General features: G+C 57.4%; 37 protein-coding genes, 1 other RNA gene and 1 riboswitch. Of the genes, 20 read left to right on the top strand and 18 right to left on the bottom strand.

Features of this window, described 5'->3' with window-relative positions; all coding sequences use genetic code 11:
- The 6 genes from AAAC48_RS18970 to AAAC48_RS18995 all read right to left on the bottom strand — a co-directional run.
- Positions 1–1,664 (bottom strand): glycosyltransferase family 39 protein (locus tag AAAC48_RS18970; RefSeq protein WP_340655679.1); only part of this gene is annotated, 1,664 nt, incomplete at its 3' end.
- A 10-nt stretch (positions 1,665–1,674) separates the two neighbouring features.
- Positions 1,675–1,995 carry a lipid-A-disaccharide synthase N-terminal domain-containing protein gene (locus tag AAAC48_RS18975; RefSeq protein ID WP_340655680.1) on the bottom strand — a complete coding sequence of 107 codons (321 nt, stop codon included), beginning with the start codon at positions 1,993–1,995 and terminating at the stop codon, positions 1,675–1,677.
- Entirely contained in the window at positions 1,988–2,719 is a 732-nt protein-coding gene (locus AAAC48_RS18980) for a glycosyltransferase family 2 protein (protein WP_340655681.1), read from the bottom strand. The genes AAAC48_RS18975 and AAAC48_RS18980 overlap by 8 nt, the downstream gene beginning before the upstream one ends.
- Positions 2,720–2,823: 104 nt before the next feature.
- On the bottom strand, positions 2,824–4,473 hold the full coding sequence (locus AAAC48_RS18985) for a thiamine pyrophosphate-binding protein (RefSeq protein WP_340655682.1): 1,650 nt from the start codon (positions 4,471–4,473) through the stop codon (positions 2,824–2,826).
- Positions 4,457–5,644, bottom strand: a complete 1,188-nt coding sequence (locus AAAC48_RS18990; protein WP_340655683.1) for a CaiB/BaiF CoA-transferase family protein — start codon at positions 5,642–5,644, stop codon at positions 4,457–4,459. Before AAAC48_RS18990 ends, AAAC48_RS18985 begins: the two co-directional genes overlap by 17 nt.
- A 4-nt stretch (positions 5,645–5,648) precedes the next feature.
- On the bottom strand, positions 5,649–6,605 hold the full coding sequence (locus tag AAAC48_RS18995) for an alpha/beta hydrolase (RefSeq protein WP_340655684.1): 957 nt from the start codon (positions 6,603–6,605) through the stop codon (positions 5,649–5,651).
- A gap of 505 nt (positions 6,606–7,110) precedes the next feature.
- On the opposite strand from AAAC48_RS18995, the gene AAAC48_RS19000 reads away from it, so the two are divergent.
- Complete coding sequence (locus AAAC48_RS19000) at positions 7,111–9,282, top strand: adenylate/guanylate cyclase domain-containing protein (RefSeq protein ID WP_340655685.1); 2,172 nt, start codon at positions 7,111–7,113, stop codon at positions 9,280–9,282.
- Positions 9,283–9,339: 57 nt separating this feature from the next.
- Here AAAC48_RS19000 and AAAC48_RS19005 read toward each other — a convergent pair whose 3' ends face one another.
- Positions 9,340–10,344, bottom strand: a complete 1,005-nt coding sequence (locus tag AAAC48_RS19005; protein ID WP_340655686.1) for a FecR domain-containing protein — start codon at positions 10,342–10,344, stop codon at positions 9,340–9,342.
- A 406-nt stretch (positions 10,345–10,750) separates the two neighbouring features.
- On the opposite strand from AAAC48_RS19005, the gene ettA reads away from it, so the two are divergent.
- The 3 genes from ettA (at position 10,751) to bluB (ending at position 14,117) form a co-directional block, all read left to right on the top strand.
- On the top strand, positions 10,751–12,400 hold the full coding sequence (ettA, locus tag AAAC48_RS19010; RefSeq protein ID WP_340655687.1) for an energy-dependent translational throttle protein EttA: 1,650 nt from the start codon (positions 10,751–10,753) through the stop codon (positions 12,398–12,400).
- 117 nt (positions 12,401–12,517) lie between these two features.
- Positions 12,518–13,126: an MOSC domain-containing protein gene (locus AAAC48_RS19015; RefSeq protein WP_340655688.1), complete on the top strand. Its 609-nt coding sequence runs from the start codon at positions 12,518–12,520 to the stop codon at positions 13,124–13,126.
- Positions 13,127–13,152: 26 nt separating this feature from the next.
- Positions 13,153–13,331: riboswitch (cobalamin riboswitch) on the top strand.
- A 45-nt stretch (positions 13,332–13,376) separates the two neighbouring features.
- Positions 13,377–14,117, top strand: coding sequence for a 5,6-dimethylbenzimidazole synthase (bluB, locus tag AAAC48_RS19020; RefSeq protein WP_340655689.1), 741 nt, complete (start codon positions 13,377–13,379; stop codon positions 14,115–14,117).
- Here bluB and AAAC48_RS19025 read toward each other — a convergent pair.
- Positions 14,062–14,379, bottom strand: coding sequence for a DUF2293 domain-containing protein (locus tag AAAC48_RS19025; protein WP_340655690.1), 318 nt, complete (start codon positions 14,377–14,379; stop codon positions 14,062–14,064). The two genes, bluB and AAAC48_RS19025, sit on opposite strands and share 56 nt — an antisense overlap.
- Before the next feature lie 132 nt (positions 14,380–14,511).
- Here AAAC48_RS19025 and AAAC48_RS19030 point away from each other — a divergent pair, with 132 nt between their 5' ends.
- Positions 14,512–15,519, top strand: a complete 1,008-nt coding sequence (locus AAAC48_RS19030; protein WP_340655711.1) for a metalloregulator ArsR/SmtB family transcription factor — start codon at positions 14,512–14,514, stop codon at positions 15,517–15,519.
- Positions 15,519–16,445, top strand: coding sequence for a methylenetetrahydrofolate reductase [NAD(P)H] (metF, locus tag AAAC48_RS19035; protein ID WP_340655691.1), 927 nt, complete (start codon positions 15,519–15,521; stop codon positions 16,443–16,445). The genes AAAC48_RS19030 and metF overlap by 1 nt, the downstream gene beginning before the upstream one ends.
- A gap of 507 nt (positions 16,446–16,952) precedes the next feature.
- Here the strand turns inward: metF and AAAC48_RS19040 are convergent.
- Complete coding sequence (locus AAAC48_RS19040) at positions 16,953–17,852, bottom strand: DMT family transporter (RefSeq protein WP_340655712.1); 900 nt, start codon at positions 17,850–17,852, stop codon at positions 16,953–16,955.
- A 185-nt stretch (positions 17,853–18,037) separates the two neighbouring features.
- Between AAAC48_RS19040 and AAAC48_RS19045 the strand changes: the two genes are divergently transcribed.
- Positions 18,038–19,264: an alanine racemase gene (locus tag AAAC48_RS19045; protein WP_340655713.1), complete on the top strand. Its 1,227-nt coding sequence runs from the start codon at positions 18,038–18,040 to the stop codon at positions 19,262–19,264.
- Between the two features lies 1 nt (position 19,265).
- Here the strand turns inward: AAAC48_RS19045 and AAAC48_RS19050 are convergent, their stop codons facing one another.
- Positions 19,266–20,480 carry a lytic murein transglycosylase gene (locus AAAC48_RS19050; protein ID WP_340655692.1) on the bottom strand — a complete coding sequence of 405 codons (1,215 nt, stop codon included), beginning with the start codon at positions 20,478–20,480 and terminating at the stop codon, positions 19,266–19,268.
- 127 nt (positions 20,481–20,607) lie between these two features.
- Entirely contained in the window at positions 20,608–21,426 is an 819-nt protein-coding gene (locus AAAC48_RS19055) for a GH25 family lysozyme (protein WP_340655693.1), read from the bottom strand.
- Positions 21,427–21,664: 238 nt separating this feature from the next.
- Between AAAC48_RS19055 and AAAC48_RS19060 the strand changes: the two genes are divergently transcribed.
- Positions 21,665–22,171 (top strand): hypothetical protein, encoded by a 507-nt coding sequence (locus AAAC48_RS19060; protein WP_340655694.1) that lies wholly within the window; start codon positions 21,665–21,667, stop codon positions 22,169–22,171.
- A gap of 141 nt (positions 22,172–22,312) precedes the next feature.
- A complete protein-coding gene (locus tag AAAC48_RS19065) occupies positions 22,313–23,335 on the top strand; it encodes a hypothetical protein (protein WP_340655695.1) in 1,023 nt (340 codons plus the stop codon).
- 5 nt (positions 23,336–23,340) lie between these two features.
- Here the strand turns inward: AAAC48_RS19065 and AAAC48_RS19070 are convergent, their stop codons facing one another.
- The 7 genes from AAAC48_RS19070 to AAAC48_RS19100 all read right to left on the bottom strand — a co-directional run bounded on the left by AAAC48_RS19070 (position 23,341) and on the right by AAAC48_RS19100 (position 32,919).
- Positions 23,341–23,997, bottom strand: coding sequence for a class I SAM-dependent methyltransferase (locus AAAC48_RS19070; protein ID WP_340655696.1), 657 nt, complete (start codon positions 23,995–23,997; stop codon positions 23,341–23,343).
- 12 nt (positions 23,998–24,009) lie between these two features.
- Complete coding sequence (locus AAAC48_RS19075; RefSeq protein ID WP_340655697.1) at positions 24,010–25,263, bottom strand: DUF3419 family protein; 1,254 nt, start codon at positions 25,261–25,263, stop codon at positions 24,010–24,012.
- Positions 25,264–25,505: 242 nt separating this feature from the next.
- Positions 25,506–26,546: an HlyD family secretion protein gene (locus tag AAAC48_RS19080; RefSeq protein ID WP_340655698.1), complete on the bottom strand. Its 1,041-nt coding sequence runs from the start codon at positions 26,544–26,546 to the stop codon at positions 25,506–25,508.
- 8 nt (positions 26,547–26,554) lie between these two features.
- Entirely contained in the window at positions 26,555–28,123 is a 1,569-nt protein-coding gene (locus tag AAAC48_RS19085; protein ID WP_340655714.1) for an MFS transporter, read from the bottom strand.
- Positions 28,124–28,222: 99 nt separating this feature from the next.
- Positions 28,223–28,669, bottom strand: a complete 447-nt coding sequence (locus tag AAAC48_RS19090; protein WP_340655699.1) for a MarR family transcriptional regulator — start codon at positions 28,667–28,669, stop codon at positions 28,223–28,225.
- Positions 28,670–28,775: 106 nt separating this feature from the next.
- Positions 28,776–29,282 carry a GNAT family N-acetyltransferase gene (locus tag AAAC48_RS19095; RefSeq protein WP_340655700.1) on the bottom strand — a complete coding sequence of 169 codons (507 nt, stop codon included), beginning with the start codon at positions 29,280–29,282 and terminating at the stop codon, positions 28,776–28,778.
- A gap of 4 nt (positions 29,283–29,286) precedes the next feature.
- On the bottom strand, positions 29,287–32,919 hold the full coding sequence (locus tag AAAC48_RS19100) for a hydantoinase B/oxoprolinase family protein (protein WP_340655701.1): 3,633 nt from the start codon (positions 32,917–32,919) through the stop codon (positions 29,287–29,289).
- A gap of 242 nt (positions 32,920–33,161) precedes the next feature.
- Here AAAC48_RS19100 and AAAC48_RS19105 point away from each other — a divergent pair, with 242 nt between their 5' ends.
- From AAAC48_RS19105 to AAAC48_RS19155, 11 genes are all read left to right on the top strand, one after another.
- Entirely contained in the window at positions 33,162–33,542 is a 381-nt protein-coding gene (locus AAAC48_RS19105; RefSeq protein ID WP_340655702.1) for a hypothetical protein, read from the top strand.
- Positions 33,543–33,687: 145 nt separating this feature from the next.
- Positions 33,688–34,407 carry a DnaJ family molecular chaperone gene (locus tag AAAC48_RS19110; RefSeq protein ID WP_340655703.1) on the top strand — a complete coding sequence of 240 codons (720 nt, stop codon included), beginning with the start codon at positions 33,688–33,690 and terminating at the stop codon, positions 34,405–34,407.
- The gene (locus tag AAAC48_RS19115; RefSeq protein WP_340655704.1) at positions 34,394–35,158 is read left to right on the top strand and encodes an N-acetylmuramoyl-L-alanine amidase; all 765 of its coding nucleotides are present in this window, start codon (positions 34,394–34,396) and stop codon (positions 35,156–35,158) included. The genes AAAC48_RS19110 and AAAC48_RS19115 overlap by 14 nt, the downstream gene beginning before the upstream one ends.
- Positions 35,159–35,371: 213 nt before the next feature.
- Positions 35,372–36,124 (top strand): transglycosylase SLT domain-containing protein, encoded by a 753-nt coding sequence (locus tag AAAC48_RS19120; RefSeq protein WP_340655705.1) that lies wholly within the window; start codon positions 35,372–35,374, stop codon positions 36,122–36,124.
- 95 nt (positions 36,125–36,219) lie between these two features.
- An RNA gene (rnpB, locus tag AAAC48_RS19125) (RNase P RNA component class A) lies at positions 36,220–36,653 on the top strand.
- Between the two features lie 643 nt (positions 36,654–37,296).
- Positions 37,297–37,761, top strand: coding sequence for a division/cell wall cluster transcriptional repressor MraZ (gene mraZ, locus AAAC48_RS19130; RefSeq protein ID WP_340655706.1), 465 nt, complete (start codon positions 37,297–37,299; stop codon positions 37,759–37,761).
- Positions 37,761–38,786: a 16S rRNA (cytosine(1402)-N(4))-methyltransferase RsmH gene (rsmH, locus tag AAAC48_RS19135; RefSeq protein ID WP_340655707.1), complete on the top strand. Its 1,026-nt coding sequence runs from the start codon at positions 37,761–37,763 to the stop codon at positions 38,784–38,786. Before mraZ ends, rsmH begins: the two co-directional genes overlap by 1 nt.
- Positions 38,787–38,789: 3 nt before the next feature.
- Positions 38,790–39,248 carry a hypothetical protein gene (locus AAAC48_RS19140; protein WP_340655708.1) on the top strand — a complete coding sequence of 153 codons (459 nt, stop codon included), beginning with the start codon at positions 38,790–38,792 and terminating at the stop codon, positions 39,246–39,248.
- A 35-nt stretch (positions 39,249–39,283) separates the two neighbouring features.
- A complete protein-coding gene (locus AAAC48_RS19145; protein WP_340655715.1) occupies positions 39,284–40,978 on the top strand; it encodes a penicillin-binding protein 2 in 1,695 nt (564 codons plus the stop codon).
- Positions 40,979–40,990: 12 nt separating this feature from the next.
- Complete coding sequence (locus AAAC48_RS19150) at positions 40,991–42,472, top strand: UDP-N-acetylmuramoyl-L-alanyl-D-glutamate--2,6-diaminopimelate ligase (protein WP_340655709.1); 1,482 nt, start codon at positions 40,991–40,993, stop codon at positions 42,470–42,472.
- On the top strand, positions 42,469–43,133 hold a 665-nt coding region (locus AAAC48_RS19155; protein ID WP_340655710.1), incomplete at its 3' end, for a Mur ligase family protein. The genes AAAC48_RS19150 and AAAC48_RS19155, both read left to right, overlap by 4 nt.

Here is a 43,133-nt window from a genome sequence, read left to right on the forward strand (position 1 = left end):
GTGATGGTCGTCCTGCGGCCCTTGCTGTAGTTGACGCCAGATACGGTTGCAACCGCCGCGACCGATCTCTCGCCCCGGGGCAGGCTCCTGATAAACGCGTCGTGTTCGCGCTCGTCGACAGCCGAAATGGCACAAGCCGGGTCCCCGAGAAGGTGCTTTGCCGCGCCCTGGCCGTCGGTAAGGATCGTCTTTGTGCCTGTGAGAAAGACGAGGCTTGGCTCGGCATAGCTCGCCGATGCGAGCACACTTTTGTCGCATGGCTTGGCCTCATTGAATGCGTTGGCAATGGCCGGGCTTACCCACATCGGGGTGAGCGCCGGGATAACACCCCAGGTGAGCAGCCCGAAGGTGATAATCGCAAAAGTTGCAGCAGCTTGCAGCGCACCCTTGAGATTGTGATTCAGGATGAGACCGCTGGCGAAGACGCCTGCCGCAAGAGCGGTGAAGAAGACAATGATCCCGGGTAACGAGAATGAACCGGTCATGATATAGGGGAGAACAAGACCCGCGCCCATGATCCCGAGCGTTGCCGCCGCGAGACCCAAAAGCGTCAACCGCTCCAGCCAGATTTGCCAGCGCCCGCGATAGGGCTGCGCAGCAATACCGGTGTCGACCGCCCATGCCATCATTAGCAGCAAGGCCGGATAGGCCGGCAGGATGTAATGCGGCAGCTTGGTCGGAACAAGCTCCGTCACGAGCCAGAATGGCACGTACCAGGCCGCCAGAAACGCAAGTCGAGGATCGTCGCGCAAACGGCCCAGAGCATGCAATCCGCCGCGAACGGCAAGCACACCAAACGGCCAGATGAAGAGAACGAAGATCAATGCGAAATAGCCAGGCGGGGCGCCATGGCTTTCCTGCGCGTCGCCCACCTTGGACAGGAAGTCCTTGTTGACGGATTCGTTGAAGAAGGCGCCACCGCTCTTCTGCGTAATCAGGACGATCCATGGCAAGACGATCGCAAGCAAGATGAGAATACCGCTCAATGGCTTCAGCCGTTTGAGCCAGCGCCATTCGCGATAGAAAATGCTGAGCGTCGCCATGGTGAGCAGGCTGACGAAAGGTGTGATCGGTCCCTTGATTAGGACACCGATGGCTGTCGCCAGCCAGAAAATCAATGCCGGTGCCCACCTCTCCGCTGCCTGCATGCGGCTTGCCATCCAGATCCAGGCGAGTGCGCCCTGCGCGAATACGACGGTTGCCAGCACCGCCGCATCGGTCTTTGCAACCCGCGCCTCAAAGCCAAGCATGACGATACTGGCCAGGGCGATGCCAGCGAGAAGGCCTGCACTTTGGCCGAAGAAGACCGCACCGAGCGCCGCAGTTCCCAACACTGCCAATGTTGCCCCAGCGACAGACACCAACCGGTACGCCCAGACCGGGGCACTATCATCGTAGCCTACCAGCTTTAGCGCGGCGCTCTGCAGCCAATAGATGCCGATGGGCTTTTTGTAGCGCGATGCATCCTGAAAGCGGATATCGACATAATCACCGGTCTCGGCCATTTGATGCGTGGCCTGGATATAGCGGGATTCATCGCGGTCCAGCGGCGGGATTGAGGCGATGCCGGGAACGAAGGAGACGAGGCAGACGAAGATCAGCAGCAGATAGTGACTGATGCGCAGCCGCCTGGCCCTGCCGAGAGCCGGATCTGAGTGGGTCATCAACACCCTCTCACGTATCCTGTGTCATTGCCTTCTTCTCATTGGCGATGAGCCAGAGATTGCGAATGTAGACAACGAGGCCGAGGCCCTGACCGGCAATGAACACGGGATCCTTGCGCTGGATCGCATAGACGAACAGCAGCACGCCGCCAAAGAGCGAGAAGAACCAGAAGGTGACGGGCACGACGCTGCGCTTGGCGCGTTCAGAGGCGATCCACTGAACGACGAAACGCATGGTGAAACAACCCTGCGCGAAAAATCCGAGCAGGATCCATGCATCGAACTGAGCGATGAAAACCGAGTGCAGCCAATTTGTTATAGCGTCAGCCATGGCTGATCTCCGTAATCGTTGGGACGGTCTTGCGACGTTTTCTCAGCCACCAGACACCATATAAATCGAGAATACCGCGCAGTCCGCGGTCAAGAATGCCGTAGTTGGATTTGCCGTGGCGCCGTTCGCGATCGACAACGTCGACGTGCACCACGCCATAGCCCTCGCGGAGCGCCAGTGCCGGCAGATAGCGGTGCCAGCCATCGAAGAATGGCAGTTCGCGGAACAATTGCGTGTGCACGGCTTTGAGGCCGCAGCCAGAATCACGAGTGTTGTCCTTGAGGATCGCGCCGCGCAGTTTGTTGGCGTACTTCGAAGAGAACTGCTTGAGCTTGGTGTCGGTTCGCTTCAAGCGCTGGCCGGCGGCTATACCAACCGCGGGCCCGGCCTTCAGCAGGGCATCGGCCAATTGTGGCAGATAAGCGGGATTATTCTGGCCGTCCCCATCCATGGTGACCACCACCTTGCCCCTGGCAGCAAAGACGCCGGAGCGCACCGCCGCGCTCTGCCCAGCGGATTTATCATGGCGAACGTGGCGTAGCGGCTTTCCAGCCTTGATACGTTCGCCGAGAACCTCCCCGGTCGCATCCGTCGAGCCATCATCAACGACGATAACTTCGTAGCTGCGGCCATCCATGGCTGCATCCACTTCATCAAGGAGAAAGGCAAGATTGGCGGCCTCGTTTCGGCACGGAATGACGATTGTGATTGCCGGATTGCTCAAGTCAGACGCTTTCGTAATGTCTCATCAGGCGCGCTCCATAACATTGAAAGCGCCGCCTTGCTATCCTCATTTATGTTACGAAGCTGTAATGGTCACCTTGTTGATTAACGCTTGTTGCGAATGTCTGTGAGGGTCTTCGCCGGAGTGATCGCCTCGGGATCGAGGCGGATTTCGATGATTGCAGGCTTGCCGCTCCCGACTGCACGCTGCCATGCGCCCTCGAACGCTTCCGTCGTCTCGACCGTCTCGCCATGGCCGCCATAGGCGCGGGCGAGCATGGCAAAATCCGGGTTGGTGAGGTCAGTCGCCGAAACCCGGCCGGGATATTCGCGCTCCTGATGCATGCGGATCGTGCCGTATATGTTGTTGTTGATCACAAGAACGATGATCGGCAGGGAATATTTGACCGCTGTCGCAAAATCCTGACCGTTCATCAGGAAACAGCCATCGCCCGCAAAGCAGACGACGGTGCGATCGGGATAGAGCTGTTTCGCCGCGACGGCCGCGGGAAGGCCGTAGCCCATCGAGCCGGAGGTTGGGGCGGCCTGTGTGGCGAAGCGGCGAAAGCGATGGAAGCGATGCAGCCACGTGGCGTAGTTGCCCGCGCCATTGGTCATGATCGCGTCTTCGGGCAACACGCTTTCGAGATAGGCCATGATCGGTCCCATCGCCACCTTGCCTGGACCTGTTTGTGGGGGTGTCGACCAGGCGAGGTAGGCCTTGTGCGCGGCTTCCGCTTCGCCCGGCCAATTGATGTGCGATGGCGGCGCGAGATGTTCGACCGCTTCGGCAAAAGCGTCGGGTGCCGCGTTTATGGCTAGGCTCGGACGATAGACGCGGCCCAGCTCGTCGGCGTCAGGATGAATATGGATCAGCGTTTGCTTGGGGTAGGGGCTGTCCATGAGCGTGTAGCCGGAGGAAGGCATTTCGCCGAAACGTCCGCCGACAAGCAGCAGCACGTCCGCCTCTTTCACACGGGCTGCAAGAGCCGGATTGATGCCGATACCGACATCGCCGGCATAGTTCGGGTGCAGATGGTCGAACAGCATCTGGCGGCGGAATGAGCAACCGACGGGCAGATGCCATTTCTCGGCAAAGCGCGTGATCGACTGAACTGCACGCTCATTCCAGCGTGAACCGCCGAGAATCATGAAGGGTTTCTTCGCACCCTGCAGGAGGTCGGCAAGCTTTTCGATGCTGGCGGGCGCGGGGCCGGTCTCGACCGGCAGCCAGGCTTGCGCTGTGACCGCGTTGACGGCATCGGTGAGCATGTCTTCCGGCAGGGCGAGCACGACTGGTCCCGGGCGGCCCGAGGTCGCGACTGAAAATGCCCGTGTGACGAACTCGGGTATGCGCCGCGCATCGTCGATTTCAGCCACCCATTTGGCGGTATCGGCAAAGAAGCGGCGGTACTCCACTTCCTGGAAAGCTTCGCGTTCACGCGCGTCACGCTGTACCTGACCGATGAACAGGATCAGCGGCGTCGAATCCTGCTTGGCGATGTGGATTCCGGGCGAAGCGTTGGTTGCGCCGGGACCGCGCGTAACGAAACAGATGCCGGGTTTACCGGTGAGCTTGCCCCAGGCTTCCGCCATCATCGCGGCGCCGCCTTCGGCCCGGCAGACAGTCACGCCGATATTGGCATCAAAGAGCGCATCCAACACGGCAAGGTAGCTTTCCCCCGGGACACAGAACAGGCGTTCAGCGCCATTGGCAGCCAAGGCTTCGACGATCAGTTCACCGCCTGTTTTCATCGGATGCATCCTTCAATTCGTTCAATATTTCGGCGCTATGTTCGCCAAGGCGAGGCGAGGGCCGGTTATAGCCTAGCGGAGTCTTCGACATGACGATCGGCGTGCGAACCGAGGGTATGGTGCTGCCATGCGCATCGTCGAGATCAAGCCGCATTTGCCGCGACATGATCTGTGGATCATCGAACATCTCGCCGATCTGGTTGATCGGACCGGCTGGAACAGCATTTTTAGCGCATGCATCAAGCAGGTCGGCGCGGGTGTGCTTCCTGGTCTCGGCCCGGATCAAGGCCGTCAACTCGGCGCGGTTTTCCAGCCGCGCTCGATTGGTCAGAAAACGCGGATCGCTGGCGAGGCTGCCCAGCCCGGCAAGGGCGCAGAACCGGGCGAATTGCCCATCATTGCCGACAGCGAGGATCATATGGCCGTCGGATGTCGGTACGACCTCGTAGGGAGATATGTTCGGGTGCGCATTGCCCATGCGATGCGGGCTCCTGCCGGTCGCCAGATAATTCATGGCCTGATTGGCCATCACCGCCGATTGCACGTCGAACAGCGCCATGTCGATCATCTGGCCTTCGCCAGTCTTGGCCGCATGCGCCAGTGCGGCCTGGATAGCGATAACGGAGTAAAGTCCGGTAAAAACATCGGCCACAGCGAGGCCAACCTTCTGCGGCTCGCGATCCGGTTCGCCGGTCACAGACATTAGTCCGGACATGCCCTGAATGATGAAGTCATAGCCTGCCTGCGCGGAATATGGACCGGTCTGGCCGAAGCCCGTGATGGAGCAATAGACGAGACGCGGATTGTCAGTGCTTAGAGATTCGTAGTCGAGACCGTACTTCTTCAGGCCGCCGACCTTGAAATTTTCCAGAACCACATCCGCCGTCCTGCACAGCGCCTTGACCGTTTCCTGTCCTTCGGGGGACGTAAAGTCGACCGTGATGGAACGCTTGCCGCGATTGCAGGAATGGAAATAGGCAGCCGAAAGGTTTTCGCCTTCGCTGCTGGTGATGAAGGGCGGCCCCCAGCCGCGCGTTTCATCGCCGCCTGCGGGGTTTTCAACCTTTATGACATCGGCACCGAGATCGGCGAGGATTTGTCCGGCCCAAGGACCGGCGAGGACGCGGGCCAGCTCGATGACACGGATACCTTTGAGGGGAGCATCAGGCATGATATCAGGCACTCTTCAAATTTATTGTCCGCTGCTCGATCGTGCGAGCAGCCCATTTGGCGAAATCCTGCGTGATCACTTCCCGGTTGATCTCGTTGAGGCCTTCATGCCGTGTATCCGGATAAATCGTGGTCGTGACATGGGTGAAGCCAAGCTTGCGCATACGATTTTCGAGATCCTTGACAGCCTTGCCCTTTGCCGTAGCAGGATCTTCGGCACCGCCAACGAGATTGAACGGCAGGTCGCGCCGTACCTTGGCCAGCAGCGTGTCGTCTGACCCGGTGAAGATAAAATCGAAAATATCGCGCCACATGCTCACCGTCGGGTTCCATCCCGACAGGGGATCCGCAAGATAGGCGTCAACTTCGTCGGGATCGCGTGACAGCCAGTCGGACGCTGTGCGTGCATTATTGATACTGCGACCCCAATCCTGAAAGGTGAGTTTCGGCAGCACCATGCTTGGAACGTCAGAGCCGAGGAACATGCGTTCCGCGCGCAGGATTGCCTGCGCCAAACGGCCGAGGAAACCTGCCGAGAAATTTGCATTCCAGATCGCAGCCGCATCCACCTTGTCCGGGTGTTTCAAAACGTAGTTCAGTGCAACGAGCCCGCCCATCGAATGGCCGAACATGATGAGCGGCAGACCGGGATGACGGTTGCGGGCAAGATCGTTGATGGCATCCATGTCGTCCAGCACATGACGCGGCCCGCCCGCTTGGGCAAAGCGCCCGGCAGGGGCGCCCGGAGCCTTGGTCAATCCATGACCGCGATGATCATGGGCATAGACGTGGAACCCCTGTCCGTTCAGGAATTGCGCGAAACGGTTGTAGCGCAGCGAATGCTCGCTGACACCATGATTGATCTGGACGATGGCGCGGGCTGTCCAGACAGCTGGTGAAAAGCGCAGGGCGAGCGTTGCGCCTGCGGCGGTTCCTACCAATTCTACATCGTCGAATGCCATTCGGTGCCTCCCGTTGCAATTGAAAGGGTGGCGCACGATTAGTCAATGCGGAAAAAAGCCGGCGAAATTCGCCTAAATTGTTTCGATGCTGCACAATAAATAATCATATGAAAATCAATGCAATTTTATTTTGCAAAACCTCTTGCAAACGACAAAAACATGCCGCAGAACTTCATTCCGAAAGAGATTGGATGCTGATCTTTTCCTGATTGTTACAACTGTACGCACGCTGTACGAGCGTTTGATTGCAGGCAAAGTAACGAGGGAGCTGACCGCGAATATCCAGACCTTGCAAGTTACATGGCCGTTCAAGGGAGAAGAGGACGCTCCCCGAATGCGGCACCAGAGGGGAAACCGGGTGACGGAAATATCCGCGCCCGGTTTCGCTCATTTTGGGGCGCACAATTCGTCTGCTCTTCTTGGGCTGACGCGATCACGTTCCTCATTGCTTAGCTCTGAAGAAAAATGCAGCATACCGTTCCCTTGGCACGACGGCAGTTTAGTCATGACGCGCGCGCAGCAAGTTGGTGTAATTATCGGCCTGGCGATCGTGGCGGCGCTCACGATCCTGCGAGCAAGTGATCCGCAGCTCTTGAAGCAGGCCCGCGACCTTACATTCGACGAGTATCAGCGCATGGCGCCGCGCGCTTTTGAAAAACTGCCGGTCCGGGTCATTGACATAGACGAAGCTTCACTCCAGGAGTTCGGTCAATGGCCATGGCCCCGAGATCGGCTCGCGACCTTGGTCGACAGGCTTTCGGAGATGGGAGCGTCCGCAATCGCGTTCGATATCCTCTTCGCTGAGCCTGATCGTCTGTCGCCGCGTTCTGTGGTTCGCGACGTTCCTGGAATCGATCCCTCATTGCTTGGGAAACTACCTGACAATGACGAGATTTTTGCCCGGTCGATCGCTGGCAAGCCGGTCGTCCTGGGTTTTGGTCTATCCAACGAAGGAAATTATCACCCTCCGGTGAAAGCCGGCTTTGCTTTCACAGGCGAAAGCCCGATTGGCGCGCCCCCCCGAATAAGGGCCGCGACGCCGTTACGGCCGCAGCTTGAAGCCAATGCTGCTGGCATTGGCCATATCAGCCTCAATCCCGGTGCCGCTTCGAATGTCGTTCGGGCTGTCCCGCTTTTCCTGAGCGATGGCGAGCAGCTTTACCCCAACCTCGCGCTTGAAGCGCTGCGTGTCGCGCAGGGCGCCTCCACCTATGTGCTGGCGGGCGCCGCGAATGTGCCCGACACACTAACACTGATCAAAATTGGGGAATTCGTGGTTCCGGTCACTGCGGCGGGCGAATTATGGCTTTATGTCAGCCGCGATACTGCTGAAAGGTATGTCTCGGCCAGGCAGGTGCTGGCGACGGGGGGCGCTTCTCCGGATGTAAGGGCTGCGATTGATGGCAGCATCGTGTTTGTCGGAACATCAGCTGCCGGGCTGCAAGATATTCGCACGACAGCTCTTGGACAGAACGTCCCTGGTGTCTCGCTGCACGCGCAGACCGTCGAGCAGATTTTATCGGGCCATTTTCTCGCGCGGCCGGACTGGGCTGATGGTCTTGAGATAATGTCCATTGCAGCGGCCGGCAGCGTTCTCGTGATGGTGACCACATTCGTCAGTCCTGCCGTCGCGCTTGCCTGCGGCTTGTTGATCACCGTGCTGGCTCTTGTCGCCTCCTGGCTCGCCTTCTTCTATGCGGGGTTGCTCTTCGATCCGCTGGCCCCGATTGTCAGCGGATCTATAACCCATTTCGGCGCCACGGCGTTTCGCTTCCTGGTTATCGACCGGGAGCGCCGCGAGGTCAGGCGCGCCTTTGGCCACTATCTTTCGCCGTCGCTTTTATATCGCATCGAGCATACGCCAGATGCCTTGCGTCTTGGCGGCGATGATCGTGAACTGACGGTGATGTTCGTCGATGTGCGAAATTTCACCCAGATCAGCGAGCAGCTGGCACCTGCCGAAGTTGTTGGGTTTCTAAACACGCTGCTTGATGCCCTCAGCCATCATGTCATTGCAAACGAGGGGACGCTCGACAAGTTCATCGGAGACTCGATCATGGCGTTCTGGAACGCCCCCGTTGATGTCGCCAACCACGGTGGCAAAGCTGTGAACGCCGCGCTTGCCATGCGGGAAACGCTTGCGCGCCTCAACGCCGAGGATGCATTCGGCTTTGGCAAGGAGCAAAAAGTCGGCATCGGCATCGGCATCCATACTGGACTTGCCTGCGTCGGAAACATGGGCGCCGAGACGCGGTTCAATTATTCGGCTGTCGGCGATGCCGTCAACATCGCTGCACGCATTGAGTCCTCCTGCAAGGAAGTCGGCTTCGATATTCTCGTGTCGGAGAGCACGGCAAAGTTACTGCCGAATTGGGCCTTGCTTGAGGCCGGAGTGCTGGCTCTGAAGGGAAAAAGCACGCGAACGCGGCTTTTTGCGGTCGTTGGTAACGAGCGTCTCGGAATATCCGCAAAATTTGCAGAACTGCAATCTTTTCATAGGCAAGTTGTCGAAGCGCTGCGTTCACGATCGGCGACGATCCGCAAAGATGTCAGCACGGCAAAGCTCAAGTCTGCCGGACTTGCGCCTGAGTTGTCGGAATTCTATCGCCGGATCTCCCGCCGGTCGGATCATTTTCTCGATGGGCTCAATGGAAGGGACGTTAGCTCGGCCGAGTAACTAGGCGAACGATATTTGCTTGCATTTGCACGCTCCGAAAGCGATGCCTGGCTGTGGTCAATTAGCGTTGTCCCCGGCCGGGTGCCCTGAGTTGTTCCGGCCGTCGTCGTGACCGCGGTGGTCCCTATCGTGGTGGCCGTCCTCGTCCTCACGGTCGTCGTCCCTGTCGTGGTTACTCTTTTCGTGGTGGAGCTCCTTACCTTTGTCTACATGCGGCTTGTCTGGCATATCCGGTGTGTTCGGCTGGTCAGGCGTATTCGGCGTATTTGGCTGGTCTGGTGTACTCGGCGCGCTCGGCGTATCAGGTTGCCGATCGGGTCTACCCGGAGCTGGACTGGCTGGGTGAGCTCCTGGAGCGGAGTTGCGGCCAAGCGGGTCCACTGCAGTCCTCGCGAAGCTGCAGCCAATGCCAACCGATCCCAATTTCCCGGAGAGCGCCTGGTACCCGGAAAGGAACGGCAATGCTCGCGTACTGCCGAGTGTTCTGAGAATGCTTCGGTCGACCCGGCGAACAGCGGTCATTTCGCCATTGCGTTTGGCTACCACGCAGTCGCAACGTTTTTTCAACTCCCGGCAACCACCTGGTCCGCATAACTGGGCCGAGCCGTTCAGCAAAACGACGGCAGTCGTCCCGTCCGGCCCGACATTGACATCGAACGCTGTTCCTCGGACTCCGATCGTTCCAGCCGGTGTCAAAATCTCATAGGCTGACGATTTCGAGTTTCCGCTGATCCAGCGAAACGTTCCCTTTGCGGCCTTTATGCTCAGCTTTTTCACCGAGTCGGAATCGTCGAACACAAATTTGTCGATAACGACAGACGATCCCCAACCCACAGCCAATTTCGTGCCGTCAATGAATACAAATTGTCCAAGCCCGCTCTGGGACGTACGAATGCGCTCGTCCCGATGAACAGGGCCATTGACTACCAGCGGACCGCTCGCACCCGTAACTTCAGTCTTGATCAGGACAGCTTCGCCCACCGGCTCGGCGGCCATTGTCAACACGGGATTGTAAAGCGTGACGCTGAGCGCCGCGGTTGCGGCGACACGCAGATACGACATCGCACCCTCCAAGCCTGGTATAGTAACAGTGACTGTAAGCAACGTCGTGTCATTCATTTGGGTTAGGCGAATGCAATCGAATTTGGCGAGGTCGGGCGCGCAAGGTGCCGTGATCTCCCCCTACGAGCACAGCCGCTGCCGCCTTGACGCGCAACGGACGGGATAAAAAGACGCCGGAAGAGGCGGTCTGCGGATCGCATCTTTTTCTACCAAGACGCACTTCGACGACCGCCCGTCTTCCCCACAAGAGCAATGGCCAAACGCGACAATCGGGCATGACAAAGCGATGGGCTAAATCAAGGAATGTCCGAAATGAGCGCCAATGCATTGCCACCAGAGCCCCTTTCGCCTACATACGGCGCAAATTCATGTCCCTAAAATCCCGAACACCGGAGTGACGCGCGTTATGGCACGCCAATTCATTTATCATATGGCCGGCCTGAACAAGGCATATGGAACCAAGAAGGTTCTTGAAAACATTCACCTTTCCTTCTACCCCGATGCCAAGATCGGTATCCTCGGACCGAACGGCGCTGGCAAGTCGACGATCCTCAAGATCATGGCTGGCATGGACAAAGAGTATACCGGCGAAGCCTGGCTTGCAGATGGCGCGACCGTTGGTTACCTCGCACAGGAGCCTGTTCTCGATCCGACCAAGGACGTGATGGGCAATGTCATGGACGGCGTTGCCGACAAGAAGGCGATCCTCGACCGCTACAATGAACTGATGATGAATTATTCCGACGAGACCGCCGATGAAGGCGCCAAGTTGCAGGATATCATCGACCACAAGAACCTGTGGGATCTGGAATCCCAGGTCGAAATGGCGATGGAAGCGCTGCGCTGTCCTCCAGGCGACAGCGAGGTGACCAATCTCTCCGGTGGTGAGCGCCGCCGTGTGGCGCTGTGCCGCCTGCTGCTGTCGCAGCCCGACCTGCTGCTCCTCGACGAGCCGACCAACCACCTTGACGCGGAAACCACTGCCTGGCTGGAAAAGCACTTGCGCGAATATCCGGGCTCCGTGCTTCTGATCACGCACGATCGCTACTTCCTCGACAACGTGACCGGCTGGATTCTCGAGCTCGACCGCGGCCGCGGCATTCCCTATGAAGGCAATTATTCGGCTTATCTCGGTGCCAAGGCCAAGCGTATGCTGCAGGAAGGTCGCGAGGACGACTCGCGCCAGAAAGCGCTCGAGCGTGAGCGCGAATGGATTTCCGCCAGCCCCAAAGCCCGTCAGGCCAAGTCCAAGGCGCGTATCAAAGCCTATGACGCACTCGTCGATGCCGCCAACAACCAGCGTCCGGGTGATGCGCAAATCCTTATTCCAGCAGGCGAGCGTCTCGGCCAGGTTGTGATGGAGGCAGAGAACCTTACCAAATCCTTTGGCGACCGTGTTCTTATCGAAAACCTCACCTTCAAACTGCCGCCCGGCGGCATTGTCGGCATTATCGGCCCCAATGGAGCCGGTAAGACCACCCTGTTCAAGATGATCACCGGTCAGGAAAAGCCGGATTCCGGCTCCATTCGCATCGGTGACACGGTGCATCTCGGCTATGTCGACCAGAGCCGCGATCATCTGAAAGCGGACAAGAACGTCTGGGAAGAAATCTCCGGTGGCAATGAAATCATCAAGCTCGGCAAGTATGAGATGAATTCGCGTGCCTATGTCTCGGCGTTCAACTTCAAGGGTGGCGACCAGCAGCAGAAGGTTGGCAACCTTTCCGGCGGTCAACGTAATCGCGTGCATCTTGCCAAGATGCTGCAGGCCGGCGGTAACGTCCTGCTGCTCGACGAACCGACCAACGACCTCGACACCGAAACACTGGCGGCACTCGAAGACGCGCTGGAAAAATATGCGGGCTGCGCCGTGATCATCAGCCACGATCGCATGTTCCTCGATCGGCTGGCGACGCACATCCTCGCATTCGAAGGCGACAGCCATGTGGAATGGTTCGAAGGTAATTTCGAAGATTACGAGAACGACAAGATCCGCCGCCTCGGACCCGACAGTGTCAATCCGAAGCGCCCGACGTATAAGCCGCTGACACGCTGATGTTGTTGGGAGGGTGGCAACGCCCTCCCATCACCATTTTTGACAGACCCATCAGTCATATTTGCTGGTTTCCGCGGTCGATTTTCCTAAGATGCGGCGAATCTAATGGAGCTTGCAATGACTGGCCTGTTTGGACCAAGAACCGAGATATTTCCCGCCCGCAAGATTGGCGGAAGGGTGAGCGGTCTGTTCGAAGCCGTCGCAGGGGACTTCGTTACGACGCGCGCCAGTTCGCTCGAACTGACGTTCGACGGCATCGTTGGCGATTTTCACGCCGGCGCCACGCGCAAATCCGGCGGGCGCGAACCCTGGTATCTGCGCGGCACTGAAATGCGCAATGAGCGCCAGCTTTCCATCCTCGCGTCGGACGAGTTGAAGGAAGTCGCCACCGGTATGGGCTTGGAGGAGCTCAAGGCGGAATGGATCGGCGGCAACATGGTCATTGACGGTGTTCCATCGCTGTCCATGCTTCCGCCGCGTACGCTGCTGTTTTTCGAGGGCGGCGTAACGCTAAGGGTCGACGGGCAGAATGCGCCCTGCAAGGTCGCCGGGCGCTCGATCGGCGAGCACGCCGCTACTGCGGACCACACCACCACGGCGTTGGATTTTGTCCGGGTATCGCGGCGTTTGCGCGGGATTGTTGCCTGGGTTGAAAAGCCGGGCACTATAGGCGCCGGCGAAATGGTCGACGTGCGTGTGCCTGAGCAATGGATTTATCAGCCCTGAGGCTTGCGCCGAAGAATTTTCTATGGCCAATAGATTGAAGGTCCGGTGCCCGTTGATTGCGGGAGAATCGGGAAGCCGGTGAAAGTCCGGCACGTGCCCAACGCTGTGAAGGGGATGGGCCGCGCAGATGCCACGGATATGTCCGGAAGGCGCGCGGTTCAGGCGAACCTCAGTCAGAAGACCGGCCGGACCCTATTGCTCGAACCGCGCGGACGGCGGGGAGGGTTTCAAGCGTTGTTGGGAGCAAACAATGCACGATGTTTCGTATGGTCCGGTCACCGCAGCTGGCTTTTCCGAGGATGAGCGCGCCGCCGTCTACAAAGCCATTTACACCCGCCGCGATGTGCGCGACCAATTTCTGCCAAGGCCCATCCCTGATGATCTGCTGATACAGCTCCTCGATGCGGCACATCATGCTCCGTCGGTCGGATTCATGCAGCCGTGGAATTTCATCGTCATTCGTGATGAAACCCGAAAGGCGGAAGTGCACCGCGCCTTCACTCGCGCCAATGAGGAAGCCAAAGGCTTGTTCGCCGATGAGCGTCAGGCGCTCTACGCGTCACTGAAGCTTGAAGGCATCCTGAAGGCACCGATCAACCTCTGCATTACTTGCGACCGGACCCGTGGGGGCAAGGTCGTGCTTGGGCGCACGCACAACCGGCAGATGGATATCTATAGCACCGTCTGCGCCGTGCAAAACCTCTGGCTTGCGGCGCGGGCTGAGGGAATCGGTGTCGGCTGGGTCAGCATTTATCGCGATGAAGACATGCGGCAGATCCTTGGCATTCCGGATCACGTGAAGATCATTGCCTATCTCTGTATTGGCTATGTCGATCAGCTCTACGATGCACCGGAACTGGAGAAACGTGGCTGGCGCCAAAGGCTGCCCTTGGAGAGCCTTATCTTCGCGGAAGAATGGCAGGGCGCCGCCGAGCTCAGCTCGGATCGTCCTCGTGCGGATCCAGCAAACGCGTCGCCCGCCATTCCGTAAGTTTCCGATTGATGGCATCGAGCACGAAGAACCGCGCACAATCCTTGTCGTAGCCTTCGTCGCGCAAGGCGTCATAGTCGGTATGCTGGTGGCGGACATGGGCCACAGTCGCGAGCCATACCGCGATTGGCGGTGGCAGGGTCTTCATGTGCGATGCGCCGGCGGCGGCGCGTATCGGCTCCGAATCCGAATAGGGAACCGCGGGTAGAAGCAGCGTCAGCGCTTTGTTGATGGCACGCTGGCGGTTTGTTCCTGTACTCATGCGGATTTTCCTTCAGATCGATTCTACGACCTATTTCAGACGCGCCAAAATTTGTCGTCAATGGCAAAAACGAACTTGCCAAAACTCCATTTCTCACATAAACATATCTTTATGTCTTTTGAAGGTGGAATGATGGACAAGCGTGATCTCAATCTTGATCTGATGGTCGATACGCTGAAGGCAGCGGCGGAGCCAAGCCGACTGCGTATCCTTGCACTGCTTTCACGTGGCGACCTGACAGTTTCTGACCTTACCTCCATTCTCGGGCAGTCACAGCCGCGCGTGTCGCGCCATCTCAAGCTGCTGTTCGAAGCAAGCCTGATCAACCGGTATCAGGAGGGCTCGTGGGCCTATTTTCGCCTCGCGGATTCGCTTATCGTCGGCGATATCGCACGCTCGCTGCTGGACCGGCTTGATTGTTCTGATCCGTTACTTGAGCGCGACCTTGAACGTCTTGCCTCGGTTAAATTGCAGCGTCGCGAACGGGCCGCAGCCTATTTCAGTGCGAATGCCTCGAGCTGGGATGCTATACGTTCGCTGCATGTGCCAGACGGCGCCGTGGAAGATGCCCTCTTGAAGATCGTTGGCCGCAAGCCGTTCCAGGCCATGCTCGATGTCGGCACCGGGACCGGGCGCCTGCTCGAGCTTTTCTCGCCGCTTTACGTGCGAGGCGTTGGCATCGACATCAATCGCGACATGCTGACCATTGCCCGTTCCAATTTGGACAAGGATGGCATCACCAATGCGCAAGTGCGCCATGGCGACGTCTATTCCCTGCCGGTCGACCGGGAATCGTTTGATCTTGTGACCATTCATCAGGTTCTGCACTTTCTCGACAATCCGGCGGAAGCCATTCGCGAGGCTGCACGGGCACTGCGTGCAGGCGGGCGTATGCTGCTCGTCGATTTCGCGCCGCATGAACTTGAGTTCCTGCGTGACAACCACGCCCATGTGCGCCTCGGTTTCAATGACGAGCAGATGCGTGAGTGGTTGACTGAAGCCGGACTGATGCTTGAGGAAAGCATGCAACTTGAGCCGAAAGACAAGGACAAACTGACCGTTAAATTGTGGCTGGCACGCGACCCGCGCTTGCTGATTGCCGACCCTGCTTTAACCTCCCGCATCACGGAGAGCGTATAATGAGTTTCTTCCGCCAATCCCGCCGTCCCGATCTCGGTACCAATATCCGGGTTTCCTTTGAATTTTTTCCGCCCAAGACCGAGGTCATGGAAGAGCGCCTATGGGAGACAGTGACGCGCCTTGCGCCGCTCACACCCGAATTCGTCTCGGTGACCTACGGCGCTGGCGGCTCGACCCGTGAGCGTACTGCTCGCACGATCAAGCGGATTCTGACGGAAACCGACGTCAATGCAGCCGCGCATCTGACTTGCGTCGACGCGACGAAGGAAGAAGTCGATACGGTCGTGCGCGAGTTTGCCGCCATGGGCGTCAAACGCTTTGTGGCGCTGCGCGGCGATCCGGCGGGCGGCGTCGGCGCCCATTACAAGCCAACGCCGGGCGGTTATGAGAATGGTGCTGATCTGGTCGCTGGTCTCAAGGCTTTCGCTGATTTCGACATTTCCGTCGCCGCCTATCCGGAAAAGCATCCGGAGAGCCCGGATTTCGCCACTGACATCGACATGTTGAAGCGCAAGGTCGATAACGGCGCTACGCGGGCGATCACGCAGTTCTTCTTCGAAAACGATCTCTACGAGCGTTACGTCGAGAAGGTCCGCCGCGCGGGAATCTATATTCCGATCCTGCCGGGCGTCCTTCCGATTCACAATTTTACGCAAGTCACCAATTTCTGCTCGAAAGCCGGGACACATATTCCCGGCTGGCTCGCAGAACGGTTTGATGGTCTGGAAAACGATGCGCAGACCCATCAGCTTGTTGCTTCCGCGGTTGCCGCTGAACAGGTGCTCGATCTCGTCGAACGGGGCGTACAGGATTTCCATTTCTACACGATGAACCGTGCTGATCTTCCTTTTGCCATCTGCCACCTGATCGGCATTCGTCCGGGCAATGGTGCGTTGGAATCCAGCCTCGCCGGTGCCGCCGCCTGACGGCATCAAGAGTATTGCAAAATGGGAAACGGCCCGGTTGCTATAACCGGGCCGTTCCATTTTGTTTCACTTCACTAACGGTCAGAGACCATCTCCGTAGCGCTCTTATTTCACCTCAGGGTATCAGTCCTACGACCATTGCACCGATAAATGCGAACGCTGCACAGATCATGAGGACATTCATCGAACGAGTTAGTCCCATCGTTTGTCTCCTGCAGTTAACCGGTTTAGCATAGCGCAAATTTGCCACAGAAAAAGCCCAATTATTGCGATCGTGTGACAACGGGCGTAGAATTTTTTTGCCTTTGAACCCTAAGTTTTTGAAATAAAACGGATTTACTTTAGCAAAAAAATTCTAAATTTGCGATAAAATACCTCGAAAGCCGGTATATTTTTGCACTGCAATAAGGCGATTGTTGCCCGCGGCATTTTCCATATTTTGCCACAATTGTGCCCGGATCGAGCCAGCGAACTTTATAATACAGGGTTAAGCAATTATTGAAAACTTTACGCTTTTTGCCGATCTTGCAGCGCTGCCATCAGGCGTCCGTCGATCGTCAACAGGCCAAGGGCGATCAACGCCATTCCCATGAAGTCATGAGCGGCTAGATGCTCACCAAGAAATATTGTTCCAAGCAGGATCGCACTGACCGGTACGATGAGGGTGACGAGCGATGCGTTCGTCGCGCCCGCAGTCCGGACAATGGAGAAATACAGGATATAGGCAAATGCCGTCGACAGGAGGCCAAGGCCGAGGATAGCGAGCCAGATGCCGGTGTCGATGCTCGCTATGTCAGGAACGCCGTCATAGAAAAGCACGAGAGGAATCATGATCAGCGTAGACGCAGTCATCTGGCCTGTTGACGTGACGGTCGGTGGCACGCCTTTGAAACGCTTGGCGAGAATGCCGGCAAAAGCGTAGGACAAAGTCGCGCCGATCACAGCCAGCTCAGCCCAAAGAGGACCACCGAGGCCTGTCAGTGCACCGGGTCCGATCATGACGATAAGCCCGAATATTCCAAGAAGAATGCCAGCCAGTTTGTTTAGCGTTACCTTTTCGTCGACCGTCAATACGGCCGCGACGACGACCGTCCAGATTGGCGTCGTTGCGTTGAGAATGGATTCGACGCCTGCGCCGAGAACAGTCTGGCCGATGAAGAGCAGGGAAAAGGGGATGACGTTCATCAGCAGCCCCAGCCCGGCGAACTCAAGCGCATGCTGCCGATAGTCCCAGAACCGTATGCCGCGGCCAAGCAGATAGAGATGCAAAGCCAGTGCCGCTACCGCCACCCGAAACAGAACCAACGTCAGTGGTGGTACAACCTGAACTGCGACACGTGCAAAGAAGAATGATCCACCCCAGATCGCGCCAAGCAGGAGCAACTGCAGCCAGGCAAAGCCTGTCATTGCGAGGGGATTCGATGTCGTCGTCTCGGCAGTGGACACAGATCACAATCCTTTAAGAACAGCGCAGCACAAGCATCGTTATTATCCGCTCACGGATATAAAGCCACCCGATTCCTGGCGCAAGAAACTGACTTTCGTCTGTCACCTGTCCTTGATAAGAGTTTTGCATGACGCAGAACAAATCGATGCAACGATTCGCCTCGGCCCGTGAAGCAGCGCTCACCCTGCGGCCGGATCAACCCGTCTACTGCTTTCGGCCAGAAGTTCTGGTGGAGGATGCGCACCAGTTCATGAAGATGTTTCCTGGTGAGACTGCCTATGCCGTCAAGACCAATGGCGAACATCTCGTTCTCGATACACTGGCGCGCAACGGCATCAATACGTTCGATGTGGCATCGCCTGGAGAGTTCGAGGCGGTTCGCAAGGTGGCGCCAAATGCCCAGATGCTCTTTATGCATCCGATCAAGGCGCAATCTGATATACGCCTCGCCCTCGAAACCTATGGTATTCGCGTTTTGGCGGTCGATCATGAGGATGAGATCGCCAAGGTGACCCGCATCGTACGGGCGCTGGATATCGACCCCGCCAGCATCACACTCTATGTGCGCCTGCAGACCAAGGGCCATGCCGCCTATGAATTGTCCAAGAAATTCGGCGCAGCGCCAGCCCACGCGGTGGAGCTTTTGCAGCGGGCCCACAAGATCGGATATAATGTCGGGCTGTGCTTCCATGTTGGCAGCCAGATCGAGCATCCCGACACATACGAACACGCGTTGCGCTCGACCGACTGGGTGCGCAACCGCGCGGGTGTGCCATTGGCCGGTCTCGACGTCGGCGGTGGTTTTCCAGCCGAATATGGCCATGATCCCAAGCGCAAGCACGTGGAAATGCCTTCACTGGGCCAGCTGATGTCGCGGCTGCGCGATGATATCAACGAATATGGCTTTGGTGACTTGCCGCTTGTGGCCGAGCCCGGCCGTGTCATCGTCGCGCGGGCGTTTTCGCTCATCGTGCGCGTGCTCTTGCGCAAGGGCAGGCGGCTTTACATCAATGACGGTATCTGGGCGTCGCTTTCGGATTCATGGACAGGCAAGATCACGCTGCCAGCGCGGTTCATTCCCGACCCGGCCAAAAAGCATCGCAATGGCGATCCAAAGGAGATCATGCCCTTCAAGGTGTGCGGGGCAACCTGCGACTCGGTCGATATCCTTTCCCGCCCATTCTGGCTGCCAGAAACGGTAGACACCGGAGATTGGATCGAAATAGGCCATATCGGCGCCTATTCGCTATCCCTGCGCACGCGCTTTAATGGCTTCTATCCTGACACTTTTGTAGAGGTTGAAACCCCATTCGATGCGGGTGAACGTCCAGAGGGCTTTGCCTCGCTCGAGACGATGGCAGCGGCGCAGTAAATTAAAGTTTGCCGAGGAGTTCGGGCGTTGGCCAGGAATCGGCTGGCAACCCAAGGCGTACCTGCTCGTCCCGCACCGCGTCGCGGGTGAGAATACCGAACACGCCGTCGATCTTCGGACCCATATCGTGGCCGCGCGCAGCAAGCTTGCTCTGCAATTCCTTCATCTGTTGCGGATTGAGACCAGCTTCAGGATTGGTCGGTTCCAGCGGGCCTGCACCAGCAAGACGTGTGGCGAAATAGGCGGCGGTCGTGGCGTAGATGATGGATTTGTTCCATTCGACGAAAATGTCGAAGTTCGCATAGGACAGGAAGGCGGGGCCCTTGCGGCCCATCGGCAGTAGCAGCGATGCATCGCCATTGTCGGGACCGAGCGGTCCGTTCATGCCGGCAACGCCCCATTCAGCCCATTTTGAGTGGGGCAGGCGATTGGTGCGAATGGCGTTTTCCCAAGGCAATTCCTGCGTAAGTTTGATTTCTTCCAGCCACGGCTCGCCCCTGCGCCAGCCAAGATCGTGCAGCACGCGCGCTGCTGTCATGATCGCGTCGGGGGCACTGCGCTTCAGATCAACCTTGCCATCGCCATCGCCGTCAAGGCCACGTTGGAGATAATCAGTCGGCAGCATTTGCATCTGGCCGATTTCGCCCGCCCACGCGCCGGTCGTCTTGGCATCCACGACACCACCGTCGAAAAGCTTTAGGAGAGCGATCAACTGTGGACGGAACAGCTCCGGCCTGCGGCAATCAAACGACAGAGTGAGGAGGGCGTTCAGTGTATCGAAATCGCCCTGAACGGCACCGAAATCGGTTTCAAGACCCCAGAAGGCGGCAATTACCGGGCCAGGCACGCCATATTCGGCTTCAGCCTTGGCAAAGGTGTCGGCATATTTCTTGAGATTGGCTGCGCCCTGTTTCAAACGGTAATCAGAAACCATGCGTGAGGAGAAAGTCAGAAAGGTCTGGTTGAACACGCCTTGGGCGCGGTCACGCTCCAGAACCTTGTCGTCCATCGATGCCTTGAACAATTCGCTGATGCCCTTGTCGGTAACTCCAGCAGCTCTTGCTTCATTGATCAATCCATTGAACCATGGCTCCAGTTCGCCACCGCAGGCGGGCTTTGCAGCCACGGGTTGCGCTGGTGCCACCTGATCAAGCGCGTGGGCGGCGCTGGACATGACCAAAAGGCTGGCGGCAAGAGTAATCGACAATCTGTTCATCAGGGAGATCTCGTTGACAATGGGCGTACCTGGAGCGCGTGCCGGTACGCGGAATTTTCCTTGCTAATGCACGAATATAACGGCGAGGTGAAGACAAAGAATTGCGAGAAGAGGCAGAGTTTGACCTTTATCGCACCTTGTTGCGTACCAGCCACTGTTTCCAGGCCGTTTCGCTGCCCGCGAAAACATTGATATCGGCGTCACCGCGCATACCGGGGATCGATCCCGTCCCCGTGTATTGCCAGAACGTCCAGGGGTGCGTGCCGTATTTCTCGTTGGGGTGGCCAGCAACTGAACGCAGCCAGAACGGGTATCCGACAAACTGGCGCAAATCGTTGCCGTCGAAGAAGTCGACCGTCGTGTAGATAATCGGGCGCTTGCCGTAGTGGCGCTCCACAATATCCATGAAGGTGCGCATTTCACTGCGCACGACCGCTGCATTCGGCCGGAGTTTGCAAGTCGGCGACGCCGCATTCCATTCCATGTCGAGAACAGGCGGCAATGCATCCGGATCTTTCGGGACATGCCGGATGAACCAGTGTGCCTGTTCCTTTGCGCTGCGGCAGAAATAATAGAAATGGTATGCGCCACGCGGAACTCCGGCAGCCCGAGCCGTTGCCCAGTTCTCGGCGAAACGATCATCGACACGATCGCCGCCTTCGGTGGCCTTGATGAAGGTGAAGGAGATACGGTTGCCGCGAACGGTCGGCCAGTCAACCGCCGATTGATATTTGGAAACGTCAGTTCCGTGCACCGGATAACCCCAGGGCGTCTTGCCGGTCCAGTCATGCGGATCGCGATCCTTGAACCGCGGGGCACTCACATTGCCGGATGGTGCCGCGATCTGCTGCACGGAAGAGGGGCGTTTTGCTTCGGAAAAATCATAATCAACCGTTGTGCAGCCGGTAAGAAGGAGGGTCAGCAAACCTGCTGCAAGACGTTTCATGAATGGCGGTCCGTATTCGAATAGTGGAAAGGCATCTGGTACCTGCTTATTGATGCGTCATTATGCTTAACAAATTGCGCTTGCTGTCTTATCGCAGCAAATTTTTGCTGGAAACATCAAATTTGCGTCTGCGTGCTTGTATCATCGATATGGGCTATTCTCCTTAGTTGCGATCGCACCAGGTAGCTGAGCGAATCTAGATGCTTTCGACGCCGGTACGTGCGCTGGGAGGAGGACGATGATGAAGATGATTATCCGAGTAGCAGCAATCGTTACAGGGTTGGCGTTGCCGCTGTCCGCACAGGCGCTCGACACGAATGCCCGGGTCGACGTCGCGCATTGTCAGCACGCACTGGATGGTTTCAAGCGGGCTCTGAGCGACTACGGCGCAGCGAAATTTGGTCTCGATCGTGCCATACAGCTCCTTGGATCAGCGCGTTATGCGAGCCGTGTTGGAAAGATGAAGATCGATCTGGCGAGCCGGCAAGCGCAAGCCGAGGCTGCCCTTTCGCCGTACATCCATTCGATTGGACCCGCATACGGCGCTGTTTGGCTGGTGAATGCCAGCTGCGAGGCCGAGGAACTCAGACAGTTGCCCTATGTATCGTCCGTTGATCAATTCAAGAAAAGGGTTGACGAGAATATCTCGAAGCTGGTGCATGGCGGCGTTGACAAACTTGCCGACGAACAGATGGCTGACATCAAGGAAATGTTCGACGAGATGAAGGCGAGGCAGAAACAATAGCTGCGATTGCTTGCCACACGTTGACGCGTTCCCGCCTGTCATTTTGCTAGCTGTAGGAATTTGAGAGCCATGCTACTCGTTGCAGTTAGAGTCTAGGGCACTGGCTACAGCACTGCCATTTGATCGATCGGGGGAAGCGTAATGATCCGAAGACTTGGCTTGCTGGTGCTTTTCGTTGGCCTCGTCGGTCTAGCAAATGCGTTCTTTGCGTCTTGGGTGACAATTGATCGGGATGACCTCGGCATTTCAGTCAGTCAGTCGGGAAATTGCGTCCGACCGACCATTCCCAGCTTCTGGCGAAATTATCGCGGTTTTCCCGATTACGACAACGAGCTGATTTCTGATTATTTCGGAATCTACGCGGCCTACGCGTCAAATGTTTATCGCCCCATTCCACGTGAGCGGTTCGACCTGAAACCGGACTATTTTGGCTGGGCGCCACAGGGTGAGCCAATTGTTAGGCCAGGTGGATTCTACGCCGAAGTCTATTACCGGCGAAGCGCCGATCGCATGTCAGTTATGATGGTTTTCAGAGGAAAGGACAGTTTGACAAGCATTACGGACCTCATGAGCGAAGACACCTATTTCACCCAGATTATCAATCCATGGGATCAATATCGAACCGCGCGCAAGGAATTCGCCAAAGTCAGAAAAGAGGCCCAGGCCAACGCGGGAAACCTGCCGGTCGAATATATCATGGTCGGTCATGCGCTGGGTGGTGGTCTTGCCCGCCATATGGCGGCGGCGTTTCCGTGCACTGCGGCGATCACGTTCAACTCGACATTCGTATCAAACAACCGCCGCTTGGCGGAGCCTTACGACGGCCAGGTGGTCGACCTTTTTGCTGACAATGATCTCTTTTCAAGAATTGCGATCTTACCCAATCCGCGCGCGTTCTTCCGTATTTCACGCCAGCATCAGTGGTATCGTGTGCGCAGCGCCGGGGATTTTGCAGGCCAGCAAGGCATGCTCAGGGCCGCGATTGCCATGGCGCGCATACCCGTCATGTGCCTGCTTCGCTCTGATTGCGAACTCAACCAGAAAACCAGCGGCGATGCGGTCGAGCCCAATCCACAAAGCACGCGTTCAGCCGCCGAAATGTCTCTGCTTTACTGCCTGGCAGCTCCCAATTCGGAAGGCTCCAGGGCTGATCTGTGCAAATAGCTTGCTTATGCCTTGCGGCGAATGACCGATATCCAGGCGAAGCCACGATAGAGCCGCTGAACTTCCGCTTCTGATTTCGTCTCGACGGCGATTGTATCAGCCACGTTGAACAAATCGTTGCGCGGGGTGACGTGGTACCACTCCAGCCATTTGTAGAGTGCGGCCCTGGTGAAGCCGGGCAGATCCTTGAGATCACCGAAATCGACGATGTGCAGTGCGCCGCCGGGTGTAAGATGGCTTACCGCTTCACGCATCACCGCCTGCCATTGCGGGATCATCGACACTGCGTAGGAGATGAAAATCCGGTCGAACTGGCGCCGTCCGAAAAGTGTTACCGGATTGAAATCAGCGGCATCGGCAAAAGCAAGGTGCGCACGTTCACCAAGTCCCGCGGCAGCAATTTTCTTATGTGCCGTGGCTAGCATTTCATTCGATATATCAATGCCGTAGAGTGAGGTCTTGGGGTAAGCTTCTCCAGCCAGAACCAGATTGCGGCCGGTACCGCAGCCGATTTCAAGAATGCTGCCTCTTTCCGGCGGATTGAGGCCCGCGATCATTGGGTCGCGGCCGAGAAGATAATATTTGCGGGTGGCATCGTAGACGTGACGCTGATGCCGGTAGACGCGGTCCATCAACGGTCCATGTTCAATCTTCGCAAACATCCAGCTTAGTCCTTAATCCTTGAGCAGATAGAGATGGAAACCGCCATAGATCGACGACCGGTCACGGGCGTGGAGCGCGAGCGACTGTTCTTCCTGGTAGGCCCAGCGATCCAGCAAGGCGCCGTCGATACGGCCGGGCAAGATTGTCGGTTCGGCGGCGGTGCGGAAAATGACGCGCGCCCCTGGCGCGGCAGTGCGGGTGATTTCACCCCAGAGATCGTTGAGCTGCACATCATTCATCCAGTCCTGCGCATCAAGAAGGATGAACCGGTCGACGGATGCAGTGGGCTTGGCGGCGAGAAACTCCGTCAAGGATGCATTGACGACGCTCATTCGACCGGCGCGCTCGCGAACGGTCGCGAAATTATTCCGCGAGAGATAAGGCGGCAAGGGGCCGGTTTCGGCGTCGTCGCTATAGCCACGTCCGAACGCCTGCCAGGCGAAATAGTTCTCGGAGAGGGGGAACCCGCAGGCAAGCTTCTCGAGCCGTCCACGCAGAACTTGCGCCATGTTGCCATTTCCGGCGGTCGCCAGCGCATCATATTGCTGCGGCGGGATACCGAGACCGAACAACGAGGATTTGCGCTTTGTTGCCCAACGGATCATTCGTTTGTCAAATAGCGGAGCGAGGGCGCGATCGAAATAGGCGCGCTGCTCTTCTATAGTCGATGCTTTGAGGATGTCGCGCGGATCGATGCCATAGAGTTTTGCCACACGGTGGCCCATGCCGATGAATACGCCGAGCAACCCATGGCGATAGAGGTCGCGCGAGAAGATGGTGATGCGACGGCGGCCGGAGAGCATGCGCTTTTCCCAGTAGGCTCGGCTGGTCATGTCCAAATGCGGCTGGATGAAACGCTCATAGGCCGCAAGGTTGGTCTTGTCGTCGGCCGTGCCGTAAAAGCGGTAGAAGGCATCGTAATTCGGCAGGTTGGCAACGGCTGCCAGCTTGAGCCGGTTGAAGGCGACATGGGCCGTGTTGAGATCGACGGCTTCAACACTGGCGGGGTCAGCAGTCAGATATGACATCGCGTTGCAGCCGCCGGATGCGATGGTGACGATGCGGTGACCGGCGCGGATCTGCAGCGCCTCCATATCCACTTCCGGGTCTTCCCAGATTTGCGGATAGACCAGTCCCTTGAAAACATGGGCGAAAAGACGCTCCGATAGTCCGGCGCGGGACATTAGCCGGTTTTGCCGGACAGCCTTATTCAGCTTCTCGTTGCGCGGGAGAGGGGCAGTGTCTGATTGTCTAGCAAACGGCATCTAATCGAATCCCCTTTGTTGGAAATTCCTGCCCGCCTAACATTCTGATGTAACAAACCGGTGACGGTAAAATGAGAAGAACTTGCCAAATTGATTCAACTCTAACGCGCAAGCCCTTGTGCTCACTCATTTGCGCTGTGTGACGGTCTTGCAGCAGAATGATAGAATTCAGGCAACCGCCTGGTTTTCCAACCTTCCACGAACGCAACTACCGGCGTGGTGCCATCTATCCTGGCCCCGCCTTATGCTCCGTTTCGTTCGGTCCTGACCACGACGGACATTCCAGGCGCCAGCAACTTTGCCTGTTGCTGATCCGGATCCACTGCTATCCGAACGGAAATGCGCTGGGCGACCTTGGTGAAATTGCCCGTCGCATTGTCGGGTTTCAGGATGCTGAATTCCGAGCCTGCAGCGGGTGCGAAGCGTTCGACGTGGCCCCTAAGGCGCTGGCGGTCCAGCGCATCGACGGTGAAGGTTACAGGCTGGCCGAGTGCAATATTGCTGAGCTGCGTTTCCTTGAAATTGGCGACGATCCACACATCGGGCGGTACGATCGCCATCAACTGCGTGCCGGCGCTGACATATTGCCCAAGCTTGACGCCGACTTCGCCAATGGTCCCATCGCGTGGCGCAACGATCTTCGTATTGGCGAGATCGATTTGCGCGAGTTTCACAGCGGCTTGCGCACCGGCCACGGCAGCTTCTAGCGATCCGCGGCTCACTCTGATCGTCTCAAGATCCTGCCGCGAGACCTCGAGAGCGGCCTTTGCCTGCGTGACCGAGGACTGCGCCTGTTGCAGCGTCGTCTCGCTCTGTTCTGCATCGCTCTTGGTCATGACGCCCTGACGTGCAAGTGGCTCGATCCTGGCCCAATTGGCCTGGGCGCGCTTGAGGCCGGCAGCGGCGCTGTCGAGTTGTGCCTGGCTCGAACCGATACGCGCTTCCGCAGCGCGTTGCTGCTGGGTAGAGTTATCGAGTGCTGCCTGTGCACTTGCCAGCGTGGCTCTCGCCTGATCGAGCTTTTGCGCAAAAATCCTGTCATCGATCTTCGCCAGAACCTGACCTTCCTTGACGGGGCTGTAGTCCTGAACCGGCACATCCACGATATAGCCGCTGAGCTGTGGACTGATCAGGGTCACGTAGCCTTTGACATAAGCGTTTTCTGTGGTTTCGATGCTGCTGTGGAAGGGCGGCAGCCTCCATGCATAGAGCACCAGCACGAGGCCGACAATGCCGACGAGGATTGCAACAAGGGTTGCGGAATGGCGAAGATATCTGGTCATGATGGCAATCAACTTACTTGGATAGCTGCGGGCGTCGTGCGAGAGCGCAAGAGCCCTCCAATGGCGACATGCGTCAGGAGTGCGATAAGGGCACAGAGGGAAATAGCGGCGATGAGCAGGAAGGCGTCGTTATAGGCAAGGATGTTTGCCTCGCGCGTAGCCTGCTGGGAGAGCAAGGAAATGCTTTGCGCGTTGAGCAAAACCTTGTCAGAGATCACCCTGCCATAGGCGTTTGCGAGTTGCGCGGCACGCTGGATGACAAGCGGATCGGACATGACGATGTGTTCGGCAAGAATATTGGAATGGAATTTCTCGCGGATCGTGATGAATGAGCCGAATGCCGACTGGCCAAGAAGGCCACCGAGACTCTGCGTCGACAGGAACACGATAATGAAACTCAATATGTAGTTCGGGCCGCGTTTGAGAGCAGAAGCAAGGCCGACGGACATTGCAGGAGGCAGGAACAGGGCGGTTGCCGCAGCAATAAACGCCTGGCTGACATACATGTTCGACGGCCTTGTAAGATTGGTCGACTGGCTGTCCATGTACGAGCCAATGATGAGGAAGACCAAAGCAACCGCATGGATCGCCGGAACACGTTCGGGCGACATGACTGCGGCGCAGCAGAGCCCAGCTGCGATCATCGACAACATGCTGATGATGTAGAGCAGCGATATCTGGTCGTTTTGTAGCCCCAGGTTCTGAAAGAAGGTGTTGGCAACAGATGATTGCTCGGAGACGGCCAGCCGAAAGAGAAGAATGGTCCCGGCAAAATGCACAATCTCCTTGCTGGCAATCCATCCGATATCGAGAAGGGGTTTTTCGCGATTGAGTTCGATCACCACGGCCGCAATAACGGTCACGACAGCGATCGCCAACAGGACGCCAAGCCAGGGCGCCTGCCTCCACCAGTAGAGACGACCGGTTACGAGGACGACAGCGGTGCAGCCAAAACCAATGGCAATCAGCAGATAGCTTACAATATCGAGCTTTTCGATCACCTTGGCGCGCGGCATTGGCGTTAGCGGGAGAATGTAGATCACGCCGAACGCAATAAACGCCAGCGCTATTTCGAACATGTAAAGGCCTTGCCATTGGCCTATGTCGAGTAATGTCGGCGAGAGCAGCCGCGCCAGTGGGGAGGCGAGAGAGATATTGGTGAGGACGAGGCAGATGCCAATCGTCATCTTGCGGGCTGGTGTGAAGGCTTCGAGCATGTAGAGGAATGCCAGGCTCGACAGGGGAGCTGCAGCAATACCGCTGACGAAACGGATCATGATTGCCGACTGGAGATCCGTGACGAACAAATGCAGCAGCGAGACCAGAACGAATATAGCCAGGCTCAGCTCGGCGAAATTCCGGAGTCCAAATTGGTTGCGGATCTTTATCAACGCAATCGAAAGGCTGACATTCGGCGCCATATAGGCGGCGATCAGCCATGTTGCTTCCGTATTCGTGGCACCCAGATAACCTTGAATTTGCGGGATGTTCGTCGCAATCAGGTTCATGCCGAGACCTTGCGTCATCGACAATAGTGTCGATGCTGCGATATAGGCCGCAGAGCGGAGTGGATGCATGGGCAAGGAGGCCGGAGCGGCGGTTGCAACGGCCTGCGGTTGCTGCGGCTCCTTTTTGATGGGATCGTTGCCGACAAATTCCGCTTCAGGGATCATGTGCTAGCCCCTCTCGATCAGATCGCCGAGTCTGAGATTGACTGCGCGCAAGACGTCGATGGTCTTCAACAGATCCTTGTCGTTGATATCGCGCAGAAACTCCGCACGAAGCTCCTGGGCCAGATGATTGACATCCTTGGCAAGCTCGGCACCCTGCGCCGTCATGACAACCTGCTTGACGCGACGGTCGCCTTCGACGCCGCGACGTTCGATGAAGCCCTGCTTCTCCAGACCGTCGAGCAAGCGCACCATGGTCGGCGTTTCGATTTCAAGTTCTTCAGCCAGTTCCTTCTGGCTGAGCACTTCGCGCCGGTCGAGGAGCATCAGCGTTCTCGCCCGCGCAAGCGTCAGACCCAGCTGCTTGACTCGTGCGTCGAACAGCGTGCGAAGCTTGCGACTGGCTTTGCTCAGTTCATCGACAAAGTGGAAATGTGGAGTTTGATGGGGCATATCATAGCCATATAATGAGTAGCATGCTAACTATTATCATGCGATATAACTTCAATCGGCTCGTTTTTCAAGATGGCTTGGGCCGTTTCTTTGTTGCTTGCTTTTTTCAGCGCAGATCGAGCCGCAGCAGCTCGTCGTCATAGGATTGGCCGTTGATGCGCAGAGCGTCCTTCTCGAAGCCAAAAACGGTGAAGCCGAGCCCAAGATAGAGTGCGCGCGCCGACGTGTTTGCTGCCATTACCGTGGCATGGAGCGTGTCAACGTGCCGGCGTGCGTGGTTGATGACGGCCTGCGTCAGTCGCTTGCCAAGGTCGTGGCCACGCCAATCGGGATTAACGTAAACGCCCCAGAGCAAACCTTTGTGTTTCTGTTTGAGCTTTGTGTTCATGGCAAATCCAGCCACGCCGACAAGCCTGTCATGGGCGAAGGCGCCAAAAACAGCATTCGGCCTGGCGCCGAGGCGTCGTCGCACCTCAGCGATGTCCAGATCGCTCTCTTCTTCAAAGCTCGACCCGAAAGCTTCGGGAGCGCTGCGCAGACCATGCAAACGCAGTGCTTGAAAGCTTTCCGCATCGCCGCCATCCAGCATTCTGATGAGAATGGCGGCGTCCATCGGATCAAGCTGCGTATCCGCCAGGCGTTGGGGTGGTGAGGATCACGGCCTCGCCTGCCTCGAGCACCGTTTGGTCGCAGGCTTTCAGGGTCTCGACTGTCCCGTCGTTGCGACGAATTTCAGTTTTGCCGACCTCACCATTGCCGCCGCCGTCGAGCCCTTCGGGTGGACGGTTGCGATGCGACGACAGGATAGCGCAATCCATGCGTTCGAGGAAACGGATGGTGCGTTTGGTGCCTGCGCCACCGAGAAATTTGCCCTTGCCGCCGGAGTTATCGCGGATGTGAAAATCCTCCAGCAAGACCGGGAACCGCATTTCGAGAATTTCGGGATCGGTCAGACGTGAATTGGTCATGTGGGTGTGAACGGCGGATGTTCCGGCAAACCCGGTTCCATTGTTGAATTGGCCCGCGGGCGAGCCTGAGCAGATCGTCTCGTAATATTGGTACTGATCGTTGCCGAAGGTCAGGTTGTTCATCGTACCCTGCGAGTTAGCCATGGCGCCAAGGGCTCCGAAAAGCGCATTGGTGACATGCTGCGATGTTTCGACATTGCCGGCAACGACGGCTGCCGGGTAGGAGGGCTTCAACATGCAACCATCCGGAATGATGATATCAATTGGCCGCAGGCAACCGGCATTCATCGGGATTGCGCCCTCGACCATGACCCGGAAAACATAGAGTACCGCGGCCCGTGCCACCGGTTCCGGCGCATTGAAGTTGTTCTTCATCACCGCCGATGTGCCGGTGAAATCGACGGTCGCGCGGCGCTCCCTGCGGTTGACCGTGATCTTCACCTGGATCGTCTGGCCGGTATCGGTTGCGTAGGAATACTCGGAATTTTCCGGTAAGCGATCGAGAACAGCGCGAACGCTTTCCGCTGCATTGTCCTGCACATGGCCCATATAGGCCTCCACGACGTCGAGACCGAATTGCCCGATCATCTTCTTCAGTTCCGCCACGCCCTTTTCATTGGCGGCGATCTGCGCTTTCAGATCTGCAATGTTTTGATGAACGTTCCGAACGGGCCACGGGTGGTTGGTCAAGAGTTCCATCAATTCCTTTTCGCGAAAGCGGCCACGCTCGACGAGACGGAAATTGTCGATGAGAACGCCTTCCTCGTCCACCGTCGTTGCCAGCGGCGTCATCGAGCCCGGCGCCGATCCGCCGATATCCGCATGGTGACCGCGCGACGCCGAATAGAAGAGGATGTTGTTGCCCGCCTCATCAAAAACCGGCGTGACAACGGTGATATCGGGAAGGTGGGTGCCGCCATTGTATGGAGCATTCAGAGCAAAAACATCGCCCGGATGTATATCACCTTCGTTTAGCTTGATGATCGTTTCAACTGAGCGGTCCATCGACCCCAAATGTACCGGCATATGCGGTGCATTGGCCACGAGCGCACCATTGCGGTCGAAAACGGCACAAGAGAAATCCAGCCGCTCCTTGATATTGACCGAATAGGCGGTGTTCTGGAGCGTCACGCCCATCTGTTCGGCGATCGACATAAACAGGTTGTTGAATACTTCCAGCATGATGGGATCGGCTTCGGTGCCGAGCGCCGATGCCCGCGCCTTTTTCTCGACCCTGCGCATCAGAACGTGGTTGAGCGCGGTGATTTCCGCCTGCCAGCCAGGTTCGACAACAATTGTCTGGTGCGTTTCGATGATAAGCGCCGGGCCGCTGACCTTATGCCCGGCCTTGAGATTGGCGCGAGGATAGCTTGCGGCATCGTGGAATGTCCCGCCCGAATACAACCTGCATGTGTCACCAGGCTGAGGCGCTGAATTGTCCTGTTCCTGCTCGCTTTCAACCTGGCTGCGTCCGCGTGCGTCGGCGCCTTCGACACCCACGGCCTCAACAACAATGCCTTTGTTTTCATAGATGAAGCCGAATTGCGCCTTGTGCGCTGCCTCAAAGCCAGCTCGCGCGTGCTCGATCGAGGACGCACTGAAGTCGATCGGGATCGTCGTATCGGTACCGTCATAACGCAAATGCAGGATAGGGCGCGAGGTGATGTGTTCGCGTGGCACGCCTTGCTCTGCGATCTCGGCGATAACAGTCTCGGAAAGGCGTTCGGAAAGCTGGCGGATTTCCCCTAGTGTTTCGGGTAGAAAGGCTTTGACCAATGCCTGTTGTCGTGACGCAAAAATCGACGACAGGCCAATTCCATAGGCGGAGAGCAAGCCGGAGAAGGGATGGATCAGCACGGCTTCCATGCCAAGCGCGTCAGCGACGAGGCACGCATGCTGCCCTCCGGCACCGCCGAAGCAATTCAGCAGGTATCGCGTCACGTCATAGCCGCGCTGGACCGAAATCTTTTTGACCGCATTGGCCATGTTTTCGACGGCGATGGTGATGAAGCCTTCCGCGATCTTTTCCGGCGTTTTTCCGTCACCGATCTCGGCCGCGAGTGCCGCGAATTTTTGTGCGACGATGTTCCGGTCAAGACGCTCGTTCTGCCCCGGTCCGAAAATTGCCGGAAAATACTCTGGTCGCAACTTGCCCAGCATGACATTGGCGTCTGTGACAGCGAGAGGCCCGCCACGGCGATAGCAGGCCGGGCCGGGATTGGCGCCGGCGGAATCGGGGCCCGCGGACAAGCGTCCGGCACTGTAATGCAGGATCGAACCGCCGCCCGCAGCCACCGTATGGATGCGCATCATGGGCGCGCGAATGCGAACACCCGCGACTTCGGTATCGAAGGCGCGTTCATATTCGCCGTCATAATGTGCCACATCGGTAGAGGTGCCGCCCATGTCGAAGCCGATCACCTTGTCGAAACCGGCGAGTTTTGCCGTTTCGACCATACCGACGACGCCGCCTGCCGGTCCGGATAGTATCGCATCCTTGCCCTGAAACAGGTCTGCTGCCGTCAATCCGCCAGACGACATCATGAAGGAGAGGCCCGGGGAGACTCCAGTCTTTTGCGCGCCAATAATCCCAAGCTCACGCGCGACGTGCTCGACGTATCGGCGCAGGATGGGTGAGAGGTAGGCGTCGACGACTGTCGTATCACCGCGTCCGACAAGCTTGGCGAGCGGCGAGACCTCGTGACTTACCGAGACCTGACCGAAGCCGAGCTCGCGTGCGATCCCGGCAGCCATCTGTTCATGCGCCGGATAGTTCCAGGCGTGCATGAATACGATGGCAACAGCGTCGATCCCGTCGCTCTTTGCCTCGGCCAACGCCGCGCGGATATTATCCGCGTCCGGGACGACCTCCACGGACCCGTCTGTCCTGACGCGCTCACCCACTTCGATCACGCGTTCATAGAGCTGTTCGGGTAAGATTATCTCCTTGGCAAAAATATCCGGTCGCGCCTGATAGGCGATTTTGAGCGCGTCGCGAAAGCCCTTGGTAATGACCAGAACCGTCCGGTCGCCTTTACGCTCCAGTAGCGCGTTGGTGGCAATTGTTGTTCCCATCTTGACCTCGCCGATACGATGCGAGGGTATCGGATCGCCTTGTCTGACACCGAGCAGTTCGCGAATGCCCTGGATGGCCGCGTCCTTATAAGCTTCAGGATTCTCCGACAGTAGCTTGTGTGCAATAAGGCGTCCCGCTGGGTCGCGTGCGATGACATCCGTGAACGTGCCGCCACGATCTATCCAGAAATCCCATGTGTTGTTCATATTATTCGTCCGATCTCAATAATTTGGTGATTCGTAAATTCGGCGGACCGCTTCCGCCATTCCAACAATAAGCAGGACCAGGTGGCGAGCGCAATCAGTGGAGCTATTCACTCCAAAATTTCTGCGAAAATGATGATATCCACATGAAATTTAACCGAAAACAAAAACAAAACCCAACTCTGCCATATTTTGGATAATGTGGAGTCTGAGGGGCCACTTAAGTACTATGGAGAGAAAAAATCATGAAGAACAAATTCGTTGTTTCACTCGCGGCGCTTTCGCTTCTGACGCTTGCCGCGTGCGGCAAGAGTGAAGAGAAGACGGAAAAGGCTCCAGCAACAACCGAACAGCCAGCACCGGCCCCAGCGCCAGCCCCGGCCACAGCGCCAGCCAAAACGGAAGCCCCGGCGGCACCGGCTGCGCCGATGAATGCCCAGGACACGTTGAACAAGCTGAAAGAGCAGGCCGCGACCATGACGGCCGAACAGAAACAGGCCGCTGTCGCCACTGCCCGCAAAGCGGCTGAAGATGCAGCCAAGGCTGCAGGGCAGACTGAAGACCAGATAAAGGTCGCTGCGGACGCAGCAGAAAAGGCTATCAAGGAAGCGCTCGGGGTTCAGTAACCGGGGCTGGCTCTCAGAGAAATGGCCGGCCGTTGGGCCGGCCTTTTTGTTGGTTGATAGTGGTGCGGCAACCGGTCCGATCAAACTGTACCTTCGACGCGATATCGCTCTCGCAATTGCGAAAGAATTTGAATAAAACGAAGTCATGTCGATTTGGCGCCGCATCAGCGATTTCATTACAAGTACCGCGATCGATGCTTTCTCCAGCATCATCGAAGCGGTGCGGACGGCCTTTGAGGGCGATCCGGAAACGCGCCGGCGCGTTGCCTTCTCGATCGCCATGATTGCGCTGTCCGCAAAAATGGCCAAGGCCGATGGCGTTGTGACGCAGGTGGAGGTCAACGCCTTTCACGAGATTTTCCACGTTCCGGCTCAATACCAGGATCAGGTATCGCGGCTCTATAATCTCGCCAAGCAGGACGTTGCAGGCTATGAAGCCTATGCTACCCAACTTGCTTCGCTGTGTGGCACAGGCAAGCCCAATTGCAAAATGCTGGAAGACATCCTTGACGGATTGTTCCATATCGCCAAGGCCGACGGCGCGTTACACGATAAGGAACTGACGTTCCTTGGGACAGTGGCCGAAATCTTTCAGCTGGACGAAGAGCAGTTCGACCGCATTCTTGCCCGGCATGTCGGTCGAGGTCAGGCGGATCCATTCCTCGTTCTGGGCCTTCCCCGCGACGCTAGTTTTGAAGAGGCGCGCAAACAATATCGGGCGCTCGTCCGCGAGAACCATCCGGATATGCTGATTGCACGCGGTGTGCCGGAAGAATTTATCGCCATTGCCAATCAGCGCATCGCCGCGATCAATGCGGCCTGGGAAAAAGTCGAAAAAGACCTGAAGGCATATGAGCGCGTTTGAGTCCGACCATCTGCGCGCCGAAGTCCGTGTTTCGCCGAATTCTGGCCCGCGCAAGGATGGCAAGCGCCCGTCTCTCCTGATCCTCCATTATACCGGTATGGAAACAGGCGAAGCTGCGGAAAGCTGGCTCGCCAACCCGGCAAGTGAAGTGTCGGCCCATTACATCGTTCATGAAGACGGCCGTATTGTCCAAATGGTGCCGGAGAGCGAGCGAGCCTGGCATGCCGGTCAGAGCTTTTGGAAAGGCGAGGCTGACATCAATTCCAGTTCGATCGGGATCGAGATCGTCAATGGCGGTCCCTTACTGGATTTCCCCGAATATGTGGGTGCACAAGTCGATGCAGTCATCGACTTATGCAAGGGTATCATTTCGCGCCATGGCATCAGGCCGGAAGGCGTCCTTGCCCATTCGGATATTGCGCCTGCACGCAAGATCGATCCGGGTGAGAAATTTCCCTGGCCGGTACTCTACGATGCAGGCGTGGGGCACTGGGTCACCCCCTCACCAATCAGGGGAGGGCGTTTCTTCTCCATTGGCGATCAGGGACAGCCAATTGAGGCGCTCCAGTCCATGCTGGCGCTATACGGCTATGGCGTGCCTATCGATGGTGTGTTCGGGAAGACGACAGAATTGGGCATTTTGGCGTTTCAGCGCCATTTTCGCCCGCAGAAAGTCGATGGAGTCGCAGACCTGTCAACCATCGAGACCCTGCATCGATTACTTTCTGCACTGCCGGTGCTAAGCGCATAACGCATTGAACAAGAAAGTCTTTTTCGACTCATTTTGTGCAGTGCACCCTATATATTTCAATGAGTTACACAAAGTTATTTGGCCGATCAATATTCGGCTGCATTGGACCGTCAAATCCTTGGCCAGTGTTCCGGCTCTGCTCCTTTGTTTTTTGGGCGACGGAACGATCCCGGCGTGCACGTTCGTGTGGCCCAAGCATCTAGACGGAAAACGATGACAAAAAAAATTGGTATGATTTTCGCCCTTCTTGGGGCGATGGCTCTCTATGGCTCGAATTCAGCGCTCAGCGCTCCCGCGGAACCGACAAACCTCGCTGACTTGATCAAGGCGAAACGGGCCGCAGCCGAAAAAGAAAAGGCCAATGAAAAGTCAACAAAGGCTGATCAGTCGAAGAGCAAGAGCAAAGTTAGTGCAGCCAAGGCGCCTGTCGTCAAGAAAAGCGCCGCTCGATCCCAGCGTCTTAACAAGAAGGTCTCCGTGCACAAGCGCCCGGTCGTTCAGGCCAAGGCCCGCGTAAAGACGGTTGTGACCAATACGACGACAGGCAATGTCGATACAATGACCACAGGCAGCATCGCCTCCGCGATGGGATCGACGACGTATTCGACAATCATCAATTCCTATGCAGCGTCCTATGGCGTGCCGGTAGCTCTGGCCAACGCCGTTGTGCGCGTTGAAAGCAATTACCAGCCGAACATGACCGGAAGTGCCGGGGAAATCGGCCTGATGCAAATCAAGCTCGAGACCGCCCGTGGTCTCGGCTATACCGGTTCACGCGAGGCACTCTACAATCCGGACACGAACATACGTTGGGGCATGAAGTATCTTGCCGGAGCACACAAGCTTGGCAATGGCACGACGTGCGGCACGATCCTGCGCTACAATGCCGGACACGGTGCAACCCGCATGAATCCGGTCTCTGCCAACTATTGCGCCAAGGTGAAGATGGAAATGGCTTCGATGTAAGGCCCTTTTAAAATCTGCCGCTGAACAAGGGTCGGACAGTTTGTCCGGCCCTTTTTCATTTGCGTTTTTCCTCAATTGCGCATTTATACGGGTCGCCAGCTGGCCGGGCAGCCGCGCATGTCATAAGTCGAAAGGCGGCATGTGAGGAAAGTCCGGGCTCCAGGGAAACACGGTGCCGGATAACATCCGGCGGGGGTGACCCCAGGGAAAGTGCCACAGAAAGGAAACCGCCCCGTCTTTCGTTGCGCCTGATCCGGAATCGATCGGACGCAAGGAATGACGGGGTAAGGGTGAAAGGGTGGGGTAAGAGCCCACCGCGCAACTGGTAACAGGGGCGGCATGGCAAACCCCACCGGGAGCAAAACCGAATAGGGACGGCGTGCCAGGTGAAAGCCTGGCGACCAGTTTCCAGGTCAGTCGTCCGGGTAGGTTGCAGGAGGCGGGTGGTAACATCCGTCCAAGATGAATGGCTGCCGCGCTGGACGAAAGTCCGGCCATACAGAACCCGGCTTACAGGCCAGCTGGCATTTCAGTTTACCTCGTTGCTAGGGTAAGGACCTGTTAATCTGGTCGAAATGGTATGAGGCTTTTCGTTTGGATACGAGGAGCAGAGGCGATGGCAATGTTTATCCATTGTCGAGCCTTTGCGACAATGTAGCCGGGCGAAAAGACCATATCCTGCGGACGCCGAAACGGCGGCAAGCTCAAGTGTCGAACCATTCGGCCGGGGGGAAGACCCCGCCCTTCATGCTTCTCCTCGCATCTTTTTGCCGTTCCAGGTGCCATTTCGATCATATTAATATGTCCTGACCCTCGCTCTCGCTCTAGGTGCGGGGGAGGGCCGGCATCGAGAGTCCTAACCCTTCATTAAGCTTAATGAGCGATAAATTCAGAATCGCCGGTAATGGGCTGGAATCATGGCCCATTCCCATCCTGTACCTTCTAGTCCCATTGACGCCCATAGTGCCCCATGATATCGATTGATTTCATCAGTAGCGTTCAGTCGACACGGTGTTTCCCGAAATACGATTTGGCATGCCAAGGCTGGCAGGCGGCATACATTGCCGGTGCTGTGACGTCTGTTGATGGCGCTTGCGCTTCGAAGAAATCGAGCGGCCGAGCAGAGGTGAGAATGATCGACGCCCTTGGGGCGGAAACGGCGGTGTTGCGTTTTGAACCGGTACCTCGGACATGTGACGAACAGGATCGATGCGAAGGGACGGGTCTCCGTTCCGGCGCAGTTCCGTTCGATCATCCAGAAGGCCGGGCACAGCGAGCTCTACGCACTGCGTTCCTTACATTTGCCTGCACTCGATGTGGGCGGGCCGGAACTGCTGACACGGTTCGACAAGCGTCTGGAGCAAGAGGATCCCTTTGCCGAAACAGCGGACGACATGTCGTTCTATCTCCACGCGGATGGTGGCTTTCTGAAGCTGGACGGGGACGGGCGCATAACAGTCACGGACTTTATTCGGGAACATACTGGGGTCTCGGTGGATGTGACCTTTGCGGGCGCCAACACACATTTTCAGATGTGGCACCCGGATCAGTTCGAAGCGCATCGTACAAAAGTTCGCCAGCGGCTGGCGGAAAAGCGTCGTCAGGAAACCATGAGCGTTCTTGCGGAGGGCAGCTGATGGCAGGTTCCGGCGGCAATGCCACGCCAGATACCAATGGTGACGACCGCCACATCCCGGTTCTGCTCGACGAGGTGATCGCGGCGCTCCAGCCGGCAAAAGGTCAGCTGATAATCGATGGTACCTTCGGTGCAGGGGGCTACACAAAACGCATTCTCGAAACTGGCGCTTCGGTTACTGCGGTCGATCGCGACCCGTCGGCCATCGAAGCTGGCCGCAAGATGGAAATGGAATATGCCGGTCGCCTGGCCCTCGTGCAGGGTACTTTCTCTTCCCTGGACCAGGTCGCGCTGCTCGGCGCTCCCGACGGCATTGTTCTCGACATTGGTGTATCGTCGATGCAGATCGACGAGGCAGAACGCGGCTTCTCCTTTCAGAAGGATGGTCCACTTGATATGCGGATGTCGAGTGCGGGTCCAAGCGCGGCTGACGTCGTCAATCGGCTGAAGACCGGCGATCTGGCGCGCATTTTCAATTTTCTCGGTGAGGAGCGCCATGCCGGGCGCATTGCCCGCATGATTGAGAAGCGTCGCGCGACCGAGCCATTCACGCGCACCCGCGATCTTGCCAATGCAATCGAGGCGCTCGTCGGCCGAAATCCGAAAATACCGATCCATCCGGCGACGCGGGTGTTCCAGGCACTGCGCATATTCGTCAATGACGAGCTCGGCGAGCTGGTGCGTGCGCTGCATGCCGCCGAGCGGGTTCTGAAACCTGGCGGACGCCTTGTCGTTGTCACCTTCCATTCGCTGGAAGACCGCATCGTCAAACGATTCTTTTCCGACCGCTCGGGCACCGGGGGCGGTTCGCGTCATCTGCCGCAGCTCGAACAGCGTTTGGCCAGTTTCACACCTGTCGGCAAGGGTATCGTCGCACCGTCCGAGGCCGAAGCCGCACGTAACCCGCGTGCGCGTTCGGCCAAGTTACGCGCTGGAATCCGCACGGACCATCCGCCGCTTGCCGAAGATCATTCGATTTATGGCCTGCCCAATCTGCCCATATTCCATGAAACGGCGAGGAGCTGATCCGTGCTGCGTACCTTCGACATCATTTTGATCGGCCTGATGATCGCGGCGGCTGCCGTGACCTACAAGATCAAGCACGACGCTGAAAAACAGATGGCGCAAGTGAGCAAGCTGGAGCGCATGATCACTGACGAGAAAGATACGATCGATCTGCTGAAGGCCGACTGGAGCCTGCTGACGCAACCGAACCGCCTGCAAAAGCTGGTTGAGTCGTTCCAGGGTCAGCTCGACTTGAAGCAGGTCGAGGCGCAGCAGATTGTCAACATCAATGAACTGCCCCAGCCAAAACCTGCGTCGGAAGGTTTCGATGATGTCGCCAACATCATCACGCAGGCAAATGCCGGCCAAACGATCAAGCCTGACACGACAACGACGGGCAGCATCGACAAACCAAAGGCGGCGCCAAAGCCAACCAAGCGAATTGTCCCGAATGCAATGCCAAAGGGAGCGGGGCTTTATTGATGGCTGCGATCTGGATCAAGCGGAAGAAAGCTCAACTGGAATCAGGCACCGCGCCCGCCTTCGAGCTTGACGCGAAGAGGAAGAAGTCCGGCAATCGCGCACGCAACCGCGTCGTCATGGCCATAGCCTGTTTCATGGGCATTTACGGCGTCATCGCTGGCCGGCTCGTTTATTACGGCATGCAGGAAGATACGTCCGGTTACAATGGCCCGACTGGCGCGGTGCTGGCGTCGCGTCCGGATATTCTCGATCGCAATGGCGAAGTCCTGGCGACAGACATCAAGACCGCTTCACTTTATGCCGAGCCGCGCAAGATCATCGACCCGGACGAAGCGTTCGAACTGCTGTCAACCGTGCTGCCCGACCTCAATTTCGAGCAAACCTACAGCCGTCTGAAGAGCAACGCCGGCTTCGCCTGGCTAAAGCGCGGACTAACGCCACAACAAAAAAGCCAGATCATGGCGCTTGGCATCCCCGGCATTGGTTTCCGCACAGAGAAGTCCCGCTTCTATCCGGGCGGCCCGACCGCATCGCATATTCTTGGCCTCGTTAATATCGACAATCAGGGCATTGCCGGTATGGAGAAATACATCGACGAGCAGGGACTGTCCGACCTGCGCGATGTCGGTCTTGCCGACAGCCGCTCGCTGGAACCCGTGCGTTTGTCGATCGATCTGCGCGTGCAGCACGTGGTGCGCGACGTTGTCGTGAATGCAATGCAACGCTATCGCGCGATTGCAGCTGGCGCCGTCGTCCTGAACGTCAATACGGGCGAAGTGCTTGCCATGGCCTCCGCCCCGGATTTTGACCCGAACAATCCCTATAATGCTCTCGACAAGGATCATCTCAATCGCATGTCGGCGGGCCTGTTCGAGATGGGGTCGACGATCAAGAGTTTTACGACCGCTATGGCACTTGATTCCGGCAAAGCGACGCTGAACAGTACCTTTGACGCGTCGCATCCGATCACCATTGGTCGCCAGACCATTCATGACTTCCACGGAAAGGGCCGCGTTTTGACCCTGCCGGAGGTCTTCGTGTTCTCGTCCAATATCGGTTCGGCGAGGGAAGCGGACATGGTGGGTATCGAAAACCATCGTGAATTCCTGCATCGCCTTGGGCTTCTCGATCGCATGCAGACAGAACTGCCGGAAGTAGCGCGTCCATTCGAACCGAAAGTCTGGAAGAAGGTGCACTCGATCACGATCTCCTTCGGTCACGGCATGGCGACAACACCGCTGCAAACGGCGGTTGGCGCGGCCGCCTTGATGAACGGCGGCAAGCTCATCGAGCCGACGTTCCTGCCGCGCACAGTCGAAGAAGCCAGTAAGGTCGCCAAACAGGTGGTGAACGAAAAGACCAGTGACGATATGCGTTATCTCTACAAGCTCAACGGCGAAACCGGCTCGGGACGGAATGCGGCCGTCAAGGGCTACCGCGTCGGCGGCAAGACCGGCACGGCCAATAAAGTGGTCAATGGCAGATACGCCGATAATGTGCGGTTCAACGCTTTTGTCGCGTCATTTCCGATCGAAAAACCCGAATATGTCGTTCTGACCATTATCGACGAACCAAAGCCGGCTGAGGGCCAAAGCAGTGGTATTGCGGCCTATAATGCGGCGCCAATGGTTGCCGAAATCATCCGCAGATCTGCCTCATTTCTCGGCGTGAAGCCCGATTTCGGCCAAGAAGTGGCGCCATTGCAGGTTTCTTATGATGGTGACGAGTAAAGCGAAACGGCCATGAAACTAAAAGATTTGAACGGCATTCCCGCCCTGGCCATCTCCGAAATCGGAGAGAAGGAAATCCGTGGTTTGACGTCGGATTCCCGGCAGGTCGAACGCGGTTTTCTGTTCGCAGCGCTCAAGGGCTCCAAGGCCGACGGCGTCGCCTACGCTGCAGATGCTGCGGCACGCGGTGCGGCTGTCATTGTCACCTCCAAGGGTGCCAAGCTTGGCAAGATTGCGGTCCCGATCATCTATGTCGACGATCCGCGCCGAACCCTTGCACTGGCCGCGGCCAGTTTCTACAAACTGCAGCCGGATGTGATGGTCGCCATTACCGGCACGAGTGGCAAGACCTCTGTCGCCTCATTCACGCGCCAGATCTGGGCACAAGCCGGTTTCGCGTCTGCCAGTATCGGTACCACCGGCGTTGTTTCACCCAAGCGCGACGATTACGGCTCACTGACGACGCCGGACCCGGTTGAATTGCACAAATTGCTGCGCGAACTGGTCGAGGAAGGTGTGACTCACACGGCGATGGAAGCTTCGTCCCATGGTCTCGATCAACGCCGGCTCGATGGCGTCAGGCTTTCCGCTGGTGCTTTCACCAATCTCGGCCGCGACCATATGGACTATCATCCAACGGTCGAAGAGTACCACGCGGCTAAACTGCGTCTCTTTAGGGAACTTTTACCGAAGGGAGCGCCTGCCGTCATTTTCGCCGATGATCCATTCTCCAAGCCGACGATTGCTGCCGCCATTGAAGCTGGTTGCAAGGTACTGACTGTTGGCCGGAAGGGCGATTTTATTACACTCAAGCGTGTCGAGCATGAGCGGTTCCGCCAGCACGTCGAAGTGCACATTGCCGATGAAATCTATGAGATCACTTTGCCGCTGGCTGGTGACTTCCAGGTTGCCAATGGCCTGGTCGCTGCAGGTCTTGCCATCGCGACCGGTGTTCCCGCTGCCGCTGCGATGCGCGGTCTGGAACGGTTGAAGGGGGCCCCTGGACGCCTTGATCTGGTCGGCGCGACAGAGGAAGGTGCCCCTGCCTATGTCGATTACGCACACAAGCCCGATGCTCTTGAAAATGTTCTTGCATCGGTTCGACCCTTTACAACCGGTCGGGTCATTGTCGTCTTTGGCTGCGGTGGCGACCGTGACAAGGGTAAACGCCCGATGATGGGCGAAATCGCCACCCGTCTTGCCGATGTTGTCATCGTGACCGATGACAATCCCCGTTCGGAAGTGCCCGCGACGATCCGTGCCGAGATTCTGGCCGCGGCGCCAGGTGCCCGCGAAATCCCCGACCGGCGCGAGGCAATCCGCGAGGCTGTCGCCATGATGAAATCGGGTGACACGCTGATTGTTGCTGGAAAGGGCCACGAGGAAGGCCAGACCGTTGGAGATGCCGTGTTACCATTCTCTGATCACGCCGAGGTTGGACAAGCCTTGAAAGACCGGTTAGCGCGCCAAAGCACCCAGGAGAGCGGTGCATGAGCCTGCTCTGGACTTCCGATGCGATGATCGAAGCCATGAATGGCAGGCCCGTCGGCAAATTGCCGGACGGCATTACCGGGATTTCAATCGACACCCGCACTCTGCGCAAGGGCGAGGCGTTTTTTGCCATTAAGGGGGATGCGCTCGACGGTCATGATTTTGCTACGGCTGCCGTCGCGGCGGGTGCTGCTCTTTTGGTTGTTTCTGAAGCGAAATTGCCAGCACTCGGTAAATTGAAGGCCCCGATGATCGTCGTGGATGACGTCCTGATGGCGATGACGCGGCTTGGCGTCGCATCACGTCAACGGTCTCACGCACAGATCATTGCGGTTACGGGATCGGTGGGCAAGACCACGACCAAGGAAGCGCTTCGGCACGTGCTTTCGAATGCCGGCAAGGTCCATGCTTCGGTCGCATCGTTCAACAATCATTGGGGCGTGCCGCTGACGCTCGCCCGTATGGCGGAAGATACCGACTATGGTGTCTTTGAAATCGGCATGAACCACGCTGACGAGATTCGTCCTTTGGTCAAGATGGTGCGTCCCCATGTAGCGTTGATTACGCTGATTGCGCCGGCTCACCTTGGCCATTTCAAGAACCTTCAGGAAATCGCGACTGCCAAGGGCGAAATTTACGAAGGCTTGGTGCCGGGGGGCTACGC

This window comes from Phyllobacterium sp. (assembly GCF_037994405.1).
Lineage (GTDB): Bacteria > Pseudomonadota > Alphaproteobacteria > Rhizobiales > Rhizobiaceae > Phyllobacterium.

Coding starts and splice junctions, on each gene's coding strand:
- AAAC48_RS19095 (WP_340655700.1), bottom strand. CDS start 29,282: ATGGACGCCGCCATTCTCATCAGAATGCTGGATGGCGGCGATGCGGAA.
- ettA (WP_340655687.1), top strand. CDS start 10,751: ATGGCACGCCAATTCATTTATCATATGGCCGGCCTGAACAAGGCATAT.
- AAAC48_RS19025 (WP_340655690.1), bottom strand. CDS start 14,379: ATGAGTACAGGAACAAACCGCCAGCGTGCCATCAACAAAGCGCTGACG.
- AAAC48_RS19000 (WP_340655685.1), top strand. CDS start 7,111: ATGACGCGCGCGCAGCAAGTTGGTGTAATTATCGGCCTGGCGATCGTG.
- AAAC48_RS19075 (WP_340655697.1), bottom strand. CDS start 25,263: ATGCCGTTTGCTAGACAATCAGACACTGCCCCTCTCCCGCGCAACGAG.
- AAAC48_RS19060 (WP_340655694.1), top strand. CDS start 21,665: ATGATGAAGATGATTATCCGAGTAGCAGCAATCGTTACAGGGTTGGCG.
- AAAC48_RS19120 (WP_340655705.1), top strand. CDS start 35,372: ATGACAAAAAAAATTGGTATGATTTTCGCCCTTCTTGGGGCGATGGCT.
- AAAC48_RS18985 (WP_340655682.1), bottom strand. CDS start 4,473: ATGAAAACAGGCGGTGAACTGATCGTCGAAGCCTTGGCTGCCAATGGC.
- AAAC48_RS19080 (WP_340655698.1), bottom strand. CDS start 26,546: ATGACCAGATATCTTCGCCATTCCGCAACCCTTGTTGCAATCCTCGTC.
- AAAC48_RS19115 (WP_340655704.1), top strand. CDS start 34,394: ATGAGCGCGTTTGAGTCCGACCATCTGCGCGCCGAAGTCCGTGTTTCG.
- AAAC48_RS19005 (WP_340655686.1), bottom strand. CDS start 10,344: ATGTCGTATCTGCGTGTCGCCGCAACCGCGGCGCTCAGCGTCACGCTT.
- bluB (WP_340655689.1), top strand. CDS start 13,377: ATGCACGATGTTTCGTATGGTCCGGTCACCGCAGCTGGCTTTTCCGAG.
- AAAC48_RS18990 (WP_340655683.1), bottom strand. CDS start 5,644: ATGCCTGATGCTCCCCTCAAAGGTATCCGTGTCATCGAGCTGGCCCGC.
- AAAC48_RS19090 (WP_340655699.1), bottom strand. CDS start 28,669: ATGCCCCATCAAACTCCACATTTCCACTTTGTCGATGAACTGAGCAAA.
- AAAC48_RS19150 (WP_340655709.1), top strand. CDS start 40,991: ATGAAACTAAAAGATTTGAACGGCATTCCCGCCCTGGCCATCTCCGAA.
- AAAC48_RS19050 (WP_340655692.1), bottom strand. CDS start 20,480: ATGAACAGATTGTCGATTACTCTTGCCGCCAGCCTTTTGGTCATGTCC.
- metF (WP_340655691.1), top strand. CDS start 15,519: ATGAGTTTCTTCCGCCAATCCCGCCGTCCCGATCTCGGTACCAATATC.
- AAAC48_RS19040 (WP_340655712.1), bottom strand. CDS start 17,852: ATGACAGGCTTTGCCTGGCTGCAGTTGCTCCTGCTTGGCGCGATCTGG.
- AAAC48_RS19105 (WP_340655702.1), top strand. CDS start 33,162: ATGAAGAACAAATTCGTTGTTTCACTCGCGGCGCTTTCGCTTCTGACG.
- AAAC48_RS19015 (WP_340655688.1), top strand. CDS start 12,518: ATGACTGGCCTGTTTGGACCAAGAACCGAGATATTTCCCGCCCGCAAG.
- rsmH (WP_340655707.1), top strand. CDS start 37,761: ATGGCAGGTTCCGGCGGCAATGCCACGCCAGATACCAATGGTGACGAC.
- AAAC48_RS19070 (WP_340655696.1), bottom strand. CDS start 23,997: ATGTTTGCGAAGATTGAACATGGACCGTTGATGGACCGCGTCTACCGG.
- AAAC48_RS19110 (WP_340655703.1), top strand. CDS start 33,688: ATGTCGATTTGGCGCCGCATCAGCGATTTCATTACAAGTACCGCGATC.
- AAAC48_RS19055 (WP_340655693.1), bottom strand. CDS start 21,426: ATGAAACGTCTTGCAGCAGGTTTGCTGACCCTCCTTCTTACCGGCTGC.
- AAAC48_RS19045 (WP_340655713.1), top strand. CDS start 18,038: ATGCAACGATTCGCCTCGGCCCGTGAAGCAGCGCTCACCCTGCGGCCG.
- AAAC48_RS19065 (WP_340655695.1), top strand. CDS start 22,313: ATGATCCGAAGACTTGGCTTGCTGGTGCTTTTCGTTGGCCTCGTCGGT.
- AAAC48_RS19100 (WP_340655701.1), bottom strand. CDS start 32,919: ATGAACAACACATGGGATTTCTGGATAGATCGTGGCGGCACGTTCACG.
- AAAC48_RS18975 (WP_340655680.1), bottom strand. CDS start 1,995: ATGGCTGACGCTATAACAAATTGGCTGCACTCGGTTTTCATCGCTCAG.
- AAAC48_RS19030 (WP_340655711.1), top strand. CDS start 14,512: ATGGACAAGCGTGATCTCAATCTTGATCTGATGGTCGATACGCTGAAG.
- AAAC48_RS19085 (WP_340655714.1), bottom strand. CDS start 28,123: ATGCATCCACTCCGCTCTGCGGCCTATATCGCAGCATCGACACTATTG.
- AAAC48_RS18995 (WP_340655684.1), bottom strand. CDS start 6,605: ATGGCATTCGACGATGTAGAATTGGTAGGAACCGCCGCAGGCGCAACG.